Source organism: Mycolicibacterium moriokaense (genome assembly GCF_010726085.1).
Taxonomy (GTDB): Bacteria; Actinomycetota; Actinomycetes; order Mycobacteriales; family Mycobacteriaceae; genus Mycobacterium; species Mycobacterium moriokaense.
The window spans coordinates 2,791,172-2,848,842 of record NZ_AP022560.1 but is presented as its reverse complement, the minus strand read 5'-3'; the positions used below and the strand labels follow the sequence as shown (position 1 = coordinate 2,848,842).

Here is a 57,671-nt window from a genome sequence, read left to right as displayed (position 1 = left end):
CACAGCGAGAGGCGGAAAAGCGCGCGCGGGGCGTCACCCTCGCCGAGTACGGGCCGACGTGGATCGAGAGCAGGACCAAAGGCGGCAGGCCGTTGAAGCCGCGCACCACGTCCCACTACCGGCACCTTTTCAATGAACACATCAAGGATTCATTGGGCAAGCTCGCGTTACGGGACATCACCCCGGCGGCGGTACGCGATTGGCACGGCCGAACGCTCGTCGGGAAGCCGACCATGCGGGCGCACTGCTACGGCTTGCTGCACTCCATGTTGGCCAGTGCCGTGGCCGACGAACTCATTCCGGTCAACCCGGCGACGATCAAGGGTGCGGCCAAGGCCGCGCGAAAGCGCGAGCCGGTAATCCTGGACGTAGCCGAGGTCTCAGCGCTGGCCGATGCCATCGAGCCGGAGCGGTTCAAAGCATGGGTCTTGCTCGCGGCGTGGTGCGGACCGCGCTGGGGCGAAAGCACCGAGCTTCGCCGCCGTGATGTCGCCAGGGATTGCTCCGAAATCACTATCACCCGCGCCGTCATTCATCGCGACAAGGCTTGCGTGATCGACACGCCCAAATCGGGCGAGGGTCGCAAGGTGGTTGTGCCGCCGCATGTGCGCCCAGTCCTGAAGCGTCACCTTAAGGATCACGTTGACGATGATCCCGACGCGCTGCTGTTCCCCCCCGCGCGGGGCGGTTGTCACTTGCGCGACAAAGTGTTTCGCGAAACGTATTTTGATCCGGCTCTCGCCAAGATCGGCCGCGACGGAAAAGACAAGCCGCGCCCCACGATTCACGACCTGCGGCACTTCGCTGGCACGGCGACGGCTCGGGTCGGGAACCTGGTCGAAACGATGGGCCGACTGGGGCACAAAACTGTCGAGGCGTCCCTGATCTATCAGAGCATCGCGGACGGTCGGGATGCCGAGGTGGCCGACGCCCTGTCGAAGCTTGCTGAGATTTAGGTCACAAGTCTCGCGCATTTCCGCAGGTCGCGTATCGCGATGTAGGCGCCGAAACATACACGCCTGCAAGGGATCTCGTTTGATGTGGCTGACATGGCCCCATTGGTTAGGTATAGTCGGCTTGTGAGCAACCAAGCTCACAACTGACGCCCTGCAGGCTCTTTTCTCTTTCCGGCATAGCGCGTCTAGATGTTGTTCGCGGTTGGCAGGCCACGAACAAAGTGACTCCGATACAGGGTCGGGGTCGTATCTAGCATGCTCGGAAAGGAGCCACCAATGGAACCTGCGCTACCCGTACGGCCGACGGTCAACCAGACCGCTGAATACTTGAATTGCTCACCCACGCATGTGCGTCGGCTCATCACGGAAGGGAAGCTGGAGGCTTCGCGCATCGGCAAGCGTGCCATCCGACTTAGTCGAGCCTCTGTCCTCGCACTGGTGGGGGCGGCATGAACGACGTCCTCCGTCTCCCCGTCAACCCCGTCAACCCCGTCAGCCCCTACCCCGACGACCCATACCCGACCGCGGCACGGTTACGGCAGGACGGCCTGCTGAAGGGATGGACGGAGCGCGACGGCACCTACTACCAATGGACGGACCGCGCCTACGAGCGTCGGACACAGAAGCAGCTGCGTAACTATCTGGGCGGCCTGCTGGCCGACGAGAGCATCACCGGAGGGGTTAAGTGGAAGCCGAATCGCGCCAAACTTTCCAACGTGATTGATGCGATCAAGCTCGACGACATCCCCGATCCTGACCGCCATTTGCTGGCGCTGGAGAATGGTCTCTACGACGTGGCGACGGATACGCTGACCGCATCGACGCCGGATCTGTTCGTCACCAATTACTTGCCCTACCGATTCGACCCAGACGCTGAATGTCCGGAGTGGGACCGATTTCTAGAGTCGATCTGGCCCGATGACTCGGAAGCCGTTGCGCTGCTGCAGGAATGGTTCGGCTACCTCGTGTCCGGATCTACTGCGCACCAAAAGGCGCTGTTGATGATCGGCCCCAAGCGATCCGGCAAGGGGACGATTATGCGGATTGCCGAGTCCCTTCTAGGACAAGAGAATACGGGCGCCATCAGGATGTCTAACCTGACGTCATGGTTTGGAACTCAAACCCTGTTAGGAAAGTCATTAGCGATCATCGGGGATCTTCGCATCGACGGCCGATTGCGCGCCGCTGCCGTTGAAACCCTGCTCTCGATCACCGGCGAGGATCTGATCAACGTCCAGCTCAAAGGAATGGGGAACGAGCCGTTAGACGTGCGGTTACGGTGCCGAATCATGGCCGCTACAAACGCGCCACCTATATTTCGTGACGTGTCTGGCGTGCTGCCGACTCGGTTCCTGTACCTGGTGTTTGCCAAGTCTTTTTACGGCAGTGAGGACATCGACCTATCGGCGCGGCTGGCGACAGAGCTACCCGGCATTCTGAACTGGGCGATGGAAGGCTGGCGCTCACTAGAGGCGTGCGGCTGGACGACGCCACGGTCCTCTAGTGAGGTCGCCGCCACTGCCGAATCAGACGCCAGCGCCGTGGGGCAATTTCTCAGCGAGTGCTGTGAGAAGACGGGCTCCATTCCCACGCAGGCACTTTTCGCCCGCTGGCAGGGGTGGGCGAAAGCTCGTGGTTTTCCATCCGGCGACACCAGCGCGTTCGGATCTGAACTCAAAAGCCAGTGGCCCCACGTGCAAAAGACGCAACGCCGAGTGAGCGGGAAGCGCTGCAGTGTCTATGTCGGGGTTGACGCCGTTGACGGGGTGACGGGGTGAAGATCGGCATTATATACCGAGTGGCGTCCCTATTACGCGTATTCCTGACGCTTGCTCTTGATATAATTGAAATGGAAACGGAATGGTAGGCCGTCCACAGATTTGGCATCCTTTCGAGCGGGTTAATCTTTTACTCTACCGCTGGGCCGAGGACGGCCGGATCGCCGACATATGGCGCAATATTCTACCCGATTCGCACCGATTATTCAGCGTCTATTCTCGCGCTGACATACTGGCGTTGGAATGGTTGGGGAAGCCGCCACGTAGTGATTGCCAATGGTGTGGTACTCGCAAGCGAGTCGGTGTCGACCAGTTTGGCGACGACATATTCGCCGGGCCCATCAAAGGGGGCGGACCGCGCTTCGCGGTGGTGCACCTCGACGGCAATAATTGTGCACGCAACAATCTGAAGTATGCAGCCGACGCGGCCGCCGAGAAATTGCATTCCCTCAGGCACGTGGAATGGGCGATGCGCGATCCCCTCCAGCGCACAACGATCCCCACCGCATACGTCGAATCCCCATGCCGGGAGCGAGAGCGCTCACGTCGCCATGTCGGCGACGATGACGACTGGGGTCCGACCGATGAGTTTATTCCGCTCTTGGGGATAAACGATAGGCCGGAAACGAAAGCCTTCGCGATCGTTCCGCCCATCTGAACCCCACTATTTTTTTGCCAGAACTATCTGTGCCCAGACCCAAAATTTGGAGAACATCAATTGAACGAATGCCGCAATGGCCACGTTATTCGAGGCCCGCTTGATTTGTTGCCGGATGGCGATTGCCGGGAATGTGATCGCGATTATGGTCGCCGGTATCGCGCGAAAAGGCGCAAGGCGATCCAATTGCTCCGCCTGCTGGAATCACGCGGAGTGAATTACGACGACGTCGAACGTCTGGCTGATGAAATCGCGGCAGCCCAGCAGTGGGCCGAGACTATCGCGCCGGAACGATTGAATGGTGCATTGGCCATTTTTGCCGGCGCCGATGTTGATGCAATTCGGCGCTTTCGTGAAAATGACCCGAAGGGATTCCGGAAAATGTGCCTCATTGCCGCAATGCGCGAGGAAACTGCCGGAAATACGGCGCTCGCCGACCAGCTCATCAGCCTATTCAGGTCGGCCGCCGCATGACCCAGCGCGGAAGGCGGTTTCGCGAATCGCAGCGAATATCGCGGGAGAAGACCGTGAAAGTGGACGTCGATTCTCCCCCGGCTGAATATATTGCCGAAATTCATCGGCGCATCGAGATCGCAACGCGAATGTTTTGGAGCGGCCGAATGGACGGCGAACAATACAAACTGGCTCTCGCCGGGTGTTATTTACGCTTGGAAGGCGTCGAGCGGCCGACATACGCGGAGGCCAGGGAGCGATTGGCAGCAATTGAGGCGGCCATATTAGGGAATGGCGAATAACGAATTATGAGTATCAAAATCAATTCCGACCAGGGAGCGCCAACCTACGTAGCCCTGCGGCGAGACAATGGCGTGACCATTCATCAAGGAAAAAGCCATATCATGCTCGCCCCCGACGAGCTTTCTGCGGTGTTGGACGCCATTTACACGATTACCGGCCAGAGCGACCCACGTGGGTCAGAGAAGACGACGACGAATGGCAACAACTGACAAATTCACCCCGTGGAAGTTCCGCCAATCACTGCGCGGAATGAAACTGACCGGCACTCAATACCGAGTGGCCGTCGAGTTGGCAGAGCACGCAAAGATCGGCAAGCCAGCAGTGTGGCCGTCCATTGCCACGTTGGCGCGCCACTGCGCCGTTACCACTCGCGCGGTGGAAATGGCGCTACGAGACCTTACCGAACTGGGCATCATCGCCAAGGGTAAGGGCAACTCGACGAGGATTCTGGTCATACAACCTCCGAACCACAGTTCGGACAAAATCGAACGAGCCACACCTCCGAACCACAGTTCGGTCACCTCCGAACCACAGTTCGGTCATACTCCGAACCACAGTTCGGACGAATACCTTAAGTATGAAAATGAAGGGACCAACGACGCCGAAGAGCAGTCGGTTGTTCACCTCGATTGTGAGATTGAGTCATCCCACCAAGGGTGTCCCAAGTGCCATTGCCTTCCAGAAGAGAGTCATACCGACGATTGTCCGAACAACCCTTGGACACCTGTGGTGAAGCCTTGACCCAGTGGTTGGCCCGCGCGCTTGCGCGCGCAGCCGTAGGCCAGGCGTCGAGTGTGTGTGAGCGCCAGCGAGCGCGCCGCGTGGCGCGGGTGGGATTCCGTCTTCGGCGTCGTGTGCGTCGCGTTGGCAAGGTGGCGGGTTGGTATTGATAACTGTTCGACGAATTTCTTTTATCAGATATTTCTAATACGTACGCGCGCGAGAAAAGCGCGCGAAAGGGGAACAATTGCGAAATTCGCAATTCGGCCGCCAATTAACCGCGACCCGCAGTGGCGATAAGTGGTTGTTGCTGATTGATGGCAAAGCTCACATGTTGACGGACGCCGAGGCTCTAGACCTCGCCGCCGCGATCACCGGCCGACCGACGATCCAGCGATACCCCATGGGGGGTAAGCCGTGACGACGATCCACGCGACGGTTGGCGAACCGTACGAAATCGAGCCGACCGGCACCGGCCTCATCCGCCTTAGTCGTCAACTTGGCACCCGCGAGGTACACCTCGTTTTCGGAGTCGCCGACGCCCTGGCGGTGGCCGACGCTCTAGTGGATGCCGCCGAAAGGCTCTAATCGAAAGAACACAGAGCCAAGTTTTCGCGCTCCGAGGGTCAATACCCCTAGGCGCGTCCTTCATCGCTCAGATTACTAACGAAAATCCCCTAACGTCCGTCCGCAGCCCCAGGGGGTCTCCATGCCTCCGCCTTTTCGGGGCGGACCAGTCCGCGTGAACGTGCTGCCCCCCATGGGGGCTTCACGCGGACGACGAGCCGCACCAGGCTGCAGCGGCTCGTCACCAAACCTGCTCACGAGGCTCCTTCCGCCCGTGAGTTGGTGAGGCGAAAACTACCTTTCCCCGCCTCACCGACGCCGCCCGCTCGAAGTCTTCGGACCGCTTGTTGCTGCCCTGTGAGGCGCACGCGGAACGGGCGGGCGGCGTCGTCAATAACTTCCCATTTCACGAAAGTAGTTGATTCACTGTGGCTTCCGTAAGCATCGACGTACGCGCGCGCGTAGTGCGTCGCGACCTGGACCGCGCCACGACTGATGTCAATCGCTGGGCGCAGAACGCGGGACAGGATGCTGGGCGCTCGTTCGGCGACCAGTTCGGCAGGGGTATCCAGCGTTCAGCGCCACGGGTGCAGGCCGCGCTCATTGGCGTCCAGGGTGCCGCCGAGAAACTGCGGATCGAGCAGGACAAGCTCGCCGATGCGATGCGCGGCAATGATTTTGACAAGGTTGCCGAGGCGTCAAACCGGGTCACCAGGGCGTACGAGCAACACGACCGTGCAACACGAAAACTCCACGCTGCCTACGACGGCCTCGGCCGGGATTCCAACACCGCGTCACGTGCCGCATCAAGCCTCACGACGAGCGTGAGCGAGATGGGGGGCGCGTTCACCCGCGCGGCCAGTCCCCTCGCCATCGGTGCTCTCGTCGCCGGTATCGGTCAACTCGTCGGCGTGGCCGCCGCTGCCTCCGGTGCGATTGGAGTACTTCCCGCTGTTCTCGGCTCTGCGGGAGCAGCGTTCGGCACCTTAAAGCTCGCGACCGTCGGATTCAGCGATGCGCTCGAAAACCTAAACGATCCTGAGAAGTTCGCCGAAGCGTTACGGCAAATGTCGCCACAGGCACAGCAGGCGGCGTTGTCCATCAAGGGCCTTCTGTCAGCCTTCACGGGACTGAAGAACGCGACGCAAGACGCACTCTTCGCGGGCGTCGGCCCGCAGCTGACGAAGACTGTAAATGCCCTTCTCCCAACGATTCAGCAGGCGACCACCGGCATCGCTTCGAGCTTCAATGAGATGTTCGAGGCGGCCACAAACCAACTGATGCAGCCTGATACGGCGTCGGCGTTGAACAGCATCGTCGCGAACATGACTCGTGCTTTCGAGCAGCTTGCGCCCGCTGCCGCACCGTTCACGAAGGCAATCACCGACATCGTTTCGGTGGGGTCGCAGTTCCTTCCGCAGATGGCGCAGGGTGCCACCGAAGCGGCAAAGGCGTTCTCCCAATTCATCACTGAAGCAAGCCAATCCGGCCAGCTTAAAGAGTGGATGGCAACGGGCCTCGACATTCTCAAGCAGATGGGACCGCTGGCACTGGACGCCGCCAAGAGCTTCCTCGCCATGGCCGAAATTGGGGAGCGGGTGATGCCCTTGATCGCAGACACCATGCACGTCGTCGCCGAGATCCTGCCACCGATAGCGACCGGCACGGCTGCCCTTAGCCCGCTGTTTAAGACGTGGGAGGTGTCCGTCAAGGCTGTCGGTACCGCCGTCGATCTGCTCGGTACAGGATTCACCGCTGTCGCGGGAATTGTCGAAACCGTTGCGAATTCGGTCATCTCGGTTGTGAACCGCATGGGTACGGCGATCAGTGGCGCGCTCGACCCGATACGCTCCCTGGCGTCGATCGCGGGTATCAATATCCCGGTATTCACCGGCGTCGACCCGCTGAACTTGTCTGGGGGTCAGAGCGTGACCCTAGGCGGCATCGCGGGCGGTTCGGCGGCGATCAACCGGACAAGCCGTGCACCGGCCGCAGTGACGCCCGTGCCCATGCCGGGACTGCCCAACGGTATCGGCTCCGCCTTCAATCCGACACAGTCGTGGTCGTCGCCTCGCCTGCCGGGCAACACCATGTCGAGCTTCAGCGGTGGCGGTGGTGGCGGCGGTGGTTCTGCCGCAGACGATCTGCCGGTGCTTCCGTACGACGCCCGCGATCCCATGTCTCTATTGCAAGGGTATCCGGTCACATCGTCTCTATACAATGCTGCTGGCTCTCTGCTCGATGCGAGCCACCGCCGTGCGCAAGAGGAGGCTGACCTTAACGCGCTACTTGCCGACAACCTTGCGACGGCCAATCAAATCCAAGACGCACGTAACGATTTGGCGCGAGCCGAACGTGAAGAGCATGAGGCTGAGCTGCGGCTGCAGGAGGCTAAGGCCGCCGCGACCGAGAAAGCTACCAACCAAATCGCCGATCTCACAGGCGGTTTGGAAGCTCTGGGCGCAGGCCTCGACGCGGATCTGGGGCTCTCAAAGGGTTTGGCCGGCTTGGCCGACAACTTGGTCAGGTTCCTCGGCGCAATCGCTACCGCACCGCTACAAGCACAATTACAACGACAGATCGCGGCCAACCCCAATGAGGGTTCCGGCATTGTCGGAATCCTCGCCGCCCAGGGCGCATTCGGCCCGCGCTGGACTCCGCAGGCCATCGCCGCGACACAGGCACAGGGCGGGTTTACTGGTGCGACCCCTCAAGGTACGTACGCATCTGCCGCCAACCCCAACGCCATTGCCATGATGAACCTTGCCATGCAGTCAGACGGTGGCCGATACGCCCCCGCCTCTGATCTTGTCAACGGCCTCGCTGATTGCTCCGGCGCTGTCTCTGATCTTGTCGAGATGCTCACCACGGGCACGACAACAGCGGGAAGGCTGTTCACCACTCACAACGCGGGCCAAGTGCTGCAAAGCATGGGCGCGACACCCGGCTACGTCCCCGGCAACCTGAACATCGGGATCAACCCGGCGCACATGGCAGCGACGCTGCCCAACGGCGTTAATTTCGAGTCAGGCGGTAGCGGAGGTGGGCCGCGCTATGGCGGCAGCGCAGCCGGTGCGCTAGATCCACAATTCGTCGAACATTGGTCGCTGCCAACCGGATACGGTGGTGCGTCCACCTGGCCAAGTGGTCCCGGCGCACTGCCCAATATCGTTGGCGGCGCTGGCGAATCGCCTATCCTCGGCGCATCTGGCCCTGGTATCGGCGGCGCTGCGGGATACCAACCCACGGTCCAGCCACAAGCTCCGCAGGGCTGGTCCCCAGGATCAAAGTCTGGTGGCGGTGGCGGATTGGCGGGTATGGCGGCAACGGCTGCCGCGTCGGCATTCCCCGGCGCGGGTGCGGCTGCCCAAATTGCCTCGCAACTCATCTCTAGAACCATCGCCTTTGGTGGTGAACAGGTCGGGAACCTGGTCGCTGGCGCACAGGACTTTTGGAGCGTCAGCGATCCTGACGGTGGGCCTGGAGCATCGATCGGCGACTCGTGGCTAGGACGTCTGGCAGGCTCTATCGCTTCTGCGACACCGCAATTGCCGAGCACCGCTGGAGGAGCCGACAAGGCGACCGAGCAGGGCAAGCAGCAGCAGGCTGCGCAGCAGGGCATGGACGCGGTGCACGCACGGCAGGGACGACCAGCTGGCGTCTACATCGACCAGTTCATTCAGAGTCCCGACCGGCAAGGCGTACAACACACCGCCAACGACCTGCTGGCGGCGACTTATCAGGCGGGGATGCGATGATCCGGCGACCCTGTTTGACGGCGGGCTGTCCGAACATGGCTAGCCCCGGTGGTTCTCGCTGCCGGGGTTGCCATCGGGCACGACGGCGGGCGACCTACGACAGTGCCGCGTGGCGGTCACTACCCTCGCCACGCGGCAGGGCGTGCACTCTGCGCATCAAGTGCGACGGCGCACCGGCCACGTCTTGGCATCACGTGACGCCACTTGCCAAGGGCGGCGGGCACGAGCGGGCCAACCTCGTACCGGCCTGCATCGCGTGCAACTCCAGCAAACGCGACCGCCTGTAGTGGCATGCATCTTTACGCATAGTCATTCACTCCGACTGATCGGCCATCGTCGCTGGTCAGTCGGCATGATGCGATATCGCAGTGCATAGCCGCAGGTCAAAGGTGTAAAAAGTCTGCAGCTATTCGCCCTGCTCGACGCCCGGCCCGCCCTTTTCATTTATAGCCAAGCACATATTTATGCACTCCTACCTGCATAAACGCGCTCTCAGCGAACGGTTTTAAGCCGCAAAACCGCAGGTCGCAAATGCAGCCGAACCCCTCTGAAGGGCTATTCCATGACATCTAGTCGCGATGAAATCGAAGACGCGATCTTGTCCGCGATAGCGGAGGACGCCGAGCTTCGGCGTCAGCTTGAAGCGATCCCCGACAAGGTAGCCGACACCGTTACCGCGCTCGTGCCTGTCGACACGGGCACCGCCAAGGCCAGCATCGAAGTCAAGGCCCGCCGTTCGCCGTACAAGCGGCTGAGCACCCGCCGCATAAAGATTGGTGAGGTCTACAGCGACGACGACCCGGCCAAGATCAACACCTTGGAATACGGCCGGTCGGAGTCCGACGACAACGGCGGCACCCCTGAGTTCGCCATGTTCCGTAAGGCCGCTGCCGTCTGGAATGGGGCCGACCTCTAGTGGCCGTTGGCGGTAACGCCCGAGTCAGGTTTGAAGACACCACCGAACCGCCGTGGTACCGCTGGCGGATAAGCGACCCCGCCGAGCGCTGCATTCGATTTATCTCGCAATATTGCAGAAGCCCGAAGGGCACCGGCCACGGTAAGCCGCTCAAGTTGGCCGAGTTCCAAAAGCAATGGATACGCGACACGCTCGCGCCTGGTGTGCGCCAGTCGGTGATGATCGCGCCTCGCGGTACCGGCAAATCTACCTTGCTCGCCGCATTCGCCTGCTGGGCAACGTTTGACCGGCACCCAACTGGTCAGCCCTTGGTGTACATCATGGCAACGACGGTGCAGCAAGCGTGTGACTCCGTCTATGACGTGTTGGTCAAGATGATTGCCGCCGAACCTGAGTTGTCTCGCCGGTCCATCGTCAAGACTGCGGTGTCTAGCGCCAAGGTGGTCGTGGGTTACAACGACGCCGAGTGTCGGCCAGTAGCCAATGACTTCGGGGCGTTGCAGGGTAAGGACCCCACGCTGTTTGTCGTCGATGAACTAGCCGAACAACCCTTCTCGTCTTGGGCTGCGGCGGTGATGGCTTCTGGTAAGCGTGCGGTCAGTTGCGTGGTGGGTATCTCGACGCCGGGTTTCGAGCAGTCGGAGAAGTCGGCCCTGTGGTATCTGCGTGAAAGGTACCTCGACGGCGATACTCCCAGAGGGTTTGTCCTTACCGAGTTCTCAGCGCCAGAGGGTGCCGACCACCACAACGAACAAGTGTGGATTGACGCAAACCCTGCTATCCGCGAGGGCTACCTAGACATCGAAGCAGTACGCGACGACTACAAGATGATGCCTGAAAGTTACTTCAGGACATACAGGTTAGCGCAGTTTGTTGAGGGCACCGAGTGTTGGCTCGGTGTAGACGGCCGCAAGGTTTGGCGCGCTCTCAAGAGCGATTACCGAATGCTCGACGGTGCCGATACGTGGGTCGGTGTTGATGTTGGTCTCAAGCGGGATTGCAGCGCGGTGGTCATCGGTCAGCGCACTCCAGACGGCACCCTGCACACCACGGCCAAAATCTGGAAACCCTCACCCGATCAGGCAATAGACGTGACCGCCATCATGGCCCATCTGCGCGGGCTACACCGCACTTACAACGTGGTGGCGGTTGCTTACGACCCGGCCTACTTCGATGTGCAGGCAACCGACCTCGCCGATGAAGGTCTGCCGATGGTTCAGCTGCCGCAGACACCAGAGCGGATGGTTCCGGCGTGCGGAGCTTTGTATGAGGCGATTATGCGCGGGGAGTTGTCCCACGACGGTGCAACCGATTACGAGCGCCACATTCTCAACGCCATGCCCGTCTTCACCGACAAGGGTTTCCGGCTTACCAAATCAAAGAGTCGCGGGCACATTGACGCCGCTATCGCATTAGCCCTCTGCCACGACCGCGCCCAGCATGCGCGGGCTCTGCCCAAACTTGTCTGTCTCTAGGAGATAACTACTTGAGTTTCCTTACACGCGCGTTTAGACGCGATCCACCACCCTCCGAACCTGAAACACGGAATTGGTCGATTGCTGACCCGCAGTTGGTCACCCTCTTTGGCGGTGCGCCTTCACTGTCGGGCGTCAGCGTCAACGACCGCACCGCGATGGGGTTATCAGCCGTCTACCGCTGCGTCTCACTGATCAGCGGCTCGATAGCCTCACTACCGCTACGGACTGTGGTGACCGACGCCAACGGCATCACCCAGCGCACCACGTCGTGGTTAGACGATCCGGCTGGCCCTGACGGGGTTACCGGCTTCGAGTGGGTCGAATACCTGATGGTGTCGCTGCTGCTTTGGGGGAACGCCTATTTTCTGAAAATCGTTGGCGCCGCTGGGCAACTGCTCGGCCTACAACCGATTCCCCCGCAAAGCGTCGGCGTGGAAGTGAAGAACGGCCGCAAGCTGTACCGCGTCCAACTCGACACTGGGCAGTCGCGCGAACTCACCGACCGCGACATCGTCCACATTCCCGGCATCTCGCTCGACGGCGTTGTAGGCGTTTCACCGCTGGCCATCGCGAAGAACTCCCTTGGCGCTGCCATCGCGCAAGAACGCAGCGCCACACGGCTGTTCGCCAACGGCCTGTTGTCGTCGGCCATCGTCACCCCAGAGGACACGCTGACCGAGGACGAGTCAGCAGAGGTCAAAGACGCCCTGTCCCGTAAAGCGGCGGGCGAAGGGCACGCGGGCGAAATCACCGTGATCAATCGCAAGCTGAAGGTCACGCCGTGGTCGATTGATCCCGAGGCGGCACAGTTTCTGGAAAGCCGCGCTTTCAGCGTGGACGAAGTGTCCCGATGGTTTGGTATCCCGCCCCACCTGTTAGGGCAGACCGAGAAGCAAACGAGCTTCGGCGCAGGGCTTTCCGAGCAGAACCGAGGCTACGCCAAATACACGCTAGAGCCGTGGACCAGACGCATCGAGGCACGACTGACGCGCCTACTTGGTCCAAACCGTAAGGCGGAATTTGATTTCCGCTCGCTGATCTCTCCCGATCCCGAGACCGAGATTCGTCTGCTTATTGAGCAGACCGGCAAGCAGGCGATCCTCACCGTGGACGAAGCACGCGCCATCTTGAACCGCGCCCCGCTGCCGAAGACGCAACCACAAGAACAGGAACCCGCCAATGTCTAACATCGAACGCCGGTTCGTGGGTCTGGAATCCACGATCACCGGCAACAAGCTCGGCGGGTATGCCGCCGTGTATGGACAGCGGGCCAATATTGGCGGCTACTACTTTGAGTCGCTGGCGCCAACGGCATTCCGTTCGGTGCTGGCCTCGCCAGAGCTAGACGTGCGCGGCCTGTTCAACCACAACCCAGACAAGCTGCTGGCCCGTACGACCAACAACAGCCTGCGTCTGTCTACCGATTCGCACGGACTGCAATTCGAGATGGACCTTAACGACGACATTCCCGCCGCTGTGGAGGTCCGCGCTCTGGTCGAAGCCGGCCTGATCACTGGCTGTTCGTTCGGATTTATTGCGGGCGAACAGGAATGGTCAACCCATGAGGGCAGAGACCTTCGTACCCATATCGCAGTGGAACGCCTATTGGATGTCTCCGTTGTGACCTATCCCGCGTATCAGGGCACTTCGGTGTCCCTACGCAGTAAGCCCGCGACCGAATCGATCGACGGTCGTACCCAACAGATTCTGGCACGCGCCAGGGTCGCCCTTTCGCGAAAGGCAATTGATTGAAGACTATTGAAGAACTGTTGACCGAACAGCGGACCCTTGTGGACAGCGCCGAGGGTCGCAACTTCACCGATGAAGAGGCCCAGCGGTACGAGGCACTGGAAGCCGAATTGAAGGCTACTCAGCGTTCGGAGGAAATCCGCAAGCGCCAGGCCGCCTACGAGGCCCCCAACGGCACTATTCAGGCTGCGGTGCACGTCGCCCCGGCCAAGTCCGACGACACGCTAGAGCGCGCGTTTGATCATTACGTTCGCACCGGAAAAGAGAACGCCGACCTGCAAGAGCTCCGCGCCCAGAGCGTCGGCACCCCATCGGCTGGCGGCTATACGGTCCCCGAGACGTTCCTGAACAAACTCATCGACGTTCGCAAGACGTTCGGCGGCATTCAGTCCGTGGCAGAGGTTTTGGAAACCGAGACAGGTGAGCCGATCCGCTACCCGACGCTCAACGACACCGCCAACACCGGTGTGCAGGTTGACGAACTCACCGCTCCAAACAGTGGTGGCGCTGACCTTGTCTTTGGCGAGGTCACCCTCGGTGCGTATCGTTTCGTCGCCCCCGGCGCGAGCAACAACCCGTTGCGGGTGTCGCGCGAACTGTTGCAGGACAGCGCCATTGATATTCAGGCGTTGATCGCCCGCAAGTTGGGTGAGCGCATCGAGCGTAAGTTGGCTGCGGAGTTCGCCACTGGCGTAGGCACCACGGCACCGTTGGGCATCATCACCGGCGGCACGGCGCTGACGAACACCACGCTGACCTACGACAAGTTGGTGGACGCCTCACATTCGGTGGACGCCGCCTATCGCCAGGGCGCGGTGTGGATCATCTCCGATACCACCCTTGCCGCCATTGAGAAGCTCAAGGACTTGGACGACCGTCCACTGCTGAATGCTCACAACGACGGCATCGCCGTGGCGCGCACCAACCGCACCCTGCTGGGCTATCCCGTGGTGGTGGACAACGCCATTGCGAATTACGCCGCGACGGGCTCAGTGAAATGGGGAGTGTTCGGGAATGTCATGGAAGGCATGGTTATTCGCCGTGTTCGCGGTGCTGAACTGATCGCGAACCCCTACACCGCCGCCAACGATGGCGCGGTTGAGTTCACCCTGCATGTGCGCGCCGATGCCACGGTGCAGAACACCGCAGCGTTCCGCGTCCTGCAGGCGCCCGCTTCCTAATGGCGTGGCAGCCCGCTTACTGCGCGGCTGCTGACTTGGCCGGTTGGCTCGGTGTCCCAAACGAGGGCACCGAGCTGGCCTTGGCCTGCGAATCAGCAAGCCGCGCAATCGACAAGGCGTGCAACCGTCAGTTTGGCCTAGTGAGTAGCCCCGAAGCTCGTTGGTACACAGCCGAATGGTATCGGGATCGGTGGCTCATCACGATTGACGACCTGATGACAATCACAGGTCTGGTGGTCGAACTGGAGAACGGCGACGACATCACAGAGTACAAGCTGACCCCGATCAACGCCGCCCCCACTGGACGGCCGTGGACCCGTATAGAGGTCTCCCCGTCATCTGCGGTGCAGCCCAACGGAACACCGCACGGCGTCAAAGTGACCGCCAAGTACGGCTGGACAGCTGTGCCGAACGCGATCAAACAAGCCACGTTGATTCAGGGGGCACGGTTCTACGACCGCCGCGAGAACGTCGGCGGCATGCTGACCAAACAGCACGTGGATGATGTCGAATACGGCTGGGCCGCAAACGCCGGCCAAGAGCTTGATTCCGATGTAGCCCTGAGCCTTTCGGGTTATCGACGGCTATGGGCAGCAGCGTAACCCTGTCGGTTCTCGTCCCGACTGTGCCGCAACGCTCAGAGTTGGCGCGGGACCTGCTGTCGAGTTTGTGGCAGCAGGCCCCGACCAACGTCGAAATACTTGCACTGTGCGACAACCAACGCCGAAGCATCGGCCGCAAACGCAACGACATGCTCGCCATGGCACAGGGTGACTACGTGGCGTTCGTGGACGACGACGACACTGTTACCGAGGACTACGTTGAGAGCCTGCTCGGCGGGATCATGCACGGCGTGGACGTGGTGACATTCGACGTAGAGGTCACGCTGAACGGCGGGAAGCCCTTCCTCGCGCGGTATTCCAAGGACTACCCCGAGAGCAGCAACCTTGATGGACTGTGGGAACGACTGCCCAACCATCTGATGTGTGTTCGGCGTGAGTTGGCGTTACAAACCGGCTTTCCCGATGTGGGAGTCGGCGAGGACGCCGACTACGCCAAGCGATTACGTCCACTGCTGAGAAGCGAACACTGTCTCGGGAGAGTGCTTTACCACTACCGATATTCGGATGCCGTGACACTCACGCAGGTTTGATCTTTGCCTCTTGCGCCTGTCGCTGCGCTGTCGCAGTGACTTCGATATTTGGAATTAGCACGAACCCAGCAAGTCTCCCTGTTGGCTCGCGATCCTGCGGCAGCGGCATCACTACATGCCGAATTGCCAATAGCCGGTCTAGCTCCCGGCTGAAACTGCTTACGGCCGGTTGTTTTTCGTAGAAGCGGGGACTGACATCGATCCACATCTTCGGGAAGCGGATGCGCTGTCCAGATGGTGTGATCAAGAACTCGATGTAGAGTCGACTGTTAAACCATTGATCGTCGTTCAACTCTAGGATCACCGCACGACAGTTATCGCGGTTGAGGTTCTGACGGTACTTCTTTTCCTCTGCGGCAACCCCAGTGATCACGGCGCAAATGAGTGTCGGCTCGGTAATCTTGTTAAGGGGGGTGTGCCGACTGTCCCGAATGGTGGCACGACCGGACCCCCCAGCGGTCGCGTGCCGCTGCCCTGATCGGTGATACGAGTGCTTGATGTTGACCCGAGGCAGCGTGTCCCAGTCGTCAGGGGCTTTGAGCGTGACGGTGCGTCCACCCGATTCATCGGCGTTGGCAAACGTGGACTCGTGGTCAATTGTGCCCGCTGGCAATCCCCAATACAGGTCGTGCGACGGCGTTAGCTTGAACCACGCCAGGTAGACGTATTCGTCAGTGCCCATACGGTTTAGATAGACGCGCTGCTTCATGCAGTTGACGCGATGGACCTCACCACTCACGGGTTACTCCAATCCCGACGGCTACTCGCGGTAGTCGCGCTCCGCCCACGCGGTGTTCCATTGATGCACTAGTTGCACCCGATCAATCGGCATGTCGGGCGGGGCGTGGTTGAAACCCTTGGCTAGGTGTTCACCGAGGGCCTGGTAGGTCACCGCAAGCCGCTCGGCCAAGACTCGCACGCTCCTTCTCAGGTCATCTGCCTCCAACCCTGCGGTGTTGTGTAGAACCGCTTCCCGCAGGATGGAGTAGTCGACCCCTTCCCAATCTCCCTTACCGGGCTCCTGGTAGGCGAACACGGCCGCGCGCGCGATATTGCGCCCAGCCTCGATGCCCGCATCAGGTTCAGCGGTCATCCCTTCCCCTATCGAAGTGAGTTCCCGAATTCGATGGCCGCACGAATGTCCTCAAGCACTTTGCGGATTGCGGTGAGTTGTTGAACGACGTTCGCAATATCGCCTTTCGTCGCTGGCTGCTCAGGCGTGTTGCGGACAAGCCGCCTGTGGGAGCTTGGGGGCGTCTGGCCAACCCCTACCATGTCATTGCGTTCAAACATTCTGGTCGTCCCTTATCTCGGTGGCGCACAGTTGCGCCCTCATCTACCACGCTGACACAAGGGTCCGACATATTGCGTGCGACACGCCCGAGCGCCAAGGTTGACACTCTTTTGGCCAGCGATGGGTGATAATGCGCGCCCTCAACGATCCCGACGACGCAAATGGCGAGTCCAGTACATGTCGGCACCGTATCGACGCACACCGACACAAGTTGGTGCGCACATTTGTCGGAGAGGCACGAAACAATCAACACCATGACAACTTGCGAACCTTGCGCGCTCCGCGAAGCCGGGGACACCGCGCAAGCAGAAACCTACGAATCAATCCGGCAGCAGCGTCTGCTGCTGTCGTTCCTCAATGACGCGGGTGATTCTGTCGCCATGATCGCCAGCGAGTTGCGCGGCTGCCACGACTGTATGGGGCGCATCGCCGCGAGCTACCTGACGATGACGGCGGAGTCGTTGTGCGCGATGTTCGGCCGCGAGAACGCGATAGCGGCGGTGCAGAAGGGTCTACTTGAAGACCTTGACGGCTAATTCAGCCCCACAATTTCATCAGCAGCGGCCAGCAGATCGCGCGCCATCTGTCGCGCGGTTGGCGCATCGAGTTCCCCGCCCACCCCGCGCAGATCGGGAATGATCCCCCGGCCGATGGTGCCGTCGAGCTTCTGCCAACCGACGATTTCGACAGGCACACGGTCGCCGCGTGTGGTGCCGTAGAAGGTCCGACGAATATCGTCGGGACCATCGGCTACCTCCCAGTCGCCGACGCTGACCGCATCGGGCGGTGCTGGCCACAGGTCTGGGAATCCGGCAGGACACCTGTCCGTAGGGTGCCAGCCAAGCCGGCCACAGATGGCGCACTTCTCTAGTCGTGTGGTCATTTGCCCTATCTCCTAACTCGTTGGGTGCCGAGATGAGGAGATTCGCCGTGTCGGCAAGTTCGGATAGCACGAGAGATAGCACGCGGTTTGTTTCGCTAGGCTAGAAATAGCCCTTGACCTGCGTAAAACCTTGCTCCCCCGGCTGGACTCGAACCAGCAACCCTTCGGTTAACAGCCGAATGCTCTGCCAATTGAGCTACAGGGGACGGCTCGCCCGCGATGCCGCTAGTGCGCGGGCCGAGGCATGACTTTAGCGCACCCGGCGCTCGCGCCGCCAATACGCCGCCGCCCAGCGCGCACTCAGGCGAGTGAGGCAGGATAGAGAGGTACTACACCGTCGTTCGGGAGGGGCCTTGTGATCCGGTATCTCGCCGTATTGGCCGTCGGCTACGTATTGGGCACGAAGGCAGGTCGGCGCCGATATGAACAGATCGCGGGAACCTACAAGGCCGTCACCGAGAGTCCGGCGGCCAAAGCCGTGATCGACGCAGGGCGCCGCAAGATTGCCGACCGGGTATCACCGGATCCGCCGATGGTCACACTCACCGAGATCGACCGCGGGACGACCGTGATCGGGCCGGAGTCCGAGAAAGCCGCGCCGAAGGGGCGGGTGCGTTAGCCGATCCCCCGGTTGACGGTTGTACCGGGGAACAACGGGCCGGTATTGACTCCGATGCCACCGTTCTCGCCGAAGGCACCGACGGCCGGCGTACCCACGTTGACGCCGTTGCCCTGGGAATAGCCCAGGCACCTGCCGGTCTCCTGGTTGCCGAACCACGCCAGGCAGCCTGGGGGAAGTGCGACGGCATCAGAACTATCAGTCGTGGCCAGCGCCGATGCGGCGAACGGCGCCGCGACCGCGGCCACCGCGAACGCGCCAGCGGCAATGAACTTGGTCGCCCGGTTCTTGGTCGTCTTCACGAGTGTGCCTTTCTCACCGTTCCCCGACGGTTGATCGCGGCCATACCCTATCGCGTTACCCGGCTTCACGCAGTGAGGTCGTCGCCGCTGGCCTGTTCCAGCAGGCTGCGGCGATAGGCCTCCATGGCGACCAGATCCCCGAACAGGGCGTGGTACTCGTCGCCCTGCTCCACCGGCGACATCCGCTGCAGTTTCGACTTGACCTCGGCGATCTGCCGTCCGACCCACACTTCCTGCAACCGGGCCAGCACCCCGGCGATGTAGCGCGGCAGCTTTTCATCGTCATCGACATTGATGGCTTCCACGCCGAGCTCGTTGACCAGCCCGGCGGCGGCCTCCGACGCCGCCTGCCCACGCACAGCGTCGATCCACTGCGCGCCCGAGTGCCCCGCGGCCGCGCCGCCCGCCGCGCTGATCGCGGCTCGCACCGCGGCGTAGCCGGGATGGGTGAAGCTCTCGACGGTCAATGAGTCGAACACCGGGCCGGCCAGCGCGGGGTATTGCAGTGCGGATTTCAGCGCTTCGCGCTGGGGCCACAGCGTCGGATCGGCGGGATCGGGGCGTTCGACAGCAGGTGCAGTGCGGCGGGGGGCGGCTGCTTCGGTCGGGGCGCGACGTCGTCCGCTGCGCTCGGGCATGCCGCGCTTCTGCGCCTCCTCGCGCACCCGGCCGATCACCTGGTTGACCTCGTCCCAGCCGACCCACCCGGCCAGCCGGCGCGCGTATTCGTCGCGCAGCATGCTGTCCTTGATTCGCGCGACCATCGGCACACACTGTCGCAGCGCGTTCACCCGGCCTTCGGCGCTGTCGAGATCGTGTTCGGCAAGCGCTGTGCGAACGGCGAACTCGAACAGCGGCGTGCGCCGGGCCACCAGGTCGCGCAGCGCCCCGTCGCCCGCCTTGAGCCGCAGATCGCACGGGTCCATCCCGTCGTCAGCGACGGCTACGAACGACTGCCCGGCGAGGTTCTGTTCACCCTCGAACGCCTTGACCGCCGCGGCACGTCCCGCCGCATCGCCGTCGAAGACGTAGATCAGCTCACCGCGAAAGAAGTTGTCGTCCATCATGAGTCGGCGCAGCATCGCCAGGTGCTCGTCACCGAATGCGGTGCCGCAGGAGGCGACGGCGGTGGTCACCCCGGCGAGGTGCATCGCCATCACGTCGGTGTAGCCCTCGACGACGACCGCCTGATGTCCCTTCGCGATGTCACGCTTGGCCAGGTCGAGGCCGAACAGCACCGACGACTTCTTGTAGAGCACGGTCTCCGGGGTGTTGACGTATTTCGCTTCCATCGGGTCGTCGTCGAAGATGCGTCGCGCCCCGAAGCCGATGACCTCCCCGCCCGCCGCCCGGATGGGCCACAGCAGCCGACGGTGGAAACGGTCCATGGGGCCGCGTCGGCCCTCCCGCGACAGACCCGCGGCCTCCAGCTCCTTGAACTCAAAACCCTTGCGCATCAAGTGCTTTGTCAGCGTCTCCCACCCCGACGGGGCGAATCCGCATCCGAATCTCGCTGCGGCCTCGGCGTCGAAGTTGCGCTCCAGTAGGTACGCGCGGGCGGGAGCTGCTTCGTCCGACTGCAGCGCTTCGGCATAGAACTCCTGGGCGGCGGCGTTCGCGGCGAGCAGCCTGCTGCGGCTGCCGCGGTCGCGCTGCACGTTCGCCGTCGAGCCACCGGTGTAGGTGACGGTGTAGCCCACCCGGTCGGCCAGCAGTTCGACGGCCTCGACGAAGCTGACGTGCTCGATCTTCTGAACGAAGGCGTAGACGTCGCCGCCCTCGCCGCAACCGAAGCAGTGGAAGTGGCCGTGGTTGGGTCGCACATGAAACGACGGCGACTTCTCGTCGTGAAACGGGCAAAGCCCCTTCAGCGAGTCTGCGCCCGCCCGGCGCAGCTGCACGTAGTCACCGACGACGTCCTCGATGCGTACGCGTTCACGAATGGCCGCGATGTCTCGATCGGGGATGCGGCCGGCCACCGGGTCAGTCTAGAGCGCCCGCGGCGGCGCCCGGTCACCCTCAAGCCGGTTCCAGTCGCTCCAATCGTCCCTCGGTGAACGAGGCGACCTGGTCGATGACGACCCGCAACCGGGCGCCGTCGGTGTCGGCGGCGTTGAACGCCGGGGCGAAGACCGGATCCAGCGTCGCGGGTGCGCCCGCGAGCGTCCACTCCACGACGCGGTGGACGCGGTCGCGCTGCCGCGCCTGGAGTTCCAGATGTCGCGGATCGGACATGATGAACTGCAGCGCCAGGATCTTCAGCACCGCCACCTCGGCCCGAACCAGATCGGGCACATGAAGCTCGGACTGGTACCGCACCAGCGGGCCCGCCCCAGCGACCGCCCTGGTCGCGGCGATCGCCGCGGACGCGAACCTGCCGACCAGCTCGCTGGTCAAGCGCTTGAGCGCGACGGACGCGGCGAGGGTGGCGTCGTACTTGCCGACGGCGGCGACGACGGGCAGGTTCGACAGCCGGTTCGCGGCGGCCACCAGATCGTCGGCGCGCAGTCCGGCACCCATCCCGCTCGATTCGCCGAGGCGGCCCAACTCGGCGGCCGCGTCGTCGTCGGCCAGCACCCGCATGTCGATCCGGCCCGAGACGACGCCGTCCTCGACGTCGTGCACCGAGTAGGCGACGTCGTCGGCCCAGTCCATGACCTGCGCCTCCAGGCAGGGCCGCCCGTCTGGCGTACCGGACCGCACCCAGTCGGCGGCCACGGCGTCGTCCTCGTAGAAGCCGAACTTGCCTTGCTGCCCGATCCGGCGCCACGGGTACTTGGTCACCGCGTCGAGCGCGGCCCGGGTGAGGTTCAGTCCGGCGCTACGACCTTGGGCATCAAGGACTTTGGGCTCCAATCGGGTCAGGATGCGGAAGTTCTGCGCGTTGCCCTCGAAGCCACCGCACTCGGCGGCGATCTCGTTGAGCGCCCGTTCACCGTTGTGGCCGTACGGCGGGTGGCCGATGTCGTGTGCCAAGCCGGCCAGGTCGACCAGGTCGGGATCGCAGCCCAGGCCGATGGCCATCCCCCGGCCGATCTGGGCGACCTCCAGCGAATGCGTCAGCCTCGTGCGGGGCACGTCGCCCTGCCGGGGACCGACCACCTGGGTCTTGTCGGCCAGCCGTCGCAGCGCGGCGCTGTGCAGCACCCTTGCCCGGTCGCGGGCGAAATCCGTGCGATGTTCGGTGTCGGTGCCCGGCAGCGCAGCAGTCTTCTGCGGTTCGACCACCAAGCGTTCGCGGTCGAACTCTCCGTAGGATCCCTGATTCGCTGCCACCGCCGCACAGTCTGCCAGTACTAGATTGGCGGGCATGCGCATCGCCCGCTTGTTCAGCGTCGTGTTCGCAACACTGGTCGCCGGTCTCGTGCTGGCCCCGGCCACGACCGCCGAACCACCGTTCCGGGTGCCCGACTACGTCACCGACCGGGCGGGCGTGCTTTCGCCGAGCGAGCGGACGCAAGTCGAGAACGCGATCGACGAGCTTTACACCGCCAACCGCACCCGACTGTGGGTGGTGTACGTCGACAGCTTCGGCCAGGGCGCGGTCGGCTGGGCGCGAACCACGATGCAGATCAGCGACTTCGGCGACCGTGACGCGTTGTTGGCGGTCGCCACCCGCGAACGCGCATACGCGTTCCAGGTGCCCTCGGATGTCATGAGTCAGTCGAAGGCGGCGGCCCTGCAGCGTGACACCATCGAACCCGCGCTGCGCCAGCGCGATTGGGCGGGGGCGGCGATCGCCGCGGCCCAGGGCCTGCAGGAGCCGCCCTCGTCGGGCTCCGGTATCACGTGGTTCGGCCTGCTGGTCGCGCTCGCGATCTTCGGCCTGATCATCGTGGGGTTGTGGCTGTGGTCGCGGCGCCGTCGCCGTAAGAGACGCGAAGCCGAGTTCGCCGCGGCCCGGCGGGTGGACCCCACCGACCCTCACGCGTTGGCGGCCGTCTCGATCGAGGCGCTCGACGACCTGTCCAAGATGATGGTGGTCGACGTCGACAACGCGGTGCGGACCAGCGAGAGCGAATTGGCCCTGGCGGTGGAGGAATTCGGCGCCGCGCAGACCGAACCGTTCAGCAGGGCGGTCGCGAATGCGAAGACGACGCTGGCGCAGGCGTTCAACGTGCGCCAGATTCTCGACGACGCCATCCCCGAGACACCACGGCAGCGCCGCGACCTGCTCACCCGCGTGGTCGTCGCCGCCGCCAAGGCCGACCGCGAACTGGAGGCGCAGTCGGAGGCCTTCGAGCAGCTGCGCGATCTCGTCATCAACGCGCCCACCCGACTGGACGCCCTGACCCAGCAGATGGTCGACCTCACCGCGCGGCTTGGCCCATCGGAGGAGGCGCTGAAGGCTCTGCACGACCAATTCGACCCTGCCGCACTGACTTCCATCGCCGACAACGTGAAGACCGCCAGGGAGCGGCTGGACTTCGCCGACAAGAACATCACCACCGCGCGCAACTGCGTCGCCAGGCCGGTCGGCCAGCAGATGGGCCTGGTCGATGCGATCCGCGCCGCGGAATCGTCTCTGGGGCAGGCCCGTTCGCTGCTGGACGCGGTCGACAGCGCGGGCGCCGACATCAATCGCGCCGCCGCGGCGCTGCCCGCGGCTATCGACGACATCAAGAACGGTGTCAGCCAGGCCGACGAGCAGCTGCAGCAGGGCAAGATCTCGCTGCAGGACGAACTCAGGGCGGCTCGCGATCAGGCGGCGGCTGCGATCGCCGATGCCGAGAAGAACGGCAGCACCGACCCGCTCGGCACGTTCACCCGGCTGACCAAGGCCGACGCCGAACTGGATCGGCTACTCGCCAGCGCGACGGAGGAACGCCAGACGCAGGAACGCCTCACGCGCGCGTATGACCAGGCGCTGTTCTCCGCGCAGTCGCGCGTGCGTGGCGTCTCGGACTTCATCGACACCCGCCGCGGCAGCATCGGGCCCGAGGCGCGCACCAGGCTCGCCGAGGCGGTCCGTCAGCTGCAGGCCGCGCAGGACAAGCGGGCGACCAATCTGAGCGAGGCGATCGCACACGCCAACGGCGCCGATATGTTGGCCGCGCAGGCGCAGTCGCTGGCCAGCCAGGACGTCGCGGCCGCGCAGCGGACCTATACGTCAGGCTGGGGCGGCGGCGGCAGCGGGTCAGACATGGGTGGCGTCATCGGCGGCATCATCATCGGCAACATCCTCAGCGGTGCGCTGCGCGGCGGGGTCGGCGGCTTCGGCGGTGGGCTCGGGATGGGCCGGTCGACGTCGTTCGGCGGGTCGTCGCATTCGTCGGGACGCAGCTACAGCGGGGGCGGCGGCCGCTTTTAGCCGCTCTTTGCCTTTGCCGCGAGCGTGCGTGTCTGCGGGCGACACACCGTGCAATTCTCGGAGTTCACGCACGCTCACGCCGCCAGCGAGCGTCCCAACTGAACCTCGATGCGGCGCAACATATCTTGGGGCTGATGCCGAACGTCGTCGAACACGACGGATATGACTGACCAACCGATTTCCTGTAGCGCTGCCCGCTTCTGTCGATCTCGGCGAAACTTCTCTGGATCACTGTGGAAGTCGAACCCGTCGTACTCGACGGCGACCTTGCCTCCGGGCCACGCGAAGTCGACGCGCCACCGACGACCGTTGCGATCTATGATCGCGTATTGCAGTTCGTCTGGCGGCAGTCCACCGTCGATCATCACCAGTCGCGTTTCGCTTTCCATCGGCGACTCGGCCTCCGCCCTTGCCAACGGGATCAACTCGCGCACCGCGACGATCCCGCGTCGACCCGATTGCTGCACCGCGGCCGCCCACAACTCGCTAGCAGTGCAGGTTCTGCTGCGCAGAGCCGCGTCGAGCGTGGCCAGCGCCCGAGGCCGCCGCAGCGATCGGGCCACCTCAACGGCGGTCCAGGCCGGCGCCGTCGCCAGACGGCCGTCGATTTCGATCAGCGGTGCGCCCTCGCGACGATGCACGAACAGTCCGTCGCAGTGGCGTAGCTGATGGTGATCAGGATTCAAGACGTGCAGATCGACGACGTCTTCGGTGTCGAATCCGTATGCAGCTGCTGCGGTGCCCAGACACATTGCGACTGGCTCACCAGCCCGAAGATCGACACCCCGCAGTCTGATCAGCGTGTCCGGTTCCTCGCGGCTATAGACGCCCGGCCACACCTTCATCAGTTCTCCAGTGGCGATTTTGGTGTCGAGCTGTCTGCGGCTCAGCACCGCCAATAGTTGGCCGCTGGTGGCCACGTCGCCTTGGGTGTCGAAGAGCGCGGTCAAGTCGTCGGTCATGTCGACGATCGTCAGACTGACGTCGCTCGCGATGTGGGCGACGAATCAAAGTTGTGGATGGGTTGCCGGTTGGGGATAACCAGCGCGGCGTGAGCGTGCGCGAACTCGGATTCTGGCGCGGCGTGTCGCCCTCAGACACGCACGCTCGCGGTAGTTCTAGGCGCCCTTGAGACGCGTCGCCAGGTAGTCGCTGACGGCGTCCATCGCGACGCGGTCCTGCGTCATTGCGTCACGTTCGCGGACCGTCACCGCGTGATCCTCGAGCGAATCGAAGTCGACCGTCACGCAGAACGGCGTGCCGATCTCGTCCTGACGGCGATAGCGCCGTCCGATCGCGCCCGCATCGTCGAACTCGACATTCCACGACTTGCGCAGTTCGGCAGCGAGATCACGTGCCTTCGGCGACAGCTCCTCGTTACGCGACAGCGGCAGTACCGCGACCTTGACCGGCGCCAGCCGCGGATCGAGCCGCAACACCGTGCGCTTGTCCACCCCACCCTTGGCGTTGGGTGCTTCGTCCTCGGAGTAGGCGTCGACGAGGAACGCCATCAGCGACCGCGTCAGGCCGGCTGCGGGTTCGATCACGTAGGGGACGTAGCGCGTATCGGTCGCCTGGTCGTAGAACGACAGATCGACACCGGAATGCTTTGCGTGCGTGGACAAATCGAAATCCGTCCGGTTCGCCACACCCTCGAGCTCACCCCACGGGTTGCCCTGGAAGCCGAACTTGTACTCGATGTCGACCGTTCGATCGCTGTAGTGCGACAACTTGTCCTTCGGATGCTCGTAGAGCCGCAGGTTGTCGCGGTCGATACCGAGATCGACGTACCACTGCAACCGGGTGTCGATCCAGTACTGGTGCCACTCGGGCGCGGTGTCGGGCTCGACGAAGAACTCCATCTCCATCTGCTCGAACTCGCGCGTGCGGAAGATGAAGTTGCCCGGCGTGATCTCGTTGCGGAAACTCTTGCCGATCTGGCCGATACCGAACGGCGGCTTCTTACGCGCGGTCGTCACAACATTCGCGAAGTTGACGAAGATGCCCTGCGCCGTCTCCGGCCGCAGATAATGCAGACCCTCCTCGGTCTCGATAGGACCGAGGTACGTCTTGAGCATCATGTTGAAGTCGCGCGGCTCGGTCCACTGACCCTTGGTGCCGCAGTCCGGGCACACAATCTCCGACATCGGCACCGAGTCCGGGTCGTCGATCTTCTTCTTCTCTGCGTACGCCTCCTGCATATGGTCCTGCCGGTGGCGCTTGTGACAGTTCAGGCATTCGACGAGCGGATCGTTGAACACGTCGACGTGCCCCGACGCCACCCAGACCTCACGCGGCAGGATGATCGCGCTGTCCAGGCCGACGACGTCGTCGCGGCCGGTGACTACCGAGCGCCACCACTGCCGCTTGATGTTCTCCTTGAGCTCCACCCCGAGCGGGCCGTAGTCCCACGCCGACCTCGTCCCGCCGTAGATCTCGCCGGATTGATAGACGAGGCCACGCCGCTTGGCGAGGTTGGCGACAGTGTCGATGATGGAAGCCACAGGTGCACAGCCTAGCGACCTGCCAGAGCGCATTGACATGCGGAAGTGTGCATGTATTCTGGCGCCATAATGGAAACCGTTTCCACTTTCGCTGTCGAGGACGGACACGACCACAGCGGCGAGCCCTTTCCGGAGCTTCCACCCCGCGACGTGCTCGACACCTCCGGCGATCTCCTGCGTGCGCTGGCCGCGCCGGTCCGCATCGCGATCGTCCTGCAACTGCGCGAGTCGGCGCGCTGCGTCCACGAACTCGTCGACGCGCTCGCGGTACCGCAGCCGTTGGTCAGCCAGCATCTGCGAATCCTCAAATCCGCGGGCGTCGTCGCGGGCGAGCGGTCGGGACGCGAAGTGATGTACCGCCTCGTCGATCACCACCTCGCCGACATCGTCCTCGCCGCGGTGACCCACGCCGCGGAGGGCCACGCGTGACAGGCTCCTCGGCGCCATCGATGGGTGTCCGCTCCACCCGCCAGCGTGCGGCCATTTCGGCGCTGTTGGACAAGCTCGACGGCTTCCGCTCCGCCCAGGAGCTGCACGACGAACTGCGCAGGCGCGGTGAGGGTATCGGCCTCACCACGGTGTACCGCACGTTGCAGCAGATGGCCGCGGCCGGCGTCGTCGACACGCTGCGCACCGACACCGGCGAGTGCGTGTACCGACGCTGCTCCGACGACCACCATCACCACCTGGTGTGCCGGGCGTGCGGCGCGACTGTCGAGGTGTCCGGCGGTCAGGTCGAGACGTGGGCCGCCGAAGTCGCTCGCCAGCACGGCTTTTCGGATGTCAGCCACACCATCGAGATCTTCGGTCTCTGCAACGCCTGCACCACCAACTGACGGTCAGATCAGGGCGCGACGCACGTCCGAGCCGGCGGCCAGCACCATCAGCACGAGCGTGCGCAACGCGTCATCGCTCAAGCCGGCCGCCGGAAAGTTGTAGCGCAACAACACATCTGCGACCTTCTTGGAGTTGCGCTTGGCTCCCGCCGCGATCTCCTTGTGCCCACTCTTCGCCGCCAGCGACACCGTCCCAAGCAACGTGCTGTGTGCATGATCGGCCACCTTGGCCCGCAACTTCGCGTCCAGCGGCAGATCCCACGCCAGAATCTGGGTCAGCGACACCAACTCCAGCCCTTCGGCGACCTCGACGACCCGCAGCGACGCGAACGTGCCGTCGTGGTGCACCGTGATCGCGCCGTCCTCTTCCCGCGTCAGCGGCAGAATCTCACCGAGGACCTCGGCCAGCCGATCCTGAAGCGTCATCTAGGCCCTTCCGAACCTGCGGTTGCGATGGACGTACTCCTCGCACGCCGCCCACAGATCGCGGCGGTCGTAGTCCGGCCACAGCTTGTCCTGAAAGACGTACTCGGCGTAGGCCGCCTGCCACAGCAGAAAGTTGCTCGCCCGCTGCTCCCCCGATGTCCGGATGAACAGGTCGACGTCGGGAATGTCGGCGCGGTGCAGGTGTTTGGCGAACATCGCCTCGCTGATCCGGCTCGGGTTGATCTTGCCGTCGACCGCCTCCTGCGCCAACGCCCGCGCCGCTTCGACGATCTCCGTGCGACCCCCGTAGTTCACGCAGTAGTTGATCGTGATGACGTCGTTGCCGACCGTCATCTGTTCGGCGATGTCGAACTCCTTGATGACGCTGCGCCACATGCGTGGCCGTGACCCGACCCAACGCATCCGGACACCCATGTCATTGAGGTTCTCGCGGCGCCGGCGGACCACCTCGCGGTTGAACCCCATCAGGAAGCGCACCTCTTCGGTGCTGCGTTTCCAGTTCTCGGTCGAGAAGGCGTACACCGTCAGGTGCTTGATGCCGATTTCGATTGCTCCGCAGGTGATGTCGATGAGCACCGCCTCGCCCATCTTGTGGCCCTCGGTTCGGTGCAAACCCCGCTGGGTGGCCCAGCGGCCGTTGCCGTCCATCACCACCGCGACGTGGTTCGGCACCTGGCCGGCCGGGATCTTCGGCGCGGCGGCCTTCGACGTGTGTTGCGGCGGACGGGCGAACCGCCCGTTGGTGCCCGCCGGGATCTCGGGGAAGACGACGGGCCAGGTCGACTTGTCCGGAAAGGTGGGATAGTCGTCAGGCGCCGGGGGCAGCTGTGGGTAGGTCTCCTTCTCCTTGCCCCTCTTGATAGCCATGCGCCATATCCTGCCCGACCACCGACACCCGTACGTCAGTGACGCGCTGATCAACGCGGTACACCCGCTCGACCAGCGGCAATGTCCGCAGCTGGCGTTCCAGGTGCCACTGCAGGTGCGCGGCGACCAAACCGCTGGCCTGGCTGCGGTACGACGACGTCGACGTCTCCGCGTACTCCCAGTCGCCGTCGTACAGCGCGGCCATCAGATCCAACACCCCCTGCGGCGGGGTCACCGAACCCGACGGCCGGCAGTGGATGCACACGCTGCCCCCGGCCGCGACATGGAATGCCCGGTGCGGACCCGGCGCCGCGCAGCGGGCACATTCGGTCAGTGCAGGCGCCCACCCGGCGATTCCCATGGCGCGCAACAGGTACGCGTCCAGCACGAGCTCCCTGGGCCTGCTGCCGTCGGCCACCGCCCGCAGCGCCGCGACGGTCAGCCGGTGCAGTGCGGGCATCGGCGCCCGCTCCTCACCCGCAAGGCGCTCGGCGGTCTCGAGGACCGCGCACGCGCAGGTGTAGCGGCCGTAGTCGCTGACGATGTCGGTGGCGAACGCGTCGATGGCCTGGACCTGGGTGACGATGTCGAGATTGCGGCCGGGATGCAGCTGAACATCGATGTGCGCGAACGGCTCCAGCCTTGCCCCGAACTTGCTGCGGGTGCGTCGTACACCCTTGGCCACCGCGCGCACCAGCCCGTGATCGCGGGTCAGCAGGGTGACGATTCGGTCGGCCTCACCGAGTTTGTGCTGACGCAGCACCACCGCTCGATCCCGGTACAGCCGCATCACAACAGTCTCCCATTGCGATCCGACAGATCACGGTAGCGGCGCCGATATTCTTGTAGGCGATGGTCGAACAGTTCCGTTTCTCCACGCTCACTCAGCAGCTCTTTCAGCTGGCGAGTGGTTCCCTCACGTCCGTTGACCTCGTTCGCCGGTCGCTCGACGCGATCGAGGCCAGCCAGCCCACGCTGAACGCGTTCCGGGTGGTGCTGGCCGAACAGGCGCTGGCCGACGCCGCCGAGGCTGACCGCAAACGTGCAGCGGGTGAACAACTTCCGCTGCTCGGCGTCCCGATCGCGGTGAAAGATGACGTCGACGTCAAGGGCGCGCCCACCCGCTTCGGCGCCGACGGCACGATCGCACCCGCCGAAGCCGACTCCGAGGTGGTGCGACGGCTGAAGGCAGCCGGCGCGGTGATCGTCGGCAAGACGAACACGTGCGAGCTGGGCCAGTGGCCGTTCACCAGTGGGCCGGCCTTCGGTCACACCCGCAATCCGTGGTCGCGCGATCACACTCCGGGCGGATCGTCGGGCGGCAGCGCCGCCGCGGTGGCCGCCGGGCTGGTGACCGCGGCCATCGGATCCGACGGCGCGGGCAGCGTCCGCATCCCCGCGGCGTGGACGCACCTGGTCGGCATCAAACCGCAGCGCGGCCGGATCTCGACCTGGCCGCTACCCGAGGCGTTCAACGGCATCACCGTCAACGGCGTGCTCGCGCGCACCGTCACCGACGCGGCGATCGTGCTCGACGCGGCGTCGGGCAATGTCGCGGGCGATCTGCACCAGCCGCCGCCGGTGCAGGTGACGGACTACGTCGGTCGGGCGCCCGGTCCGCTCCGGATCGCGCTGTCCACGAAGTTCCCCTTCACCTTCTTCCGGGCCAAGCTGCATCCCGAGATCCGTGACGCCCTGGAGGCCACCGCGGCGCAGCTCGAGGAGCTCGGGCACACGATCGTCACGGCCGATCCCGCCTACAACCTGGCCATGTCGTGGAACTTCCTGTCCCGGTCGACGTCGGGGCTGCTGGACTGGGTCGATCGGCTGGGCTACGACGTCACCCTCGACAAGCGGACCAAGGCGAACGTCCACACCGGCTGGCTGCTGTCGCAGCACATCCTGCGCAAGGCCCGCGCCCGCGAGGCGGAGTCGCAGCGCCGCATCGGGTGGATCTTCAATATCGCCGACGTCGTCCTCGCGCCGACGACCGCTCAGCCGCCGCCCGAAGTGCATGCGTTCGACACGCTGGGCGGGCTGGCCACCGACCGCGCCATGATCCGGGCCTGTCCCGTCACCTGGCCGTGGAACCTGCTGGGCTGGCCGTCGATCAACGTGCCCGCCGGGTTCACGTCGTCGGGTCTGCCGATCGGCGTGCAGCTGATGGGCCCGGCCAACAGTGAGCCCCTGCTGGTCTCGCTGGCCGCCGCGCTCGAGGCCGTCAACGGCTGGGCGGCCAAGGAGCCGCAGCCGTGGTGGCTGCCGCCGCAGGCACCCGAACCGAAAGATTCGATAGAGGAGATCCGCCCAGGCGAGGTGGCGTAAGGTCATCGACCATGACAGCGCGGTACTGGGCTTATGCACTCCCCGCCCTGGCTGTGGCCGCCGGCAGCATCGCCGGAACACCAGCCGCGGGCGCCGACAACAAAAGGCTCAACGACGGTGTGGTCGCCAATGTCTACACCATGCAGCACCAGGCGGGATGCACCACCGATATCAAGATCAACCCCAAGCTGCGACTAGCCGCACAATGGCACACCGATGACGTGATGAACAACCGCGCGCTCAACGGTGACATCGGGTCGGACGGGTCGACGGTCGCCGATCGCGCGCGCAACGCCGGTTACGCCGGCGAGGTGGCGGAGACGACGGCGATCAACCCGGCGCTGGCGATCAGCGGGATCGAGTTGATCAACCAGTGGTACTACCGGCCCGACTACCACGCGATCATGTCGGACTGCGCCAACGTCGACATCGGTGTGTGGTCAGCGAACTCGCTTGACCGCAGCGTCGTGGTCGCGGTCTACGGCAAGGGCGACGGCGCCCCGCCGGTGCAATCGCCGCAGCGCCCGTTCGGTCAGCCGGGCGCGGGTGCGCCGGGCTGATCAGAAGCCCAGTCGGCCCAGCTGTTTGGGGTCGCGCTGCCAGTTCTTGGCGATCTTGACCCGCAGGTCGAGGTAAACCTTTGTGCCCAGGAGCTTTTCGATCTGCGTGCGCGCCGCGGTGCCAACCTCGCGTAGCCTGGCACCGCCCTTGCCGATGACGATGCCCTTCTGGCTGTCCCGCTCGACGTAGAGGACCGCGTGCACGTCGATCAGCTCCCCCTGTTCGGGTGTACGTCCCTCGCGTGGTTCGACGTCTTCGATGACGACCGCCAGTGAGTGGGGCAGCTCGTCGCGCACGCCTTCGAGGGCGGCCTCGCGGATCAACTCGGCCATCAGCACCTCCTCGGGCTCGTCGGTGAGCTCACCGTCGGGGTAGAACGCGGGACCCGGCGGCAGCTGGGCCGCGAGCACGTTGGTCAGCTCGTCGAGGTTCTCACCGGTCGTCGCCGACACCGGGACGATCTCGGCGTCGGGGCCGACGAGTTCACTGACCGCGATCAGCTGAGCGGCGACACGATCGCGTGGCACCTTGTCGATCTTGGTGACGATCGCGATCAGTGTGGTCTTCGGCGCGATGGCGCGGATCTGTTCGAGGATCCAGCGGTCGCCCGGCCCGATCCTCTCGTCGGCGGGGATGCACATCCCGATCACGTCGACCTCGGAGTACGTGTCCTTGACGAGGTCGTTGAGCCGCTGACCGAGAAGGGTGCGCGGACGGTGCAGGCCGGGCGTATCGATCAGGATGATCTGAAAATTCTCGCGATGCACGATGCCGCGAATGGTGTGCCGAGTGGTCTGCGGCCGGTTCGACGTGATCGCCACCTTGGTGCCGACGAGCGCATTGGTCAACGTCGATTTGCCGGTGTTGGGCCGTCCGACGAAGCAGACGAACCCGGAGCGGAATTCAGTCACCGCGCGCCGCCCCAGTCACGTCGTTGGGCGTCCCGCGAGTCTCGGCGTTGACTCTGCGCTCACGGCGCAAATCCGCCCCGAAAGTCCGCCCTGAGCGCAGAGTCGACGAGCGGAGGTTCATAGCGGATCGCCCGCTCGATCGGTGACGATGACAGCCGCGTCGGCCGACAGTTCGCGCACCGCGGCAACCCCGGCGTCGTCCACAGCTCCACCGACCAGGACGGCGGCCTCGAAACCCGCTGCTCCGCTGGACACCGCCGCGGCGACGGCCGCCTGCAGCGCGGTCAGCGACAGCGAGTCCAGTGTCACCGGCGCGCCGGCATAGGTGCGACCGTCGAGGTCACGCACCGCCGCACCGCTGGCCGCCTCAGCACGCGCCATCGCTCCGCGCGCCAGCGTCACCAGCTTGGCGTCTTCGGCATCGAGTTCAGTCATCGTCCTTCTTCTCTACAGGCTCGCTCGGACTCACAAGTACTGTGCCGACGCGGACCCGCCCACGGTGATCCGGCCCGCCCTCGGCGCGCAGCCGCAACCCGTCCCACGTCACCTCGGCGCCCGGCAGCGGGACACGACCCAGCTCGAAGGCCACCAGGCCGCCGACGGTGTCGACGTCGAAATCCTCGTCGAACTCGATGTCGAACAGCTCGCCGAGGTCCTCGATCGGCAACCGCGCCGACACCCGATACCGGCCGTCGCCGAGATCCTCCACCGGGGCGACTTCATCGGTGTCGTACTCGTCGGCGATCTCCCCGACGATCTCCTCCAGCACGTCCTCGATCGTCACCAACCCGGCGATCGCGCCGTATTCGTCGACCAGCAGCACCATGTGGACACGGTCGCGCTGCATCTCGCGCAGCAGCGCATCCAACGGTTTGGAGTCCGGCACGAACACCGCCGGCCGCATCACCTCGGACACCTGGGTGTCGCGTCCACCATTGCGCGAGTAATACGTTCGCTGCACAAGGTCTTTCAGATACACCACGCCGATGACGTCGTCGACGTTCTCGCCGATCACCGGAATCCGCGAGTGACCGCTGCGCACCGCCAACGACGTCGCCTGCCCCGCCGTCTTGTCGCCTTCGATCCAGACCATCTCGGTGCGCGGCACCATCACTTCGCGGGCGGGAGTGTCGCCGAGTTCGAACACCGACTGGATCATCCGTCGCTCTTCGTCGGCGACCACACCGCGCTGCTGCGCCAGGTCTACGACCTCACGAAGCTCGATCTCGGATGCGAACGGGCCGTTGCGGAAACCGCGACCCGGTGTCAGCGCGTTACCGATGAGCACCAGCAGCCGGCTCACCGGTGTCAGCACCACCGAAATCGCTTGCAGCGGAAGCGCAGCCACCAACGAGATTGAGTAGGCGTTCTGCCTACCGATCGTCCGCGGCCCGACGCCGATCGCGACGAAGCTGATCACCGTCATGATCGCCGCCGCCGAGACCAGTCCCCAACTCACCCCGAAGTAGTCGTCGAGAAACGCCGCAAGCAGGACCGTCGCGCTGACCTCACAGGCGATTCGGAGCAGCACGCAGAGGTTGATGAAGCGCGGCCGTTCGGCCATCACCCGGGCCAGTCGCACCGCACCGGGACGTTCGTCGCGCACGAGTTCCTCGACGCGGGCGATCGACACGGTGCTGATGGCCGCATCGATGGCGGCGAAAAGACCGGCGCCGCCGATCAAGAGGATCGCGCCGATCAGCTGACTCACATTGTTCACGGCTCGTCGAAGAATCGGGACTTGTCCAGCAGGCGGCGGTCCTTCTCGGACTGCCGGTCCTGGTGATACGCCTCGACCTGATCGGCCACCCATTCCTCGAGGAGTTGGCGCTGCAGCGCGAACATTTCCTTTTCCTCGTCAGGTTCGGCGTGGTCGTAGCCCAGCAGGTGCAACACCCCGTGCACCGTCAGCAACGCGAGTTCCTGACCAAGCGAATGGCCCGCCGCGGCGGCCTGATCGGCGGCGAACGACGGGCACAGCACGATGTCGCCGAGCATCGCCGGTCCGGGCTCGGGCGCATCGGGCCGGCCGCCGGGCTCGAGTTCGTCCATCGGGAAGCTCATCACGTCGGTGGGACCGGGCAGGTCCATCCACCGCATGTGCAGGTCCGCCATCGCCGACGGGTCGAGCAGCACCATCGACAGTTCGGCGGCGGGATTGACGTTCATCTTGCGGATGACGAATCGGGCGATGCTGATCAGTTCCTCTTCGGAAACGTCGATGCCCGATTCGTTGGACACCTCAATGCTCATGTCGAGTTCCGTTACCGCCGTGGCCGAGTGCCGGACGCACGCCGCTGCGCCCTGTTCATCAGCTCGGGCTCCTCGGACTTCGCATACGCGTCGACGATCTCGGATACCAGTCGATGTCGCACGACGTCGGCGCTGGTGAGCTCGGCGAAGTGGATATCGTCGATGCCGTCGAGAATGCGCATCGCCGTCCTCAGGCCCGACGATGCGCCGCCGGGCAGGTCGACCTGTGTGATGTCACCTGTCACAACGATTTTCGATCCGAACCCGAGACGGGTCAGGAACATTTTCATCTGCTCGCCGGTGGTGTTCTGCGCCTCGTCGAGAATGATGAACGCATCCGAAAGTGTGCGTCCCCGCATGTACGCCAGCGGCGCGACCTCGATGATGCCGGCGTTCATCAACTTCGGGATGGACTCGGGATCCATCATGTCGTACAGCGCGTCATACAACGGCCGCAGATACGGGTCGATCTTCTCGCTCAACGTGCCGGGCAGGAATCCGAGGCGTTCACCGGCTTCGACCGCGGGCCGGGTGAGGATGATCCTGGTGACCTGCTTGGACTGTAATGCGTTGACCGCCTTGGCCATTGCGAGATAAGTCTTGCCAGTACCCGCAGGGCCGATACCGAAGACGACGGTGTGCGCGTCGATGGCGTCCACATATCGCTTCTGGTTCAACGTTTTCGGGCGGATGGTCTTGCCGCGCCGCGACAGGATGTCGAGCGTCAGCACCTCCGCAGGCGATTCGTTGCCGGTCCCGGTGAGCATGGCGACGCTGTGTTTGACGGCGTCGGTGGTGAGCCGCTGACCGCTTGCCACGATCGCGACGAGCTCGGAGATCACCCGTTCGGCCAACGCCACGTCGGCGGGCTCCCCGGACAGGGTCAACGCGTTGCCGCGGACATGGATATCGGCTGCGAGGATGCTTTCGAGTGCGCGCAGGTTCTCGTCGGCGGATCCAAGCAGGCCTACGACAAGGTCGGGCGGAACATCGATGCTGCTGCGAACGGTCGCGTCGGAGTCAGCGTTCGTTTCGCTGGGCGTCACGTGGGGCTTTCTGCCTGCTTTCTGGGTCTGGCCTGGTTGTTTACCACCGTCTGGCCAGTTTACCGCCGGGCACCGACGCAGCCCAACAGTTAACTACCCAGCCCGCTCGCCACGCACCGCGACGAAGACCTGCTGGTCGAGCATCGCCAGCGGGTCGTCGGCGGTCGGCAGCGTCTGCACCGGGGTGAAACCGCTCGCCGTCAGCTGCTCGTGCCACTCGTCCTTGGAAAGGAAGATCCGGTCGGTGCCTGCGCGGACGTCGGTCAGGCCGACCTGTGGCCGGCCGGGAGGTGGCGACATCAGGAAATACACCGAGGTCATGAACGAGCAGTGCGCCTGGCACACCTCGATGAAGACCACGGCGCCGCCGGGGCGCACGAGGTCATGCAGCTCCTTCAGCGTTCTTCCGACGTCGAGTGCGTTGTGGACGACATTGGAGGCGACGACGATGTCGCACGGCGGCTGGCTGCGCAGGTCCGTGTTCAGGTCGAGGATGCCGAACCGCATCCACGGCTTGTCCGCGAATCGTTTGCGGGCCGCATTGAGAAAGAACGTGGACACATCGGTGAAGTGGTAGTCGACCGGCAGGCCGGCCAATCCCGCGACGATGTCGTTGGTCATGCCACCGACGCCGGCGCCGAGCTCCAGGATGCGGACGGGCGATCGGTCGGGCGCGATGCGACGGACGGCGTCGGCGACGGCCTCGCGGGCGCCTTTGTTCAGATACCGGCTGATGACGTTGTCGCGGTAGAACGCGTCGGCGGTGGTCGTCGACCCGTTCGGGAACAACAGCTCCTGCACGCTGAGCCGGTCGGTGATCAGGTCGCCCAGGTTCGCGTTCGCGTCGGCGAGAAACTGCCCGAACGGTGAGAGATATCCGAGATCCGCGCAGACCTCGATGAGCGACGGACGGGTCGGCGATGGAAGTGCGCGGGCCCGGCGGTATCCACCGTCGTCGTGCAGGTAGCCGCGAGTGGTGAGTTCGTGCAACCACTGTCGCAACACCCACCGGTGTCGGTCGGCGAAGTCGAGTCGGTCGGCGATTTCGTCCCCCGTCGTGCCGTCGCTCAGCGCGGGTTCGAGCACACGCCAGATGGCCTGCAGTCCGAACAGGTCAAGATCGCTTCGCGCGGAGGCGATTCGACTGGTGTCGAAGTCGGCGACGTCAACGCGTGATGGGAGACGGGCAGCTTCCGGTTCCGCGGGTTCGTCAGACCCGGTCTTCACCATCTGCACGACGTCATCGAGTGTGGAACCGCTCAACAGATCGGAAACCGCTACTTCACAACGGAATTCGGTCTTGATTCGCCGTCGCAGGTTCAGGGCGTTCAACGAGTCTAGTCCCAAGGCCACCAGCGGTAGCGTGCTGTCAAGGGCCTGTATATCGTCCGCGCCGATCACATCGGCGAGCAGTTGCAGGAGGCGCTGTGGCAGGTCGGTCACCTCGGGAGTGGGTTCCACGGCGACGGGGTCCGGCGTTTTACCCAGCTGCGACAGGGTCGGACCGTAGCCCAGCGTTGCGAACACGTCACGGGCGCGATCCCAGTCGAATGCGGCGACCACCGCGGTCACCGGTAGGGCGCTGAGCCCCAGGGCGATAGCGTCCGATGAGCGCATCGGGAGGTAGCCGACATCGGCCAGATTCGCGATGTCGGAGCTGTCCTGGCCCTGATACACAGCCCACTGGCCCCACTGCACCGACACACAGTCGCGGCCCTCAACGCGAAGCTGTCGGGCGTAGGCGTCGAGCATCCGGTTGGCCGCCGCGTACGCGATCTTGCCCCGGCCACCGAGCACCGACGCCGTCGACGAGCACATCACCACCCGGCAGTCGTCAGCGAGCCTGACCGAATCCAGAACATGCGCGATACCGACAACCTTGCCGCGCAGCGCGGTGTCAAGCTTCGCGTCGGTGAGGTCCTTCAACTCGACGACAGCGGCAGCGGTTCCGTCGATGGCGGCATGGACAACGAGGTCGACCGGCACGTCCCGGATATCCTCGGCCAATCGCTCCACATCGGCCGCATTTGCGATATCGCATGCCACCACCCGGATGTCGGTTGCGGTCAGCGAGCACAGCCGAACGGTGGTGGCCGCCGTCTCCCCCGACCTGTTGACCAGCGTGATCCGGCGCGCACCGTCCCGCGCCGCGTATTCGCAGAACTCGAGTCCGACATTGCCTGTCCCACCGGTGATCAGCACATGCTTGCCCGCCAACGGCAACGCGGCAGGCTTCGTCTCGATGGCGACCAGCCGCTTCGCGTACACGCCGGCATCGCGCAACGCCAGCTCCGGTTCGTCGGCGGTATGCAGCGCAGAGAGGATCACCGCGGCCGATTCCACGCCCCGATTGTCGGGTGACAAGTCGAGGTGGCGGAACGCGATATCGGGATATTCCCCACCGAGGCAACGGAATCCGGCACTGACAGCAGCGGACACCGGGTGCGGCGCCCCGTCGGCGGACACCACGATCTCACCCCCGACGGTCACCAACCAGTACTCCTTGAGCTTCGCATCGGGCGTGACCCACCACCTCCGGTCGACGAAGAAACGCGTCACCTCTCGGGCGGCCGCGGCCTGGGTCATGTCGTCGAATGCGGGAAGTAGGACCACCAACGCCTCGATGTCGGCCGCGTCCCCGGTGACGAGTCGTGCGGACAGCTCCTCACTTTCGGCGTGGGCGCACAACGCGACGGCGAGCTCGCCACCCGCGTAGTCGATCACACCGAGGCTCCGGGGCGGCACCATCGAGCGCCTGGTCAGTGCGGTCCATTCCTCGACGAGGACCTGCGGTGGCGCGGACGACGGTGATGCGGCGGGGACTGGAGCCCGCCGCGACGGTGCACTGTCGTACGGCAACCACAGCGATGATTCGTTCATGTGGGTGTTCGGGAAGTTCAGCAGCGGAAGCGACACGGCACCACAGGATTCCGCGCGGAGCGCATCCCAGCGGTAGTCGATGTCGTTGACTGCCAGCACGGCGAGGTTGCGCGTGAACTCCGTCAGGTCCTCGGCCTGCCGGGCGGAGGTACCGACCACGAGCGCAGACTCCGCCGCCAGGACGTCGAGGTTTTCCTGCAGGGCGAACTGCAGCGTCGGGTGCTCGGCCAGTTCGACGAACGTGTCGACCTGATCCGATACGGCAGCGGCGACGGCACGGTCGAACCGGACGGTATTGCGCAGATTCCAGAACCAGTACTCGGCGACGCCGAAGTCGGGTGTGATGCACTCGCCGAGAGTCGCTCCGATGCAATCGATGTCGCTGTCGAGGAAGCGTTCATTGTGTACCCGGCCGCGCACTGCGGCTTCGATCTCGTCGCGGAACTGGTTCAGCATGCTGGTGTGCGCCGGATAGCGGACGGGGATCAGCCGAGTGAAGCGGCCGCTCGCATCCAACGCGGCCACCGTCGCCTCGACGGTGGTGCGGTCCCCGGAAATACCCACCAGGCGTGGCGAATTGATCACCGACACCTGAGCCCAGCCGGACTGGCGGGCCAGCACACCTTCGCATTCGTCGCGGTCGGCGGCGACCACCGCCATCGCATAGTCATCGGAGGAGATGCTCTCGACCGCACGTGCCCGCGTGCCGACGATCAGCACGGCGTCCTCAAGGGTCATCTTGGAAGACAGGTAGGCACCGGCGATCTCGCCCTGGCTGTGTCCGACAACGGCGTCGACGTCGACGCCGACCGCGCGCCACATCGCACCCAGGCCGACCATCTGCATGAACAACGCCGACTGCACGACCGTGGTGCCGTCGTCGACGTCAGCGGTGCCCAACAGATAGGGCAACGGCGATTCGCCGAACAACTCACCGAACAGCTCGTGGCAGCGGTCAACCTCCAAACGGAAGGCCGGAACCGATTGGTAGAACATGGCTCCCATGCCCGGCCGCTGTCCTCCCTGGCCCGGCAGGACGAAGGCGCGCCGATGCGCCGCCGCGGGCTTGTCGCCGCGGACGACTGCGGGGTGCTCACGCCCGTCGACCACCGCACGCAAGGCGTCCTGCAGCCTCCCACTGTCGGTCACCATGGCCAGCGCGCGATAACGCCTCGCGGCGCGCGTCCGGAACAACATGTCCGCCACACGTTTCGGCGACACCGCCGGGTGCTCACGCACATAGGCCGACAGCGCACCGGCCTCGGCGCGCAGCAGGCTCGGGGTGTCCGCCGACAGCAGCACCGGAACGGTTCCGTCGGGCAGCCGGTACTCAGAAATCGTCGTGCTCCTCTCGGACCGGCATGCCGATGATGGTGTGCGCATTGACCCCGTCCGCCCCGTACGACGAGACGGCGCCGTACCGCTGGCCGTCCTTCGGTTCCCACGGATGCAACTTGGTGGCCAGCCGCAGACCCGATGACTCCCAGTCCACCGCCGTGGTGGGGTTCTCGGTGAACAGCGACGCCGGGACGTGGCCGTGCCATCCGGCCAGAAGCACCTTGATCAGCCCGAGCATGCCGCCTGCGGCCTGTGAGTGGCCGAGGTTCGACTTCGCCGAGCCGACGAAAGCGGTGGAACCGGCCGCGCCGTAGGTGTTGAAGAGCGCGGTGAGCTCGGCCTTGTCGCCTGCCCTGGTCGCGGTGCCGTGGCCCTCGATCATGCCCACGTCGGCGGCGTCGACACCGGCGCGGTCGATGACCCGGCGGATCAGTTTCTGCTGCGCCTCGAACCGCGGCGTCAGGATCGGCTTGCCCTTGCCGTTGTGGTTGTAGTGGCTGGCCAAAATGCGGCCGAAGACGCGATGGCCCAGCCGTCGCGCGCGCGACTCGGGTTCGACGACAACGAATCCGGCGCCCTCACCCCACAGCGTGCCACTCGAATCGTCGGCGTAGACGCGGCAATGGCCGTCGACGGCCAGTTCGTTCTGCCGAGCAAAGTCGTAGATGATCGCCGGGGACCCCATGACACAGACCCCGCCCGCCAGGGCCCAATCGCATTCGCCGCTACGTACCGCGGACGCGGCCAGATGCAGTGCGGTCAACGACGAGGCACATCCGGTGTTCACCGTCGCGCACGGACCGGCGAAGCCAAGGCTGTGCGAGACCCGCCCGGCGATGCCCTCGGTGATGCGGCCGACCGTCCGGTACCCGGAGTACTCGTCGGCCTGACCGCCGACGGGTCCGTACTCCGTCGGGTAGGCCCCGACAAAGCACCCGGCCTCCTCCCCGTCGACCTCCGCGGCGTTGATCCCCGTGTTCTCCAACGCTTTCCACGCCACCCGCATCGCAAGGCGGATCTGCGGACTGGTCACCGTCGCCTCGCGCTGGCTGATGTTGAAGAAGACCGGATCGAACGCACCGGGGTCGTCGAGGAAACCGCCGGCGTCACACGCATCGGCCCACCCATCCAGCCGCGACAACGACAACATGTCATCGACCGGCCAGCCGCGGTCGCGCGGAATCGGGCCGATGAGCTCCCGCGCCTCGCTCAGCGCGGCCCAGTACTCCGACGGAGTGCGCACACCACCGGGCGCCTCCACCGCGAACCCCGAGATGACGATCGGGTCGTCAATCGACGCTTCTATCAATGAATTCTGCTCTCGCACAACAGCTCTCCGATGTCGGCGACATGGTCGAGCAGGAAGAAGTGGCCGCCGTCGAAAACCGTCACGTCCACGTCGTCGCTGTGCTCGCGCCACCCGTGCAGGTCCGCCATCGACACGATCGGGTCCTGGTCGCCGCCGATCACCTGGATCCGGGCCGCGATGCGAGCGCTTCGGTCGCATGAATACGTCTCGGCCGCACAGTGATCGGCCTTGACGACGGGGAACGTCATCGTGACGAGTTCGGGGTCGGCGATCACGTCCGCGTTCGTCCCCCCGAGCCACCGCAGGTGATCGAGCAGTCCCTGGTCATCCTTGGGCGCCGGCGGCTTGTCCGCGGCACGGTGCGGCGCCACGGCCGCCAGGACCGTGACCTGTCGCACCTTGACCCCGGCGGCCTCGGCGATTCTCGCGAACTCGAACGACACCAGCGCGCCCATGCTGTGGCCGAGCGTCGTGATCGCGTCCCCGCGGTTGAACTCCGAGGCGACGAATTCGGCGAACGCACCCGCGGCGATGTCCTGCAGCGACGTCAGCGGCGGTTCGGCCGCGCGATCCTGGCGGCCCGGGTACTGGAAGAGGATGACGTCGAAGTCCTCGCTCAGCTCCTTCGAGAACTGCCTGTACCAAGAGGCGCCGGCACCCGCATGCGGAAAGATCAACAATGGCGGTCGCTCCGACGAGCCCCGGTTGTGAAATTTCCTTATCCATAACGGGCCGACCTGGGCGTTTTGCTCTACAGCATGGTTCGGCACGGTAGGTTAATTTAGCCTAACCTCGCTTGCCTGAGGGGCCTCCCTAGCCGGGCTTCGTGGACGCCGACCCCGGATCGGCCCACCGATTGGTGAGCACGCCGAGGGCGCCCAACGCGACGGCCGCCGCGGTCGAGGTGCGCAGCACCGTCGGCCCGAGCCGCACCGCCGTTGCCCCTGCCCCGGTCAGTGCCGCAATCTCGTCGTTGGCGATGCCGCCTTCCGGGCCGACGACGAGCAGCAGCGAAGCCACCTCTGCCACAGGCACTTCGGTGATCGGCCGTGTCGCGGATTCATGCAGGACCAGCACCGGCGTCTCCGCGATGTCACGCACTCGCTCCACCAACTCAGTAGTCGAGACCACACCGCTGACGGTCGGGATGTGCGCTCGCCGCGACTGCCTCGCGGCCGACCGGGCGACGGCCCGCCAGCGCCGCAACCCCTTGTCGACGCGGGCCTGCGCGTCCCAGCGCGCGACGCAGCGCGATGCCTGCCAGGCGACGAACGCGTCGGCGCCCGCCTCGGTGGCCAACTCGATGGCCAGTTCGGAGCGGTCTGACTTGGGCACGGCCTGCACAACGGTGATGCGCGGTGTGGGTTCCGGGACGGCCCGCAGGTCCAACACCCGGGCGGTCAGCGTGCCCTTGCCGACGTCCTCGACGACGCAGCGGGCGATCGCACCCAGACCATCGCTCAGATCGAGCTTTTCACCCGCCCGGATCCGGCGGACGTTCGCCGCGTGAAAGCCCTCGTCACCCTCCACGACGGCGAGCTCACCCACTGCGGGCAGCGCATCGACGTAGAAAAGCGCACCCGCGAAGCGAGGAGGGTCCCCTGTCACGGGGACTCAGCGACCGCTGAACGTTTCGCGAAGCCGGCTGAAAATGCCACCGCCGGAAGAGTTCGACTGTGCGCTGCGCACCTCGGCGGTGTCGCGGTGGCGCTTCTCCTTGAGCTTGCGCAGCAACTCGATGTCCTCGTGGTCCAGCCGCGTCGGCACCAAGACGTCGATGTGGGCGTGCAGGTCTCCCCGCACGCCGGACCGCAGATGCGGCATCCCATGCCCGCGCAGCGTGATGACCTCACCAGGCTGGGTTCCGGCGCCGATGGTGATATCGGTCGGGCCGTCGAGGATCGCGTCGATCGTGACGGTGGCGCCGAGCGCCGCGTCGACCATCGGCACGGAGATGGTGCAGTGCAGATCGTCGCCGTCGCGGACGAAGACGTCGTGCGCCTTCTCGTGAACCTCTACGTACAGGTCGCCCGCCGGCCCACCGCCCGGACCGACCTCGCCCTGCGCGGCGAGACGCACACGCATACCGTCGCCGACGCCCGCGGGGATCTTGACGCTGATCTCCCGACGCGCGCGCACGCGACCGTCGCCGCCGCAGCGGTGGCACGGATCCGGGATGACCTCGCCGACGCCGCCGCACACCGGGCAGGGTCGCGACGTCATCACCTGTCCGAGCAGCGAGCGCTGCACGGTCTGCACCTCACCGCGGCCGTGGCAGGTGTCGCACGTGGCCGGGCGTGAATTGCCGTGGGTGCCTTTGCCCTGACACAGGTCGCACAGCACCGCGGTGTCGACCGTGACCTGCTTGGTCACCCCCGTCGCACACTCCTCCAGGTCCAGTCGCATCCGCAGCAGCGAATCCGAACCGGGCCGCACGCGGCCGATCGGCCCGCGCGACGTGGCACCGCCGCCGAAGAACGCCTCGAACACGTCGCCGAGACCGCCGAAGCCGGCGAAGCCGTTGCCCGCGGCGCCGCCGGACTCCAGCGGATCACCGCCGAGGTCGACGATGCGACGCTTCTCCGGGTCGCTGAGCACTTCGTAGGCGGCGCTGATCTCTTTGAAGCGCGCCTGCGCGTCCTCGTCCGGGTTGACGTCGGGATGCAGTTCCCGCGCAAGCTTGCGGTAGGCGCGTTTGATCTCCGCCTCGCTCGCACCCCTGCTCACCCCGAGCAGCCCGTAATAGTCGCGTGCCACGCTGACCCTGCCTGACCTTTCCGTCCTGGTTAGTACGTGCTAGCGGTTGCCTAAGACTTCCCCGATATAGAGAGCAACCGCGGCGACATTGGCGATAGTTCCCGGATAGTCCATTCTCGTCGGGCCCAGCACACCCATGCCGCCATATACCTTGCCCGAACTTCCGTATGCAGTGGTAATCACGGACGTTCCGGCCATCTGCTCGGCCTCGGTCTCGTGGCCGATCCGGACGGTGATCTTGCCGGCCTCCTGCTGAGCCGCCAGCAGTTTCAGGACCACTACCTGCTCTTCGAGTGCTTCGAGCACCGAGCGCAGCGACCCGCCGAAGTCGGCGGTGTTGCGGGTGAGGTTGGCCGTACCGCCCAGCATCAGCCGTTCCTCGCTGTGCTCGACCAGCGTCTCCACCAGGACCGTGGCCGACCGGCCGACCGCGTCGGCGAGTCGTGTGTTGTCGTTGAGCCCGGAGGCGAGGTCGGAGACCGCGATCGACGCTGCCGCCAGCGGCTTGCCCTCCAGCGCCTGGCCCAGCAGGTCACGCAGCTTGGCGATTTCCTGCTCGTCCAGCGCGTCGCCGAGTTCGACGATGCGTTGGTCGACGCGGCCGGTATCGGTGATCACGACGAGCAGCAGCTTGGCCGGCGTCAGTGCGACGACCTCGAGGTGCCGGACGGATGACGTCGACAGCGTCGGGTACTGGACGATCGCGACCTGACGGGTCAGCTGCGCAAGCAACCGGACCGCGCGACGCAGCACGTCGTCCAGGTCGACACCGGATTCCAGGAATCCCTGGATCGCGCGCCGTTCGGCCACCGACAGCGGTTTGACGTCTTCCAGCCGGTCGACGAACTCGCGATAACCCTTCTCGGTGGGCACCCGGCCCGAGCTGGTGTGCGGCTGTGCGATGTACCCCTCGGCCTCCAGGACCGCCATATCGTTGCGGACGGTCGCGCTGGAGACGCCGAGGTTGTGCCGCTCGACGAGGGTTTTCGAGCCGATCGGTTCCTTGGTGGCCACGAAGTCGGCGACGATCGCGCGCAGCACCTCGAATCGGCGTTCTTCGGCGCTACCCACGCGTTCACCTGCCTCTCATATCGGTGCCACTGCTAGCTGGTCTCCATTTTACGGCCATCATCAGCGGTGATACTGCGCGAGCGGCTGCCCGCGTGCCGACCGGCGTGTTTGCGCTAGCCTTCCCAGGGTGATGCGTTTTCCTCGGGGGACGACGCGGGGGTGGGGCGCCCGATGATTTTCAAAGGTGTCCTGGACGGAAGGCCGTATCCGGAGCACGGGCTGTCGCATCGGCAGTGGGCGCAGATTCCGCCCCGCCAGATCCGGCTGGATGAGTTGGTGATGACCACGACGGTGCTGGCGCTCGACCGGCTGCTGTCGGAGGACTCGACGTTCTACGGCGACCTCTTTCCCCATGCGGTGAAGTGGCGCGGCGACGTCTATCTGGAGGACGGCCTGCACCGCGCGGTGCGTTCGGCGTTGCGTAACCGGGTCGTGCTGCACGCGCGGGTGTTCGACATGGATGCGCCGCTGTCCGAACAGGTTTCGATGTAGACCCGACGCCTAGCGCGATTCCAGGAAGGCCAGCACCGCCAGCACCCGGCGGTGATCCTCGCCCGTCTCGGGCAGGTTCAGCTTGTTCATGATGCTGCGGATGTGCTTCTCGACGGTGCCCTCCGTGACCCAAATACGATGCGCGATACCGGCATTCGACCGACCCTCGGCCATCAGCGCCAGCACCTCGGCCTCCCGCTCGCTCAACACGCTCAGCGGATCGTCGCGCTTGCGGGCCGATACGAGCTCGCGCACCAGGGCCGGATCGACGACCGACGCCCCGCGCGCGACCCGCTCGAGTGAATCGATGAAATCGGTGACATCGGTGATGCGGCTCTTGAGCAGGTAACCCACCCGGTCCCCCGCCGCCAACAGATCCATCGCGTCCTCGACGACGACATGTGCCGATAGCACCATGATCGCGGTGTCCGGCAGGTCCTGCCGGATCAGCCGGGCGGCGTCGAGGCCCTCGCTGGTATTGGTCGGCGGCATACGGATGTCGGTCACCACGAGCTCGGGCCGCATGGCGCGGACGAGGCTCAGCAGCTGCTCGCCGTCACCCGCCTCGCCGACGACGTCGAATCCCGCGCCTTCGAGCAGGCTCGCCAGGCCCGCCCGAAGCAGCACGTCGTCGTCGGCAAGCACCACCCGCGTCGTCTCCGCCATCAACCAACTCCTTCCGCGTACCCCGGTGCAGCGTCACGTCGGGGTCGGACCAACAGGCGGACCAACAGAACGACGCCAGTGAGAATCTGCCAGATCATGATCGTGTACACACTGCCGCGCTCGACGAGGCCGATATGCATGAAGTCGCGCGCCCAGGTGTTGTAGGTCTGCAGCAGTCCGGCAGCCACGAGGCCCGCCGCGCCGATCAGCACCCCGATGGGCCGGTACCAGCGCATCGACACCGCTTGACCCAGCACCGCCGACCCGACGATGACGGCGCCGTTGCCTCCGCAGATCGCCAGAAATGCGCCGAGCCGGTGCAGCCAGTCGTAGCCGTCGTTCCACAGCGGCGAGAAACCGTGCACGAAGCCGACGAGCACGTTGCCGACCGCATTGATGGTGGTCAGCAGCAAAAAGACTGCGCCCCGCCACTGACCTCCGACAGCCTGGACGGCCGCGATCGTCCCTGTGAGGAACAGGACGGCCTGCAGATAGAACGCCCAGTTCATCAGCGATGCGCGCGGTGACCATTCGGGAACACCCAGAACGCTGATGTATTGCGCGACATAGCTATAGGACGGAACGGCGGCCGCCGCGATGGCCTCGAAACCGATGAAGGTGACGGCTGCACAGATCCACAGCACGGCGGCGGCGGTGAGCGCACGCCGGCGACTGGTCACGGCCACAACCGTAGAGCAGTCGGACGGTCTCGGTCGGGCACCAAGGCAGGCGTTTTCGCTGCGCCCGGGGCCGATGCGGTCGACCGGACGGGACGCACCGAATCGGTCCGAGGTTAGGTTAGGCTAACTGAAATCCGTCCGACCAGAGGATTCAGGATATGGGTAGAGGTTTGCAGGGCGCCCTGCTGCGGGGCTTCGGTGGGCGCGACCACGAGGCCACCGTCCTCGAAGTCGCGAGGATCGCACCGCATTTCGTGCGGGTCACCATGTCGTCCCCGACCCTGTTCGAGGACGTCATCGTTGAGCCGACGGCGTTTCTGCGGTTCTGGTTTCCCGATCCCGACGGCAGCGACAGCGAATTTCAGCGCATCTACACGATCGTGTGGGCCGAACCCGATGCAGGCCGGTTCGCGGTCGACATGGTGTTGCACGAACCGTCCGGTCCCGCGAGCCATTGGGCCGCCAACGCCGAACCGGGCATGACCCTGCCGGTGGTCTCGCTGGGATCCAGGGGCTTTCATGTCCCCGACGAGCTGCCGGCCGGCTTCCTGTTGATCGGCGACTCGGCGTCGATACCCGCCATCAACACGATCCTCGCGGTGATCCCCGCCGATGTGGACGTCGAGGTGTACCTGGAACGCCACACCCCCGACGACGAACTCATCCCCATCGCGGACCATCCGCGTCGGCGTCTGCACTGGGTCGACAGAACCGACGACCCCGCGCTCGCCGCGGCGATCGAGGATCGCGACTGGTCGGACTGGTACGCGTGGGCGGGGCCCGAGGCCGGCTCGCTCAAGCATCTGCGCAAGCGGCTGCGCGAGACGTTCGGATTCCCGAAGACCGATCTGCACGCGCAGGCGTACTGGACGCAGGGCCGCGAGATGGGCAGCCGCCGCGACGGCGAGCGCGACGAACCGGTGACCACCGTCGCCGAAGCACCCGAAGCGCCCAAGGGCCGGTGGCGTTCGCAGGCGGCCAAGGATCTGCTGGCGCCGGTGAAACCGCAACTGATTGCCACCGGCGTCCTCGAGCTGCTGATCACGTTGCTGCAGTTGGCCCCGTTCATCGTGTTGGTCGAGCTGGCCAGACAGCTGTTGGCCGGTGCGGGCGAAACGGCGCTACGGGGAACGCTGATCGTCTTCGTTGCGCTGCTGGGGGCCGGCGCACTACTGAGCGCCGGACTTCTGTTGTGGCTGCATGTAGTTGACATGCGCTTCAGCGCAGCGGTGCGCCGACGGCTGCTCGACAAGCTGGCTCGGGTGCCGCTGGGCTGGTTCACGCAACGCGGGTCGGGCGCGGTCAAGAAACTCATCCAGGACGACACCCTGGCGCTGCACTACCTCGTGACCCATGCGGTGTCGGACGCGGTCGCCGCCGTCATCGCGCCGCTCGCGGTCCTCGTGTACCTCTTCGTCGTCGACTGGCGGCTGGCGCTGATCCTGTTCCTGCCGATTCTGGTCTACATCATCACGACGTGGACGATGGTGTACCAGAGCGGTCCGAAGATCACCGAGGCGTCGCGGTGGGCCGAGCGGATGAACACCGAAGCCGCGGCGTATCTCGAGGGTCAGCCGGTCATTCGGGTGTTCGGTGGCGCGGCGGCCTCGTCGTTCCACCGGAGCCTCGACGACTACATCGAGTTCCTCAACGTCTGGCAGCGGCCGTTCATCGGCAAGAAGACGTTCATGGATCTGGTCACCCGTCCCTCGACATTCCTGTGGCTCATCGCCTCGGCGGGAACCCTTTTCGTCATTTCGGGTGCGATGGAGCCGACGACGCTGCTGCCGTTCCTCATCCTCGGCACCACGTTCGGCACTCGCCTGTTGGGTATCGCGTTCGGCTTCGGCGGTCTGCGCGAGGGCATGCAGGCCGCCCGCCGGATCGCCGTCACCCTCGACGAGGACGAACTGGTCACCGTGGATTCGGAGGCATCCGCGACTGCTCCAGCGCCGGGCACGGTCACGTTCGAGAACGTCGGCTTCGGTTACCGCCCAGGGGTTCCCGTCATCCACGACGTCAGTTTCACCCTGCGGCCGGGAACCGTCACCGCGCTGGTCGGCCCCTCAGGCTCCGGCAAGTCGACGCTGGCGTCGCTGCTTGCGCGGTTCCACGACATCGACACCGGCGCAATCCGGATCGACGGTCGCGACGTGCGGTCACTGACCCCCGACGAGCTGTACACCAAAGTCGGTTTCGTCTTCCAGGACGTGCAGCTGGTCCACGGCTCCGTTCACGACAACATCGCCCTGGCCCGGCCCGACGCCAGCCTCGACGACGTCAAAGCCGCGGCGACGCACGCGCAGATCCACGACCGGATCATGCGGCTGCCCAACGGATACGACACCGTGCTCGGCGCCAACAGTCAGCTGTCGGGCGGTGAACGCCAGCGCCTGACGATCGCCCGGGCGCTGCTCGCCGACACCCCGATACTGATCATGGACGAGGCGACGGCCTTCGCCGACCCGGAATCGGAATACCTTGTGCAGCAGGCGCTGGGCCGTCTCATCCAAAACCGGACCGTGCTCGTGATCGCGCATCGGCTGCACACCGTCACCGAGGCCGATCAGATCGTCGTCCTCGATCACGGACGCATCGCCGAAACCGGCACGCACACCGAACTGCTTAACGCCGACGGCCGCTACCGACAGCTGTGGGACAACCGCCTCGGCGAGACACGGGCGCAGAGCGTCCTCACCGGGGAGGCCACTCGATGATCGGCAATCTTCTCCGCCTGATTCCCGCCGAACACCGCAGCGTGCTGATCTCCTACACGGCACTGACTTTCGTCTCTGTGATCCTGCGGGCCGCGGCCGCGCTGCTGCTGGTGCCACTGCTCGGCGCCCTGTTCAATGTCACACCCGCTGATGCGCTGACCTGGCTCGGTGCGCTCACCGCGGTCACCGCGGTCGGCTGGGTTGTCGACATGACCCTGGCGCGCATCGGTTACCGCATCGGTTTCGCACTGGTCAACGACACCCAGCATCGGATGGCCGATCGGCTGACTGACATTCCGCTGGGCTGGTTCACCGCCGACAACACCGCAATGGCGCGTCAGGCCATCGCCGCGAGCGCGCCCGATGTCGTCGCGTTCGTCGCGAACCTGCTGACCCCGTTCCTCGGTGCGGTGCTGCTGCCCGCCGCCATCACGGTCGGATTGTTCTTCGTCTCTTGGCAACTCGGGGCCGCCGCGGCGATCACGCTGCCGCTGCTGCTGGGCGCGCTGGTGGCCAGTCAGCGGATCGTGCGCGCGGCCGACGCGGCCGACTCGCGGGCGCACAACGCGCTGACCGAGCGGATCCTGGAGTTCGCGCGCACCCAACAGGCGTTGCGCGCGAGCCGACGGGCGACCGCTGCGCGCAGCCAGACCGGTGCTACGGTGACGGCCGCGCAGGGCGCGACTATGCGGCTGCTGCTGTTCCAGATTCCCGGGCAGCTGTTGTTCAGCGTGGCGAGCCAGATCGCGCTCATCGCGCTGGCAGGCACGATCACGACGCTCGCGGTGCGCGGTGGGATCGGCGCGCCGGAAGCCGTGGCACTGCTCATCGTCACAGTGCGGTTCCTCGAGCCCTTCACCGTGCTGGCCGACCTGTCCACCGCGGTCGAGTCGTCGCGCGGCGTCCTCGCGAATCTGCGCAGCATCATCGACGGGCCCCGCAGCGCGCAGAGCGCCGATGGCGCCGGCTCCCGGATCGGCAATTCGCCTCGAATCGAATTCCGCGATGTCAGCTTCCGCTACGACGGCTCCGACACCGACGTACTGTCCGGCCTGAACTTCGTCCTCGAGCCGGGGACCACGACGGCGATCGTCGGGCCGTCGGGTTCGGGTAAGAGCACGATCCTGTCGTTGATCGCCGGCTTGCACACCCCCGACCGCGGCCAGATCCTGGTCGACGGCACCGATATCGGCGAACTCGATGCGCGCACGCGTCGCGAGCTGGTGAGCATGGTGTTCCAGCATCCGTATCTGTTCGACGGTCCACTCAAGGACAACATCCGCGCCGGCCACCCGGACGCCGACGACAAAGATGTCCGAGATGCCATGGCGCTCGCGCGCGTCGACGAGATCGTCTCGCGCCTGCCCGACGGGGATACGACCCGGGTCGGCGAGGCGGGTGCCGCGCTGTCCGGCGGTGAGCGTCAACGGGTCAGCATCGCCCGCGCACTCGTGAAGCCTGCGGGGGTACTGCTGATCGACGAGGCGACCAGCGCACTGGACAACGAGAACGAGGCGTCGGTCACCGATGCGATCCGAGACGACCCACGCGGACGCACCCGTGTCATCGTCGCGCATCGCCTGGGCGCGATCCGCAACGCCGACCAGGTATTGTTCATCGCCGAGGGCATGATCGTCGAGCAGGGTGGGATCGACGAACTGACCCAGCGCGGTGGGCATTTCGCCGAGTTCTGGCGCAAGCAGGAGAAGAGTTCCGGCTGGCGGATCGCCTCAGTCCGTGCCTAGTGGCGCCCCTACGCGCGAGAGCACACTCAGGGTCGTCGACGTCCCACAATCACAACCCTGGGTTCACTCTCGACGCTAGGGGCGACGACGCCGGGGCTGTCGACGTCAGCCCACCCTGGCCACATCACTGCAGGCACGCTCTTCCGTCGCGCTGAAATCGGCACCGAGCACCCGGTCGGACAGCAGCCCGAGGCACGACAGGTTGGGGAAGCCCGGTCCCTGCGTGAGCCCGGACAGGCCGGGCAGGAACAGTTTCGGCGTGAGCCCGGTGATCGCCAGGTCGTCGCCGATGGCTTCCTGCAACGAGTCGCCGGTGAGCGGGCTGCCTAGGCCGAGTTCGAGTAGATCCAGGGCGTCCTGACGCAGCAGCGGAACGAACCAATAGCAGTCGGCGCCCGACCCGTCGATCACCATGTCGAAGCCGTGCACGGTCTCGAGGTTCTCACCGTGTTGATTCGTGCTCAGCGTCAAGCGGATTCGGCCGTCCCGCGGCACCGCGTGCGCGACGCGGCCGCGAAGGTGGCGGATCCGGTCGTCGGACAGCAGCGCATCCTGCACCCGCGCGGAGAACACCCCGCGATCGGTGCGGCCCAATGCGTCGCGTCGCTCCTCGAGGGTGAGACCGGTCCAGCCGGTGGGATCCGAGAACAGCGTGTTCTCGAAGAACCCCTCCCCGCGGGTGAACAGCGTCACCTGGGGTGAGATGACCGTGATCGTCGAAACCCGGTGCCGGAACAGCTCATTGAGCATCGACGCGGCGGTCTCACCTCCCCCGATCACCGCGACGCGGTCTGCGGTGAGGTCGTTGCGCGCGGCGCGGTGCCAGAACTGCGCGATCGACAGCACCCGCGGATGGCCGGGCAGTATGGAACGCTCGGGCTGGCCGGGCCCGGTGATCATCACGCCGTCGGCGACCACCACCTGATCGGGTGTGTGCAGCGCCCATCGCGGCGCATCGCCCGTACCGTCCACGGAGATCCCGGTGACCTCGCCGGAGATGACGTTCATCCCGCAGTTGCCCGCGACCCAGCGCAGGTACTGGCTCCACTTGCGGTGGGTGGGTGCGGGTCTGCCGCGGTCCACCCACTCGGCGAACTGCCCCGTCGCGATCAGGTAGGACTGCCAGCTGTGCCGGGTCATGCGTTCGTCGAGTTCGGCGTTGCGGCGCCGCACCAGCGATGAGCGATACGGGAACCCGACGTCTTTCTCGGGGCTGGTGCCCAGTCGGTGCTGACCATCGGTCCAGCCGCCCTCAGCCTGCCAGTTGGCAGCGACGCAGGTGCGTTCCACCGCAACGACTTTGGGCACATCGACGCCCATGTCGTCGAGTTCGGCGGCCTTGGCGGCGACGGCGACGGCCTTCGCTCCGGCTCCGACAACGGCCAGGGTGGGTCTCATGGTGCAACCTCTCGTAGCGAGTCCTGCCACATCGACTGCAGCATGGCGACGTCATCATCGGACAGGATGTCCGGCAGCGTGCGCCACTGCGTCCCAAGTACCTGGTTGTCCCCTTCGCCGATCACCGCCGCCAGGATGGTCAGCTCGTGGCGCACCGCGAGATCGGGTTCGGGCAGCGGGGACACCTGCGCCAACAGTTCCCGGTCAGGTCGTAGGTCGCCGCCGACCGCGACGTGGATCCGGCCCAGGAAGTTCAGCAGTATCTGCGGTTCGGCATACGCCTTCAGCCGCTCGGCGGTATCCGAGCGCAGGTACCGCAGCAGCCCGTAGTCGATACCGTCTCCCGGCATCGCTGCGATCGCCTCGCGCGTGGGAACGCGCAACGGGTAGATCGCGGTGAGCAGTCCGACAGTGTCGGAGGTGTCGGCCTCGCCGACGATGCCGTCGGCGCGGCCGTGGGTCTCCAGCGCGAGAAGCGGTGGCGCCAAGTGCTGTCCGCGGTGGCGTCGCCAGCGAGTGACGGTGCGAGCAGCCGCATCCGCGAGCAGGTTCTGCGTCGGCTCCGACGCGTTCAGCAGCCGTCGCGACACATCGGCATCGGTCAGCGACATCGTGACGACGACATCGCCGATCCGATCGGTCTGCGGCCGCACCCGGCGGGCGCCGATCATCGGGTCGTCACCGCGGAGCTGGTCCTCCCAGAAGTCGCACGTGTCGAGGGCGGCGGCCCGTTCGCCGAGCAGCCGTGACCACCGCCGGTAGCTGGTGTGCTCGCGGGTGGGCATCGGGGCGCGCCCCGACTTGAGGGTGTGCCACCCCGCGTCCAGCTCGCCCAGCACGATCCGCCACGACACAGGATCCAGCGCCAGCACGTGAGCCGTCAACAGCAGCACGCCCGGCGCGTCGGGCTGGCGTAGCCACACCGCGGACAGCATCGAACCCTGCTGAGGATCAAGACGTTCCACCGACAGGCGGGCGTGTTCGGCGACCGCGTCGGCGATCTCACCCTCGACCGAGACCTCGGTCAGAATGTTCCGCGGCTCCTGCCCGACGAGCGTCATCGTGTCGAGGTCCAAGCGGCTGCGCAGCGCTTCGTGTCCGTCCACGACGGCCGCGAGTATGCGGTCCAGATCAGTCCGGGTGATTCCGTCGGGCAGCCGCACCGCTTCCGTCTGCGCCAGTCGTCGCGGCCGACCGTGCTCGTAGAGCCAGTGCACGTTGGGCAACACCGGGATTGGGCCGCGCTCCCCCTCGTCCTCGCGGGCGACGGTGGCGCCTTCGCTGTCGATGGCCGCGGCGAGCTCGCGGATGGTCGCGCATTCGAGCATCAGTCGCGCGCGCAACGGAATCCCGCGCCTGCGCGCCGCCTGCACCACGGACAGCGCGACGATGCTGTCGAGCCCGAGTTGGAGGAATTCCGCGGTGACGTCGATCTCGACGCCGTCGAGCAGTTCGGCCAGCACGGCGACGAGCGCGGACTCGGTTTCGGTCTCCGGTGCCGCCGACGGGCCGTCGTCGACGGCGAGCGCGGCGAGCGCGGCGTCGTCGATCTTGCCGTGCGACGTCAGCGGCATCTGGTCGACGATCACGATGCTCTGTGGAACCATGTAGCGCGGCAACCGCTTCGACAGCATCGCCCGCAGCTCGGCGACATCGGGCGCCGGGGCCGCGACGACGTAGGCCATCAGCCGCTGTCCACCGCGGATTCCCCGTCCCACCGCGACGTGGGCGTGCTCGACCGCCGGATGGCTGTGCAGCACCGCCGCGATCTCGGCGGGCTCGACGCGGAAGCCGCGGATCTTGACCTGTGCGTCGGAGCGGCCCAGGAACTGCAGGGCCCCGTCCGGCCGGCGGCGCACCACGTCGCCGGTGCGGTACATCCGCTCGCCGGACGCGTATGGGTCCGCGACGAACCGTCCCGCCGTCTCGCCGGGTCGGCCGAGATATCCGCGCGTCAACTGATGACCGGCCAGGTAGAGCTCGCCCGCCACACCGTCGGGCACACGCCGCAGCCACGAATCGAGCACGTATGCGCGGGTGCCCGCCGTGGGCCGCCCGATGGTGGGCTCCTCATGGTCGGCGATCGCGGCGACGACGGCCTCGACCGTGGATTCGGTTGGGCCGTAACAGTTGTAGGCCGTCATGCCGGTGCGTGCGCATTCGTCGCGGATCTGGTTCCACGCGGGTATGCCGATCGCCTCGCCGCCCAGCGCGAGTACGCCGAGCGGCACCGTGGTCAGCAGACCGACGGCGTACAACTGGGCCAGCATCGACGGCGTCGTGTCGATCATGTCGATGCCGTAGCGCGCGATCGTCTCGGCCAGCGCCTCGGCGTCGCGCTGGACGTCGCCGTCGACGATGTGCACCGAGTGGCCGTCGAGCAACGCGACCAGCGGCTGCCAGGCGGCGTCGAATGTGAACGACCACGCGTGCGCCACCCGCAACGGATGCCTCAGCCGGGCGAACGCCGGACGCAGCACGTGCTTCGCGTGGTCCTCGGCGTATGCGAGCAGCGCCTGATGGGTACCGATGACCCCCTTTGGCCGACCCGTCGTGCCCGACGTGAACACCATGTACGCCGCCTGTCCGGGAAGTGCAGCGACGGGGTGGAAGTCGGGGTGCTCGTCGGGGATCGTCGCCATCACCGCGTCGTCGACGACGACCGCGGGGCGGCACTGGCTGAGGATGTCGGCAATCCGCTCGGACGGCATGCCGGGATCGAGCGGCACGATCACCCCGCCCGCCTTGAGCACACCCAGCATCGCGATCACGTACTGCGGACCGCGGGACAGGTTGATCGCCACCGGATCCTCGTGCCGCACCCCGCGTGCCACCAACGCGGCCGCGAGCCGGTCCGCAGCCTCGTCGAGCTGGCGGTAGGTCAGCGTGCCGCCCGACCAGCTGAGCGCGGTTGACCCGAGCTTGGTGTACGCAGTCTCGGTGAACTTGGTGTGCACACCCGTGTGGGTCGGCGCCGCGAACGGTGCCGGGGCGATGGCGGCCTCACCATCGAGAAGAACACTGACGTTGCGTAACGCGCTGTCCCACTGGGTAATCAGTCGCTGGATCGTGATGAGCAGACGTTCGCCCAGCGATTCGGAACTCATCGAGCCCAACGCACCGTCGACGACCTCGACGAGCACCGTGAGCTGATCGTCGACCATGTGGGCGGCGATCGTCACCGGAAAGTGCGACAGGCTCTCCAGCGACGCAGGCCGGAACGTCGCACCGTTGGCGGTGAACTCCCCGCCGCCGACCAATTCGCCGGGCGGGAAGTTCTCGTAGACCAGCAGGCTGTCGTAGAGCTCGCCGACACCGCCGATGGCGCGCAGTTCGGAATGCGCCAGGTAGCTGTGGTCGCGCAGCTTCGCCGCTTCACGTTGCAGCGCGACGCATTGCGTTCCCACCCCCATCGCGGGGTCCAGCCGTACCCGTAGCGGAACGGTGTTGATGAACAGGCCGATCATGGTCTCGACGCCCGTGAGTTCACTGGGCCGGCCGGACACCGTGACACCGAACACGACGTCGCTGCGGTCGGTGAACGCCGAAAGCAGCATGGCCCAGCTCATCTGGACCAGCGTGTTGACGGTGACGCCCCGCGACCGTGCGGCCTCGGCCAGCTGCACGGTGGTCTGTCGATCGAGCTTCAGCTCGGTGCGCCGCGGCGAGCCCGTCGGCGGCTCACCCGCGGTCAGCGACGGTGACACCAGCGTCGGACCGTCGAGGCCGGCAAGGTGGTCGCGCCACAGCTGCCTGCTGAGTTCCTGATCTCGCGCCGCCAGCCAGCCGATGTAGTCGCGGTACGGCCGCGGCGGCGGTGGCAGCACGCCGACGTCGCCGCCGGCGCGGTACAGCGTGATCAGTTCACCCATGAACAGCGGCAGCGACCAGCCGTCGAGCAGGATGTGATGCGCGACGATCTCGAAACGCCAATGCGATTGCGGCACTTCGATGACCAGGAATCGGATCGCCGGTCCGCGTTCGAGGTCGAACGGTCGGCGTCGTTCATCGGCATCGAGCGCGTCGACCTCGTCCGCCGTCGCGGTGATAGTGCGCCACGGCACCTCGACCCGGCTCGGAACCACCTGGACAGGCCGGCTCAGGTCGCCGTGGAAGAAGCTGGCCCGCAAGTTGGGGTGGCGTGCCAGCAGCGCCGCCGCGCACCCGCGCAGCAGCTCCTGGTCGAACTCCCCGACGATGTCGGCAGACATCGCGATGACATAAGGGTCGTCTGCCCCGCCCTCCCCGCTGTTCAGCTTCGACAGTGAGTACAACCCCTGTTGCAGCGGGCTCAGTGCCATCACATCTTCGATGGCCACCTTCGTTTCCGTCGCGGTCACGGCTCTCCGTGTCGCGATGCCGAGAACAGTGCCGTCACCGAGGCGAGTTCGTCGGCCGTCAACCCCGACGTCGCCATCGGCTCGTGGTGGGTGTCGCCGATCGCGGGGCCGGCGTCGGCATTGTCCACGGTCGCGGCGAGATCGTGAATCGCCGGATGCTCGAACACCATTCGGGCCGTCAGCGGGATCCCGGCATCGCGTGCCCGTGCGGCCAGCTGCACCGCCATGATGCTGTCACCGCCGAGGCTGAAGAAGTTGTCGTTGCGCCCGATCTCGGGTATCTCGAGCGCCTCGGAGAGCATTGCCGCCAGGATGCGTTCGGTTTCGGTGCGCGCGGGTTCGGCCGGACCCACCCGTTTTGCGGGAGCGGCGGGCACGGCTTCGGCCTCGATGATGTCAAGGTGACCATCCGCGGTCCAGCGGCCTCTCTTGCCGCTGGGCGTCAGGCG

55 protein-coding genes and 1 tRNA gene (2 of these 56 running past the window's edge) are annotated in these 57,671 nt (G+C 65.4%); 28 read left to right on the top strand and 28 right to left on the bottom strand.

All coding sequences use genetic code 11. The annotated features are described in order from the left end of the window. The 18 genes from G6N43_RS13870 to G6N43_RS13785 all read left to right on the top strand — a co-directional run. On the top strand, positions 1 to 956 hold the 3' portion of the coding sequence (locus G6N43_RS13870; RefSeq protein ID WP_083155588.1) for a tyrosine-type recombinase/integrase. 193 nt of this gene lie to the left of the window's left edge; 956 of the gene's 1,149 nt are visible here — the last part of the coding sequence; its start codon lies off the left edge, out of view; the stop codon is at positions 954 to 956. Positions 957 to 1,211: 255 nt separating this feature from the next. After that, the gene (locus tag G6N43_RS31055) at positions 1,212 to 1,409 is read left to right on the top strand and encodes a helix-turn-helix domain-containing protein (RefSeq protein WP_083155584.1); all 198 of its coding nucleotides are present in this window, start codon (positions 1,212 to 1,214) and stop codon (positions 1,407 to 1,409) included. Beyond that, positions 1,406 to 2,734, top strand: a complete 1,329-nt coding sequence (locus G6N43_RS13860; protein WP_083155581.1) for a DNA primase family protein — start codon at positions 1,406 to 1,408, stop codon at positions 2,732 to 2,734. Before G6N43_RS31055 ends, G6N43_RS13860 begins: the two co-directional genes overlap by 4 nt. An 82-nt stretch (positions 2,735 to 2,816) precedes the next feature. Next, positions 2,817 to 3,392: a hypothetical protein gene (locus tag G6N43_RS13855; protein ID WP_083155577.1), complete on the top strand. Its 576-nt coding sequence runs from the start codon at positions 2,817 to 2,819 to the stop codon at positions 3,390 to 3,392. Positions 3,393 to 3,452: 60 nt separating this feature from the next. Beyond that, positions 3,453 to 3,866, top strand: coding sequence for a hypothetical protein (locus tag G6N43_RS13850; protein ID WP_133056574.1), 414 nt, complete (start codon positions 3,453 to 3,455; stop codon positions 3,864 to 3,866). Between the two features lie 53 nt (positions 3,867 to 3,919). Continuing rightward, the gene (locus tag G6N43_RS13845) at positions 3,920 to 4,147 is read left to right on the top strand and encodes a hypothetical protein (RefSeq protein ID WP_133056573.1); all 228 of its coding nucleotides are present in this window, start codon (positions 3,920 to 3,922) and stop codon (positions 4,145 to 4,147) included. Between the two features lie 6 nt (positions 4,148 to 4,153). After that, entirely contained in the window at positions 4,154 to 4,357 is a 204-nt protein-coding gene (locus tag G6N43_RS13840) for a hypothetical protein (protein WP_083155565.1), read from the top strand. Beyond that, positions 4,344 to 4,889, top strand: coding sequence for a helix-turn-helix domain-containing protein (locus G6N43_RS13835; RefSeq protein WP_133056572.1), 546 nt, complete (start codon positions 4,344 to 4,346; stop codon positions 4,887 to 4,889). Before G6N43_RS13840 ends, G6N43_RS13835 begins: the two co-directional genes overlap by 14 nt. Positions 4,890 to 5,285: 396 nt before the next feature. Beyond that, positions 5,286 to 5,456 carry a hypothetical protein gene (locus tag G6N43_RS13830; RefSeq protein WP_163658095.1) on the top strand — a complete coding sequence of 57 codons (171 nt, stop codon included), beginning with the start codon at positions 5,286 to 5,288 and terminating at the stop codon, positions 5,454 to 5,456. Between the two features lie 443 nt (positions 5,457 to 5,899). Continuing rightward, positions 5,900 to 9,193: a phage tail family protein gene (locus tag G6N43_RS13825; RefSeq protein WP_083155562.1), complete on the top strand. Its 3,294-nt coding sequence runs from the start codon at positions 5,900 to 5,902 to the stop codon at positions 9,191 to 9,193. Then, positions 9,190 to 9,480, top strand: a complete 291-nt coding sequence (locus G6N43_RS31050; protein WP_083155560.1) for an HNH endonuclease — start codon at positions 9,190 to 9,192, stop codon at positions 9,478 to 9,480. The genes G6N43_RS13825 and G6N43_RS31050 overlap by 4 nt, the downstream gene beginning before the upstream one ends. 275 nt (positions 9,481 to 9,755) lie before the next feature. Then, positions 9,756 to 10,109 carry a hypothetical protein gene (locus G6N43_RS13815; protein WP_083155554.1) on the top strand — a complete coding sequence of 118 codons (354 nt, stop codon included), beginning with the start codon at positions 9,756 to 9,758 and terminating at the stop codon, positions 10,107 to 10,109. A 155-nt stretch (positions 10,110 to 10,264) separates the two neighbouring features. Continuing rightward, positions 10,265 to 11,584, top strand: a complete 1,320-nt coding sequence (locus tag G6N43_RS13810; RefSeq protein ID WP_133056571.1) for a terminase TerL endonuclease subunit — start codon at positions 10,265 to 10,267, stop codon at positions 11,582 to 11,584. Between the two features lie 11 nt (positions 11,585 to 11,595). After that, entirely contained in the window at positions 11,596 to 12,774 is a 1,179-nt protein-coding gene (locus tag G6N43_RS13805) for a phage portal protein (protein WP_083155548.1), read from the top strand. Then, positions 12,767 to 13,339, top strand: coding sequence for an HK97 family phage prohead protease (locus G6N43_RS13800; protein ID WP_083155544.1), 573 nt, complete (start codon positions 12,767 to 12,769; stop codon positions 13,337 to 13,339). Before G6N43_RS13805 ends, G6N43_RS13800 begins: the two co-directional genes overlap by 8 nt. After that, on the top strand, positions 13,336 to 14,517 hold the full coding sequence (locus G6N43_RS13795; protein WP_083155542.1) for a phage major capsid protein: 1,182 nt from the start codon (positions 13,336 to 13,338) through the stop codon (positions 14,515 to 14,517). Before G6N43_RS13800 ends, G6N43_RS13795 begins: the two co-directional genes overlap by 4 nt. After that, positions 14,517 to 15,119, top strand: a complete 603-nt coding sequence (locus tag G6N43_RS13790) for a hypothetical protein (protein WP_207569324.1) — start codon at positions 14,517 to 14,519, stop codon at positions 15,117 to 15,119. The genes G6N43_RS13795 and G6N43_RS13790 overlap by 1 nt, the downstream gene beginning before the upstream one ends. 23 nt (positions 15,120 to 15,142) lie before the next feature. Then, positions 15,143 to 15,670 (top strand): glycosyltransferase, encoded by a 528-nt coding sequence (locus G6N43_RS13785; protein WP_163658090.1) that lies wholly within the window; start codon positions 15,143 to 15,145, stop codon positions 15,668 to 15,670. On the opposite strand, the gene G6N43_RS13780 is transcribed toward G6N43_RS13785, so the two are convergent. Beyond that, a complete protein-coding gene (locus G6N43_RS13780; RefSeq protein WP_133056569.1) occupies positions 15,657 to 16,409 on the bottom strand; it encodes a hypothetical protein in 753 nt (250 codons plus the stop codon). The genes G6N43_RS13785 and G6N43_RS13780 overlap by 14 nt on opposite strands. A 21-nt stretch (positions 16,410 to 16,430) precedes the next feature. Next, on the bottom strand, positions 16,431 to 16,763 hold the full coding sequence (locus G6N43_RS13775; RefSeq protein WP_083155530.1) for a hypothetical protein: 333 nt from the start codon (positions 16,761 to 16,763) through the stop codon (positions 16,431 to 16,433). A gap of 455 nt (positions 16,764 to 17,218) precedes the next feature. On the opposite strand from G6N43_RS13775, the gene G6N43_RS13770 reads away from it, so the two are divergent. Continuing rightward, positions 17,219 to 17,500, top strand: a complete 282-nt coding sequence (locus G6N43_RS13770; RefSeq protein WP_133056568.1) for a hypothetical protein — start codon at positions 17,219 to 17,221, stop codon at positions 17,498 to 17,500. Here G6N43_RS13770 and G6N43_RS13765 read toward each other — a convergent pair. Both G6N43_RS13765 and G6N43_RS13760 read right to left on the bottom strand, forming a co-directional pair. After that, positions 17,497 to 17,847 carry a hypothetical protein gene (locus G6N43_RS13765; RefSeq protein WP_133056567.1) on the bottom strand — a complete coding sequence of 117 codons (351 nt, stop codon included), beginning with the start codon at positions 17,845 to 17,847 and terminating at the stop codon, positions 17,497 to 17,499. The genes G6N43_RS13770 and G6N43_RS13765 overlap by 4 nt on opposite strands. A 133-nt stretch (positions 17,848 to 17,980) precedes the next feature. Next, positions 17,981 to 18,053, bottom strand: a tRNA-Asn gene (locus G6N43_RS13760). Positions 18,054 to 18,202: 149 nt separating this feature from the next. Between G6N43_RS13760 and G6N43_RS13755 the strand changes: the two genes are divergently transcribed. Next, positions 18,203 to 18,466, top strand: a complete 264-nt coding sequence (locus G6N43_RS13755) for a hypothetical protein (protein ID WP_083155522.1) — start codon at positions 18,203 to 18,205, stop codon at positions 18,464 to 18,466. On the opposite strand, the gene G6N43_RS13750 is transcribed toward G6N43_RS13755, so the two are convergent. The 3 genes from G6N43_RS13750 to G6N43_RS13740 form a co-directional block, all read right to left on the bottom strand. Beyond that, positions 18,463 to 18,768: a DUF7155 family protein gene (locus G6N43_RS13750; protein WP_083155519.1), complete on the bottom strand. Its 306-nt coding sequence runs from the start codon at positions 18,766 to 18,768 to the stop codon at positions 18,463 to 18,465. The two genes, G6N43_RS13755 and G6N43_RS13750, sit on opposite strands and share 4 nt — an antisense overlap. A gap of 65 nt (positions 18,769 to 18,833) precedes the next feature. After that, entirely contained in the window at positions 18,834 to 20,747 is a 1,914-nt protein-coding gene (gene dnaG / locus G6N43_RS13745) for a DNA primase (RefSeq protein ID WP_083155517.1), read from the bottom strand. A 40-nt stretch (positions 20,748 to 20,787) separates the two neighbouring features. Beyond that, positions 20,788 to 22,080, bottom strand: a complete 1,293-nt coding sequence (locus tag G6N43_RS13740) for a deoxyguanosinetriphosphate triphosphohydrolase (RefSeq protein WP_234810195.1) — start codon at positions 22,078 to 22,080, stop codon at positions 20,788 to 20,790. On the opposite strand from G6N43_RS13740, the gene G6N43_RS13735 reads away from it, so the two are divergent. Then, positions 22,079 to 24,079: a TPM domain-containing protein gene (locus G6N43_RS13735; protein ID WP_083155744.1), complete on the top strand. Its 2,001-nt coding sequence runs from the start codon at positions 22,079 to 22,081 to the stop codon at positions 24,077 to 24,079. The two genes, G6N43_RS13740 and G6N43_RS13735, sit on opposite strands and share 2 nt — an antisense overlap. Positions 24,080 to 24,153: 74 nt before the next feature. Here G6N43_RS13735 and G6N43_RS13730 read toward each other — a convergent pair whose 3' ends face one another. Together G6N43_RS13730 and G6N43_RS13725 are read right to left on the bottom strand one after the other, a co-directional pair. Beyond that, positions 24,154 to 25,041, bottom strand: a complete 888-nt coding sequence (locus tag G6N43_RS13730; RefSeq protein ID WP_083155515.1) for a type IV toxin-antitoxin system AbiEi family antitoxin — start codon at positions 25,039 to 25,041, stop codon at positions 24,154 to 24,156. A gap of 156 nt (positions 25,042 to 25,197) precedes the next feature. Then, a complete protein-coding gene (locus G6N43_RS13725) occupies positions 25,198 to 26,583 on the bottom strand; it encodes a glycine--tRNA ligase (RefSeq protein WP_083155513.1) in 1,386 nt (461 codons plus the stop codon). Between the two features lie 69 nt (positions 26,584 to 26,652). Here G6N43_RS13725 and G6N43_RS13720 point away from each other — a divergent pair, with 69 nt between their 5' ends. Both G6N43_RS13720 and G6N43_RS13715 read left to right on the top strand, forming a co-directional pair. Continuing rightward, the gene (locus tag G6N43_RS13720; protein ID WP_083155510.1) at positions 26,653 to 27,012 is read left to right on the top strand and encodes an ArsR/SmtB family transcription factor; all 360 of its coding nucleotides are present in this window, start codon (positions 26,653 to 26,655) and stop codon (positions 27,010 to 27,012) included. A gap of 20 nt (positions 27,013 to 27,032) precedes the next feature. Next, the gene (locus G6N43_RS13715; RefSeq protein WP_110810492.1) at positions 27,033 to 27,419 is read left to right on the top strand and encodes a Fur family transcriptional regulator; all 387 of its coding nucleotides are present in this window, start codon (positions 27,033 to 27,035) and stop codon (positions 27,417 to 27,419) included. Positions 27,420 to 27,422: 3 nt separating this feature from the next. Here the strand turns inward: G6N43_RS13715 and G6N43_RS13710 are convergent, their stop codons facing one another. Genes G6N43_RS13710 through recO form a run of 3 tightly spaced genes read right to left on the bottom strand, consistent with a single transcriptional unit; the run spans position 27,423 to position 29,523 of the window. Further along, entirely contained in the window at positions 27,423 to 27,845 is a 423-nt protein-coding gene (locus G6N43_RS13710) for a hypothetical protein (RefSeq protein ID WP_083155507.1), read from the bottom strand. Next, positions 27,846 to 28,733 (bottom strand): decaprenyl diphosphate synthase, encoded by an 888-nt coding sequence (locus G6N43_RS13705; RefSeq protein WP_083155503.1) that lies wholly within the window; start codon positions 28,731 to 28,733, stop codon positions 27,846 to 27,848. Beyond that, a complete protein-coding gene (recO, locus tag G6N43_RS13700) occupies positions 28,675 to 29,523 on the bottom strand; it encodes a DNA repair protein RecO (RefSeq protein ID WP_083155500.1) in 849 nt (282 codons plus the stop codon). The genes G6N43_RS13705 and recO overlap by 59 nt, the downstream gene beginning before the upstream one ends. 62 nt (positions 29,524 to 29,585) lie before the next feature. Here recO and G6N43_RS13695 point away from each other — a divergent pair, with 62 nt between their 5' ends. Together G6N43_RS13695 and G6N43_RS13690 are read left to right on the top strand one after the other, a co-directional pair. After that, complete coding sequence (locus G6N43_RS13695) at positions 29,586 to 31,058, top strand: amidase (protein WP_083155497.1); 1,473 nt, start codon at positions 29,586 to 29,588, stop codon at positions 31,056 to 31,058. Between the two features lie 11 nt (positions 31,059 to 31,069). Beyond that, positions 31,070 to 31,618 (top strand): CAP domain-containing protein, encoded by a 549-nt coding sequence (locus G6N43_RS13690; protein WP_083155494.1) that lies wholly within the window; start codon positions 31,070 to 31,072, stop codon positions 31,616 to 31,618. Here G6N43_RS13690 and era read toward each other — a convergent pair whose 3' ends face one another. The 11 genes from era to hrcA all read right to left on the bottom strand — a co-directional run bounded on the left by era (position 31,619) and on the right by hrcA (position 45,184). Beyond that, the gene (gene era / locus G6N43_RS13685; RefSeq protein WP_083155492.1) at positions 31,619 to 32,530 is read right to left on the bottom strand and encodes a GTPase Era; all 912 of its coding nucleotides are present in this window, start codon (positions 32,528 to 32,530) and stop codon (positions 31,619 to 31,621) included. Positions 32,531 to 32,647: 117 nt separating this feature from the next. After that, positions 32,648 to 32,965 (bottom strand): cytidine deaminase-like protein, encoded by a 318-nt coding sequence (locus tag G6N43_RS13680; protein ID WP_083155488.1) that lies wholly within the window; start codon positions 32,963 to 32,965, stop codon positions 32,648 to 32,650. Beyond that, a complete protein-coding gene (locus G6N43_RS13675) occupies positions 32,958 to 34,250 on the bottom strand; it encodes a hemolysin family protein (protein ID WP_083155485.1) in 1,293 nt (430 codons plus the stop codon). The genes G6N43_RS13680 and G6N43_RS13675 overlap by 8 nt, the downstream gene beginning before the upstream one ends. Further along, complete coding sequence (gene ybeY / locus G6N43_RS13670) at positions 34,247 to 34,783, bottom strand: rRNA maturation RNase YbeY (RefSeq protein WP_083155481.1); 537 nt, start codon at positions 34,781 to 34,783, stop codon at positions 34,247 to 34,249. The genes G6N43_RS13675 and ybeY overlap by 4 nt, the downstream gene beginning before the upstream one ends. Before the next feature lie 11 nt (positions 34,784 to 34,794). Then, on the bottom strand, positions 34,795 to 35,829 hold the full coding sequence (locus G6N43_RS13665; protein ID WP_083155478.1) for a PhoH family protein: 1,035 nt from the start codon (positions 35,827 to 35,829) through the stop codon (positions 34,795 to 34,797). 93 nt (positions 35,830 to 35,922) lie between these two features. Beyond that, on the bottom strand, positions 35,923 to 39,984 hold the full coding sequence (nbtC, locus tag G6N43_RS13660) for a nocobactin polyketide synthase NbtC (protein WP_308206491.1): 4,062 nt from the start codon (positions 39,982 to 39,984) through the stop codon (positions 35,923 to 35,925). A 55-nt stretch (positions 39,985 to 40,039) separates the two neighbouring features. Then, complete coding sequence (locus tag G6N43_RS13655) at positions 40,040 to 41,353, bottom strand: beta-ketoacyl [acyl carrier protein] synthase domain-containing protein (RefSeq protein WP_165761894.1); 1,314 nt, start codon at positions 41,351 to 41,353, stop codon at positions 40,040 to 40,042. Continuing rightward, a complete protein-coding gene (locus tag G6N43_RS13650) occupies positions 41,353 to 42,126 on the bottom strand; it encodes a thioesterase II family protein (protein ID WP_083155468.1) in 774 nt (257 codons plus the stop codon). The genes G6N43_RS13655 and G6N43_RS13650 overlap by 1 nt, the downstream gene beginning before the upstream one ends. A 43-nt stretch (positions 42,127 to 42,169) precedes the next feature. Beyond that, positions 42,170 to 42,964 carry a 16S rRNA (uracil(1498)-N(3))-methyltransferase gene (locus G6N43_RS13645; RefSeq protein WP_083155464.1) on the bottom strand — a complete coding sequence of 265 codons (795 nt, stop codon included), beginning with the start codon at positions 42,962 to 42,964 and terminating at the stop codon, positions 42,170 to 42,172. A gap of 6 nt (positions 42,965 to 42,970) precedes the next feature. Then, complete coding sequence (gene dnaJ, locus G6N43_RS13640) at positions 42,971 to 44,113, bottom strand: molecular chaperone DnaJ (protein ID WP_083155461.1); 1,143 nt, start codon at positions 44,111 to 44,113, stop codon at positions 42,971 to 42,973. Positions 44,114 to 44,152: 39 nt separating this feature from the next. Next, positions 44,153 to 45,184 (bottom strand): heat-inducible transcriptional repressor HrcA, encoded by a 1,032-nt coding sequence (gene hrcA, locus G6N43_RS13635; RefSeq protein WP_083155459.1) that lies wholly within the window; start codon positions 45,182 to 45,184, stop codon positions 44,153 to 44,155. A gap of 171 nt (positions 45,185 to 45,355) precedes the next feature. On the opposite strand from hrcA, the gene G6N43_RS13630 reads away from it, so the two are divergent. Continuing rightward, positions 45,356 to 45,676: a type II toxin-antitoxin system VapB family antitoxin gene (locus tag G6N43_RS13630; protein WP_083155456.1), complete on the top strand. Its 321-nt coding sequence runs from the start codon at positions 45,356 to 45,358 to the stop codon at positions 45,674 to 45,676. 9 nt (positions 45,677 to 45,685) lie between these two features. Here the strand turns inward: G6N43_RS13630 and G6N43_RS13625 are convergent, their stop codons facing one another. Beyond that, positions 45,686 to 46,342 carry a response regulator gene (locus G6N43_RS13625; RefSeq protein ID WP_083155453.1) on the bottom strand — a complete coding sequence of 219 codons (657 nt, stop codon included), beginning with the start codon at positions 46,340 to 46,342 and terminating at the stop codon, positions 45,686 to 45,688. Further along, the gene (locus tag G6N43_RS13620) at positions 46,342 to 47,022 is read right to left on the bottom strand and encodes a DUF998 domain-containing protein (protein WP_165761892.1); all 681 of its coding nucleotides are present in this window, start codon (positions 47,020 to 47,022) and stop codon (positions 46,342 to 46,344) included. Before G6N43_RS13620 ends, G6N43_RS13625 begins: the two co-directional genes overlap by 1 nt. Positions 47,023 to 47,180: 158 nt before the next feature. Between G6N43_RS13620 and G6N43_RS13615 the strand changes: the two genes are divergently transcribed. Both G6N43_RS13615 and G6N43_RS13610 read left to right on the top strand, forming a co-directional pair. After that, positions 47,181 to 49,739: an ABC transporter ATP-binding protein/permease gene (locus tag G6N43_RS13615; RefSeq protein WP_083155446.1), complete on the top strand. Its 2,559-nt coding sequence runs from the start codon at positions 47,181 to 47,183 to the stop codon at positions 49,737 to 49,739. Beyond that, on the top strand, positions 49,736 to 51,484 hold the full coding sequence (locus G6N43_RS13610) for an ABC transporter ATP-binding protein (RefSeq protein ID WP_083155443.1): 1,749 nt from the start codon (positions 49,736 to 49,738) through the stop codon (positions 51,482 to 51,484). The genes G6N43_RS13615 and G6N43_RS13610 overlap by 4 nt, the downstream gene beginning before the upstream one ends. A gap of 105 nt (positions 51,485 to 51,589) precedes the next feature. Here G6N43_RS13610 and mbtG read toward each other — a convergent pair whose 3' ends face one another. The 3 genes in view from mbtG to G6N43_RS13595 are tightly spaced (each overlapping or abutting the next) and all read right to left on the bottom strand, a layout consistent with a single transcriptional unit that may run on beyond the window. Then, positions 51,590 to 52,882, bottom strand: coding sequence for an NADPH-dependent L-lysine N(6)-monooxygenase MbtG (mbtG, locus tag G6N43_RS13605; RefSeq protein WP_083155439.1), 1,293 nt, complete (start codon positions 52,880 to 52,882; stop codon positions 51,590 to 51,592). Continuing rightward, on the bottom strand, positions 52,879 to 57,222 hold the full coding sequence (locus tag G6N43_RS13600) for a non-ribosomal peptide synthetase (RefSeq protein ID WP_083155434.1): 4,344 nt from the start codon (positions 57,220 to 57,222) through the stop codon (positions 52,879 to 52,881). The genes mbtG and G6N43_RS13600 overlap by 4 nt, the downstream gene beginning before the upstream one ends. Beyond that, a protein-coding gene (locus tag G6N43_RS13595; protein WP_083155740.1) for a non-ribosomal peptide synthetase crosses the window boundary here: on the bottom strand, positions 57,219 to 57,671 show its 3' end. The gene runs 4,644 nt beyond the window's last position; the window shows 453 of its 5,097 coding nt (coding positions 4,645-5,097); its start codon lies off the right edge, out of view; its stop codon occupies positions 57,219 to 57,221. The genes G6N43_RS13600 and G6N43_RS13595 overlap by 4 nt, the downstream gene beginning before the upstream one ends.

What these genes read in the sequence shown, in the direction of transcription:
- G6N43_RS31055 (WP_083155584.1), top strand. Translation starts at nt 1,212, where the DNA reads ATGCTCGGAAAGGAGCCACCAATGGAACCTGCGCTACCCGTACGGCCG.
- G6N43_RS13860 (WP_083155581.1), top strand. Translation starts at nt 1,406, where the DNA reads ATGAACGACGTCCTCCGTCTCCCCGTCAACCCCGTCAACCCCGTCAGC.
- G6N43_RS13855 (WP_083155577.1), top strand. Translation starts at nt 2,817, where the DNA reads ATGGTAGGCCGTCCACAGATTTGGCATCCTTTCGAGCGGGTTAATCTT.
- G6N43_RS13840 (WP_083155565.1), top strand. Translation starts at nt 4,154, where the DNA reads ATGAGTATCAAAATCAATTCCGACCAGGGAGCGCCAACCTACGTAGCC.
- G6N43_RS13835 (WP_133056572.1), top strand. Translation starts at nt 4,344, where the DNA reads ATGGCAACAACTGACAAATTCACCCCGTGGAAGTTCCGCCAATCACTG.
- G6N43_RS31050 (WP_083155560.1), top strand. Translation starts at nt 9,190, where the DNA reads ATGATCCGGCGACCCTGTTTGACGGCGGGCTGTCCGAACATGGCTAGC.
- G6N43_RS13815 (WP_083155554.1), top strand. Translation starts at nt 9,756, where the DNA reads ATGACATCTAGTCGCGATGAAATCGAAGACGCGATCTTGTCCGCGATA.
- G6N43_RS13800 (WP_083155544.1), top strand. Translation starts at nt 12,767, where the DNA reads ATGTCTAACATCGAACGCCGGTTCGTGGGTCTGGAATCCACGATCACC.
- G6N43_RS13790 (WP_207569324.1), top strand. Translation starts at nt 14,517, where the DNA reads ATGGCGTGGCAGCCCGCTTACTGCGCGGCTGCTGACTTGGCCGGTTGG.
- G6N43_RS13775 (WP_083155530.1), bottom strand. Translation starts at nt 16,763, where the DNA reads ATGACCGCTGAACCTGATGCGGGCATCGAGGCTGGGCGCAATATCGCG.
- G6N43_RS13770 (WP_133056568.1), top strand. Translation starts at nt 17,219, where the DNA reads ATGACAACTTGCGAACCTTGCGCGCTCCGCGAAGCCGGGGACACCGCG.
- G6N43_RS13765 (WP_133056567.1), bottom strand. Translation starts at nt 17,847, where the DNA reads ATGACCACACGACTAGAGAAGTGCGCCATCTGTGGCCGGCTTGGCTGG.
- G6N43_RS13735 (WP_083155744.1), top strand. Translation starts at nt 22,079, where the DNA reads ATGCGCATCGCCCGCTTGTTCAGCGTCGTGTTCGCAACACTGGTCGCC.
- G6N43_RS13740 (WP_234810195.1), bottom strand. Translation starts at nt 22,080, where the DNA reads ATGCCCGCCAATCTAGTACTGGCAGACTGTGCGGCGGTGGCAGCGAAT.
- G6N43_RS13730 (WP_083155515.1), bottom strand. Translation starts at nt 25,041, where the DNA reads ATGACCGACGACTTGACCGCGCTCTTCGACACCCAAGGCGACGTGGCC.
- G6N43_RS13720 (WP_083155510.1), top strand. Translation starts at nt 26,653, where the DNA reads ATGGAAACCGTTTCCACTTTCGCTGTCGAGGACGGACACGACCACAGC.
- G6N43_RS13715 (WP_110810492.1), top strand. Translation starts at nt 27,033, where the DNA reads ATGGGTGTCCGCTCCACCCGCCAGCGTGCGGCCATTTCGGCGCTGTTG.
- G6N43_RS13710 (WP_083155507.1), bottom strand. Translation starts at nt 27,845, where the DNA reads ATGACGCTTCAGGATCGGCTGGCCGAGGTCCTCGGTGAGATTCTGCCG.
- G6N43_RS13705 (WP_083155503.1), bottom strand. Translation starts at nt 28,733, where the DNA reads ATGGCTATCAAGAGGGGCAAGGAGAAGGAGACCTACCCACAGCTGCCC.
- recO (WP_083155500.1), bottom strand. Translation starts at nt 29,523, where the DNA reads ATGCGGCTGTACCGGGATCGAGCGGTGGTGCTGCGTCAGCACAAACTC.
- G6N43_RS13695 (WP_083155497.1), top strand. Translation starts at nt 29,586, where the DNA reads ATGGTCGAACAGTTCCGTTTCTCCACGCTCACTCAGCAGCTCTTTCAG.
- G6N43_RS13690 (WP_083155494.1), top strand. Translation starts at nt 31,070, where the DNA reads ATGACAGCGCGGTACTGGGCTTATGCACTCCCCGCCCTGGCTGTGGCC.
- G6N43_RS13680 (WP_083155488.1), bottom strand. Translation starts at nt 32,965, where the DNA reads ATGACTGAACTCGATGCCGAAGACGCCAAGCTGGTGACGCTGGCGCGC.
- ybeY (WP_083155481.1), bottom strand. Translation starts at nt 34,783, where the DNA reads ATGAGCATTGAGGTGTCCAACGAATCGGGCATCGACGTTTCCGAAGAG.
- G6N43_RS13630 (WP_083155456.1), top strand. Translation starts at nt 45,356, where the DNA reads ATGATTTTCAAAGGTGTCCTGGACGGAAGGCCGTATCCGGAGCACGGG.
- G6N43_RS13625 (WP_083155453.1), bottom strand. Translation starts at nt 46,342, where the DNA reads ATGGCGGAGACGACGCGGGTGGTGCTTGCCGACGACGACGTGCTGCTT.
- G6N43_RS13615 (WP_083155446.1), top strand. Translation starts at nt 47,181, where the DNA reads ATGGGTAGAGGTTTGCAGGGCGCCCTGCTGCGGGGCTTCGGTGGGCGC.
- G6N43_RS13610 (WP_083155443.1), top strand. Translation starts at nt 49,736, where the DNA reads ATGATCGGCAATCTTCTCCGCCTGATTCCCGCCGAACACCGCAGCGTG.
- mbtG (WP_083155439.1), bottom strand. Translation starts at nt 52,882, where the DNA reads ATGAGACCCACCCTGGCCGTTGTCGGAGCCGGAGCGAAGGCCGTCGCC.